Source organism: Paenibacillus terrisolis, from assembly GCF_056171975.1.
The window spans coordinates 1-57,671 of the sequence record NZ_JBKFGG010000001.1 but is presented as its reverse complement, the minus strand read 5'-3'; the positions used below and the strand labels follow the sequence as shown (position 1 = coordinate 57,671).

The 57,671-nt window shown below is 50.3% G+C and carries 51 protein-coding genes, 2 tRNA genes and 1 pseudogene (1 of these 54 running past the window's edge); 31 read left to right on the top strand and 23 right to left on the bottom strand.

What is annotated here, in order from left to right; genetic code table 11:
- The 5 genes from ACI48K_RS00270 to ACI48K_RS00250 form a co-directional block, all read right to left on the bottom strand.
- On the bottom strand, positions 1 to 1,109 hold the 5' portion of the coding sequence (locus ACI48K_RS00270) for an Nramp family divalent metal transporter (RefSeq protein WP_475025558.1). 151 nt of this gene lie to the left of the window's left edge; only the first 1,109 of its 1,260 coding nucleotides appear in the window; the start codon lies at positions 1,107 to 1,109; its stop codon lies beyond the left edge, outside the window.
- Positions 1,110 to 1,270: 161 nt separating this feature from the next.
- Positions 1,271 to 2,014 carry an SDR family oxidoreductase gene (locus tag ACI48K_RS00265; RefSeq protein ID WP_475025557.1) on the bottom strand — a complete coding sequence of 248 codons (744 nt, stop codon included), beginning with the start codon at positions 2,012 to 2,014 and terminating at the stop codon, positions 1,271 to 1,273.
- A gap of 90 nt (positions 2,015 to 2,104) precedes the next feature.
- Positions 2,105 to 3,460, bottom strand: coding sequence for an MATE family efflux transporter (locus ACI48K_RS00260; protein ID WP_475025556.1), 1,356 nt, complete (start codon positions 3,458 to 3,460; stop codon positions 2,105 to 2,107).
- A 12-nt stretch (positions 3,461 to 3,472) separates the two neighbouring features.
- Positions 3,473 to 3,766 carry a metal-sensing transcriptional repressor gene (locus ACI48K_RS00255; RefSeq protein ID WP_475025555.1) on the bottom strand — a complete coding sequence of 98 codons (294 nt, stop codon included), beginning with the start codon at positions 3,764 to 3,766 and terminating at the stop codon, positions 3,473 to 3,475.
- Positions 3,767 to 4,001: 235 nt separating this feature from the next.
- Positions 4,002 to 4,865: an NADPH-dependent F420 reductase gene (locus ACI48K_RS00250; protein ID WP_475025554.1), complete on the bottom strand. Its 864-nt coding sequence runs from the start codon at positions 4,863 to 4,865 to the stop codon at positions 4,002 to 4,004.
- Positions 4,866 to 5,072: 207 nt separating this feature from the next.
- Here ACI48K_RS00250 and ACI48K_RS00245 point away from each other — a divergent pair, with 207 nt between their 5' ends.
- Positions 5,073 to 5,690, top strand: coding sequence for a TetR/AcrR family transcriptional regulator (locus tag ACI48K_RS00245; protein WP_475025553.1), 618 nt, complete (start codon positions 5,073 to 5,075; stop codon positions 5,688 to 5,690).
- Between the two features lie 149 nt (positions 5,691 to 5,839).
- Here the strand turns inward: ACI48K_RS00245 and ACI48K_RS00240 are convergent, their stop codons facing one another.
- From ACI48K_RS00240 to rlmD, 5 genes are all read right to left on the bottom strand, one after another.
- Complete coding sequence (locus ACI48K_RS00240) at positions 5,840 to 6,484, bottom strand: hypothetical protein (protein ID WP_475025552.1); 645 nt, start codon at positions 6,482 to 6,484, stop codon at positions 5,840 to 5,842.
- 333 nt (positions 6,485 to 6,817) lie between these two features.
- Positions 6,818 to 7,522: a CPBP family intramembrane glutamic endopeptidase gene (locus tag ACI48K_RS00235; RefSeq protein ID WP_475025551.1), complete on the bottom strand. Its 705-nt coding sequence runs from the start codon at positions 7,520 to 7,522 to the stop codon at positions 6,818 to 6,820.
- Positions 7,523 to 7,688: 166 nt separating this feature from the next.
- Positions 7,689 to 7,889, bottom strand: a complete 201-nt coding sequence (locus tag ACI48K_RS00230; protein WP_475025550.1) for a helix-turn-helix transcriptional regulator — start codon at positions 7,887 to 7,889, stop codon at positions 7,689 to 7,691.
- A gap of 17 nt (positions 7,890 to 7,906) precedes the next feature.
- On the bottom strand, positions 7,907 to 8,281 hold the full coding sequence (locus ACI48K_RS00225) for a DUF3796 domain-containing protein (protein ID WP_475025549.1): 375 nt from the start codon (positions 8,279 to 8,281) through the stop codon (positions 7,907 to 7,909).
- Between the two features lie 449 nt (positions 8,282 to 8,730).
- The gene (gene rlmD / locus ACI48K_RS00220) at positions 8,731 to 10,362 is read right to left on the bottom strand and encodes a 23S rRNA (uracil(1939)-C(5))-methyltransferase RlmD (protein ID WP_475025548.1); all 1,632 of its coding nucleotides are present in this window, start codon (positions 10,360 to 10,362) and stop codon (positions 8,731 to 8,733) included.
- Positions 10,363 to 10,627: 265 nt separating this feature from the next.
- On the opposite strand from rlmD, the gene recQ reads away from it, so the two are divergent.
- A complete protein-coding gene (gene recQ, locus ACI48K_RS00215) occupies positions 10,628 to 12,460 on the top strand; it encodes a DNA helicase RecQ (protein WP_475025547.1) in 1,833 nt (610 codons plus the stop codon).
- Between the two features lie 12 nt (positions 12,461 to 12,472).
- Positions 12,473 to 14,263: a B12-binding domain-containing radical SAM protein gene (locus ACI48K_RS00210; protein WP_475025546.1), complete on the top strand. Its 1,791-nt coding sequence runs from the start codon at positions 12,473 to 12,475 to the stop codon at positions 14,261 to 14,263.
- A gap of 794 nt (positions 14,264 to 15,057) precedes the next feature.
- Here the strand turns inward: ACI48K_RS00210 and ACI48K_RS00205 are convergent.
- From ACI48K_RS00205 to mnmL, 4 genes are read right to left on the bottom strand one after another with little or no spacing between them, the layout of a single operon-like run.
- On the bottom strand, positions 15,058 to 16,002 hold the full coding sequence (locus ACI48K_RS00205) for a lysophospholipase (RefSeq protein ID WP_475025545.1): 945 nt from the start codon (positions 16,000 to 16,002) through the stop codon (positions 15,058 to 15,060).
- Positions 16,003 to 16,042: 40 nt separating this feature from the next.
- Positions 16,043 to 16,441: a VOC family protein gene (locus ACI48K_RS00200; RefSeq protein ID WP_475025544.1), complete on the bottom strand. Its 399-nt coding sequence runs from the start codon at positions 16,439 to 16,441 to the stop codon at positions 16,043 to 16,045.
- A 23-nt stretch (positions 16,442 to 16,464) separates the two neighbouring features.
- The gene (gene mnmM, locus ACI48K_RS00195) at positions 16,465 to 17,046 is read right to left on the bottom strand and encodes a tRNA 5-(aminomethyl)-2-thiouridylate-methyltransferase MnmM (RefSeq protein ID WP_475025543.1); all 582 of its coding nucleotides are present in this window, start codon (positions 17,044 to 17,046) and stop codon (positions 16,465 to 16,467) included.
- Positions 17,047 to 17,050: 4 nt separating this feature from the next.
- A complete protein-coding gene (gene mnmL / locus ACI48K_RS00190) occupies positions 17,051 to 18,001 on the bottom strand; it encodes a tRNA modification radical SAM protein MnmL/YtqA (RefSeq protein WP_475025542.1) in 951 nt (316 codons plus the stop codon).
- A 330-nt stretch (positions 18,002 to 18,331) separates the two neighbouring features.
- On the opposite strand from mnmL, the gene trmB reads away from it, so the two are divergent.
- A complete protein-coding gene (gene trmB, locus ACI48K_RS00185; RefSeq protein ID WP_475025541.1) occupies positions 18,332 to 19,039 on the top strand; it encodes a tRNA (guanosine(46)-N7)-methyltransferase TrmB in 708 nt (235 codons plus the stop codon).
- A gap of 81 nt (positions 19,040 to 19,120) precedes the next feature.
- Here trmB and ACI48K_RS00180 read toward each other — a convergent pair whose 3' ends face one another.
- Both ACI48K_RS00180 and ACI48K_RS00175 read right to left on the bottom strand, forming a co-directional pair.
- Positions 19,121 to 20,260 carry an MGDG synthase family glycosyltransferase gene (locus ACI48K_RS00180; protein WP_475025540.1) on the bottom strand — a complete coding sequence of 380 codons (1,140 nt, stop codon included), beginning with the start codon at positions 20,258 to 20,260 and terminating at the stop codon, positions 19,121 to 19,123.
- Between the two features lie 51 nt (positions 20,261 to 20,311).
- Entirely contained in the window at positions 20,312 to 20,839 is a 528-nt protein-coding gene (locus tag ACI48K_RS00175; protein WP_475025539.1) for a phosphatase PAP2 family protein, read from the bottom strand.
- 616 nt (positions 20,840 to 21,455) lie between these two features.
- Here ACI48K_RS00175 and ACI48K_RS00170 point away from each other — a divergent pair.
- The 9 genes from ACI48K_RS00170 to ACI48K_RS00130 all read left to right on the top strand — a co-directional run bounded on the left by ACI48K_RS00170 (position 21,456) and on the right by ACI48K_RS00130 (position 30,023).
- Positions 21,456 to 22,694, top strand: coding sequence for a glycosyltransferase family 2 protein (locus ACI48K_RS00170; RefSeq protein ID WP_475025538.1), 1,239 nt, complete (start codon positions 21,456 to 21,458; stop codon positions 22,692 to 22,694).
- 557 nt (positions 22,695 to 23,251) lie between these two features.
- Positions 23,252 to 23,746 (top strand): translation initiation factor IF-3, encoded by a 495-nt coding sequence (gene infC, locus ACI48K_RS00165; RefSeq protein WP_475025537.1) that lies wholly within the window; start codon positions 23,252 to 23,254, stop codon positions 23,744 to 23,746.
- 77 nt (positions 23,747 to 23,823) lie between these two features.
- On the top strand, positions 23,824 to 24,024 hold the full coding sequence (gene rpmI, locus ACI48K_RS00160) for a 50S ribosomal protein L35 (RefSeq protein ID WP_475025536.1): 201 nt from the start codon (positions 23,824 to 23,826) through the stop codon (positions 24,022 to 24,024).
- Between the two features lie 31 nt (positions 24,025 to 24,055).
- Positions 24,056 to 24,415, top strand: a complete 360-nt coding sequence (gene rplT / locus ACI48K_RS00155; protein WP_475025535.1) for a 50S ribosomal protein L20 — start codon at positions 24,056 to 24,058, stop codon at positions 24,413 to 24,415.
- Between the two features lie 309 nt (positions 24,416 to 24,724).
- Complete coding sequence (locus ACI48K_RS00150) at positions 24,725 to 25,795, top strand: BMP family lipoprotein (protein WP_475025534.1); 1,071 nt, start codon at positions 24,725 to 24,727, stop codon at positions 25,793 to 25,795.
- Positions 25,796 to 25,915: 120 nt separating this feature from the next.
- The gene (locus ACI48K_RS00145; protein WP_475026022.1) at positions 25,916 to 27,454 is read left to right on the top strand and encodes an ABC transporter ATP-binding protein; all 1,539 of its coding nucleotides are present in this window, start codon (positions 25,916 to 25,918) and stop codon (positions 27,452 to 27,454) included.
- Positions 27,447 to 28,520 (top strand): ABC transporter permease, encoded by a 1,074-nt coding sequence (locus tag ACI48K_RS00140; RefSeq protein WP_475025533.1) that lies wholly within the window; start codon positions 27,447 to 27,449, stop codon positions 28,518 to 28,520. Before ACI48K_RS00145 ends, ACI48K_RS00140 begins: the two co-directional genes overlap by 8 nt.
- Before the next feature lies 1 nt (position 28,521).
- Positions 28,522 to 29,481 carry an ABC transporter permease gene (locus ACI48K_RS00135; RefSeq protein WP_475025532.1) on the top strand — a complete coding sequence of 320 codons (960 nt, stop codon included), beginning with the start codon at positions 28,522 to 28,524 and terminating at the stop codon, positions 29,479 to 29,481.
- Positions 29,482 to 29,708: 227 nt separating this feature from the next.
- A complete protein-coding gene (locus tag ACI48K_RS00130; RefSeq protein ID WP_475025531.1) occupies positions 29,709 to 30,023 on the top strand; it encodes a hypothetical protein in 315 nt (104 codons plus the stop codon).
- A gap of 6 nt (positions 30,024 to 30,029) precedes the next feature.
- On the opposite strand, the gene ACI48K_RS00125 is transcribed toward ACI48K_RS00130, so the two are convergent.
- Positions 30,030 to 30,485 carry a GNAT family N-acetyltransferase gene (locus ACI48K_RS00125; RefSeq protein WP_475025530.1) on the bottom strand — a complete coding sequence of 152 codons (456 nt, stop codon included), beginning with the start codon at positions 30,483 to 30,485 and terminating at the stop codon, positions 30,030 to 30,032.
- 547 nt (positions 30,486 to 31,032) lie between these two features.
- Here ACI48K_RS00125 and ilvB point away from each other — a divergent pair.
- From ilvB to ACI48K_RS00105, 4 genes are all read left to right on the top strand, one after another.
- Entirely contained in the window at positions 31,033 to 32,775 is a 1,743-nt protein-coding gene (gene ilvB, locus ACI48K_RS00120; RefSeq protein ID WP_475025529.1) for a biosynthetic-type acetolactate synthase large subunit, read from the top strand.
- Positions 32,776 to 32,780: 5 nt separating this feature from the next.
- Positions 32,781 to 33,263, top strand: coding sequence for an acetolactate synthase small subunit (gene ilvN, locus ACI48K_RS00115; protein ID WP_475026021.1), 483 nt, complete (start codon positions 32,781 to 32,783; stop codon positions 33,261 to 33,263).
- A 182-nt stretch (positions 33,264 to 33,445) separates the two neighbouring features.
- A complete protein-coding gene (gene ilvC / locus ACI48K_RS00110; RefSeq protein WP_475025528.1) occupies positions 33,446 to 34,438 on the top strand; it encodes a ketol-acid reductoisomerase in 993 nt (330 codons plus the stop codon).
- A gap of 113 nt (positions 34,439 to 34,551) precedes the next feature.
- Positions 34,552 to 36,084, top strand: a complete 1,533-nt coding sequence (locus ACI48K_RS00105; RefSeq protein WP_475025527.1) for a 2-isopropylmalate synthase — start codon at positions 34,552 to 34,554, stop codon at positions 36,082 to 36,084.
- A 388-nt stretch (positions 36,085 to 36,472) separates the two neighbouring features.
- Here ACI48K_RS00105 and ACI48K_RS00100 read toward each other — a convergent pair whose 3' ends face one another.
- Positions 36,473 to 37,405: a hypothetical protein gene (locus ACI48K_RS00100; RefSeq protein WP_475025526.1), complete on the bottom strand. Its 933-nt coding sequence runs from the start codon at positions 37,403 to 37,405 to the stop codon at positions 36,473 to 36,475.
- 250 nt (positions 37,406 to 37,655) lie between these two features.
- Between ACI48K_RS00100 and leuB the strand changes: the two genes are divergently transcribed.
- The 4 genes from leuB to ACI48K_RS00080 all read left to right on the top strand — a co-directional run bounded on the left by leuB (position 37,656) and on the right by ACI48K_RS00080 (position 41,588).
- Complete coding sequence (gene leuB / locus ACI48K_RS00095; RefSeq protein WP_475025525.1) at positions 37,656 to 38,735, top strand: 3-isopropylmalate dehydrogenase; 1,080 nt, start codon at positions 37,656 to 37,658, stop codon at positions 38,733 to 38,735.
- 222 nt (positions 38,736 to 38,957) lie between these two features.
- Positions 38,958 to 39,503 (top strand): peroxiredoxin, encoded by a 546-nt coding sequence (locus ACI48K_RS00090; RefSeq protein ID WP_475025524.1) that lies wholly within the window; start codon positions 38,958 to 38,960, stop codon positions 39,501 to 39,503.
- Positions 39,504 to 39,718: 215 nt separating this feature from the next.
- Positions 39,719 to 40,129 (top strand): hypothetical protein, encoded by a 411-nt coding sequence (locus ACI48K_RS00085; protein WP_475025523.1) that lies wholly within the window; start codon positions 39,719 to 39,721, stop codon positions 40,127 to 40,129.
- Between the two features lie 322 nt (positions 40,130 to 40,451).
- Positions 40,452 to 41,588 carry an ATP-binding protein gene (locus ACI48K_RS00080; protein ID WP_475025522.1) on the top strand — a complete coding sequence of 379 codons (1,137 nt, stop codon included), beginning with the start codon at positions 40,452 to 40,454 and terminating at the stop codon, positions 41,586 to 41,588.
- A gap of 14 nt (positions 41,589 to 41,602) precedes the next feature.
- Here ACI48K_RS00080 and ACI48K_RS00075 read toward each other — a convergent pair whose 3' ends face one another.
- From ACI48K_RS00075 to ACI48K_RS00065, 3 genes are read right to left on the bottom strand one after another with little or no spacing between them, the layout of a single operon-like run.
- Positions 41,603 to 41,782: a FeoB-associated Cys-rich membrane protein gene (locus ACI48K_RS00075; RefSeq protein ID WP_475025521.1), complete on the bottom strand. Its 180-nt coding sequence runs from the start codon at positions 41,780 to 41,782 to the stop codon at positions 41,603 to 41,605.
- A 36-nt stretch (positions 41,783 to 41,818) separates the two neighbouring features.
- A complete protein-coding gene (feoB, locus tag ACI48K_RS00070) occupies positions 41,819 to 43,843 on the bottom strand; it encodes a ferrous iron transport protein B (protein WP_475025520.1) in 2,025 nt (674 codons plus the stop codon).
- Positions 43,840 to 44,082, bottom strand: a complete 243-nt coding sequence (locus ACI48K_RS00065; protein ID WP_475025519.1) for a FeoA family protein — start codon at positions 44,080 to 44,082, stop codon at positions 43,840 to 43,842. The genes feoB and ACI48K_RS00065 overlap by 4 nt, the downstream gene beginning before the upstream one ends.
- A 199-nt stretch (positions 44,083 to 44,281) precedes the next feature.
- On the opposite strand from ACI48K_RS00065, the gene ACI48K_RS00060 reads away from it, so the two are divergent.
- The 7 genes from ACI48K_RS00060 (at position 44,282) to ACI48K_RS00030 (ending at position 51,056) form a co-directional block, all read left to right on the top strand.
- On the top strand, positions 44,282 to 45,241 hold the full coding sequence (locus ACI48K_RS00060; protein WP_475025518.1) for an aldolase catalytic domain-containing protein: 960 nt from the start codon (positions 44,282 to 44,284) through the stop codon (positions 45,239 to 45,241).
- Positions 45,242 to 45,470: 229 nt separating this feature from the next.
- Positions 45,471 to 47,582 carry a putative bifunctional diguanylate cyclase/phosphodiesterase gene (locus ACI48K_RS00055; RefSeq protein WP_475025516.1) on the top strand — a complete coding sequence of 704 codons (2,112 nt, stop codon included), beginning with the start codon at positions 45,471 to 45,473 and terminating at the stop codon, positions 47,580 to 47,582.
- A gap of 807 nt (positions 47,583 to 48,389) precedes the next feature.
- Positions 48,390 to 48,466: transfer RNA gene (locus ACI48K_RS00050), tRNA-Pro, on the top strand.
- Between the two features lie 16 nt (positions 48,467 to 48,482).
- Positions 48,483 to 48,556, top strand: a tRNA-Gly gene (locus tag ACI48K_RS00045).
- A gap of 133 nt (positions 48,557 to 48,689) precedes the next feature.
- Positions 48,690 to 49,601 carry a helix-turn-helix transcriptional regulator gene (locus ACI48K_RS00040; protein ID WP_475026020.1) on the top strand — a complete coding sequence of 304 codons (912 nt, stop codon included), beginning with the start codon at positions 48,690 to 48,692 and terminating at the stop codon, positions 49,599 to 49,601.
- Positions 49,602 to 49,670: 69 nt separating this feature from the next.
- A complete protein-coding gene (locus ACI48K_RS00035) occupies positions 49,671 to 50,408 on the top strand; it encodes a zinc ribbon domain-containing protein (protein ID WP_475025515.1) in 738 nt (245 codons plus the stop codon).
- An 18-nt stretch (positions 50,409 to 50,426) separates the two neighbouring features.
- A complete protein-coding gene (locus ACI48K_RS00030; protein ID WP_475025514.1) occupies positions 50,427 to 51,056 on the top strand; it encodes a GyrI-like domain-containing protein in 630 nt (209 codons plus the stop codon).
- Positions 51,057 to 51,063: 7 nt separating this feature from the next.
- On the opposite strand, the gene ACI48K_RS00025 is transcribed toward ACI48K_RS00030, so the two are convergent.
- On the bottom strand, positions 51,064 to 51,258 hold the full coding sequence (locus ACI48K_RS00025) for a YwbE family protein (RefSeq protein ID WP_475025513.1): 195 nt from the start codon (positions 51,256 to 51,258) through the stop codon (positions 51,064 to 51,066).
- A gap of 517 nt (positions 51,259 to 51,775) precedes the next feature.
- Here ACI48K_RS00025 and pheS point away from each other — a divergent pair.
- From pheS to ACI48K_RS00010, 3 genes are all read left to right on the top strand, one after another.
- Positions 51,776 to 52,810, top strand: coding sequence for a phenylalanine--tRNA ligase subunit alpha (gene pheS / locus ACI48K_RS00020; RefSeq protein WP_475025512.1), 1,035 nt, complete (start codon positions 51,776 to 51,778; stop codon positions 52,808 to 52,810).
- A 25-nt stretch (positions 52,811 to 52,835) separates the two neighbouring features.
- Entirely contained in the window at positions 52,836 to 55,286 is a 2,451-nt protein-coding gene (pheT, locus tag ACI48K_RS00015; RefSeq protein WP_475025511.1) for a phenylalanine--tRNA ligase subunit beta, read from the top strand.
- 113 nt (positions 55,287 to 55,399) lie between these two features.
- Positions 55,400 to 56,950: a cell division protein ZapA gene (locus tag ACI48K_RS00010; protein WP_475025510.1), complete on the top strand. Its 1,551-nt coding sequence runs from the start codon at positions 55,400 to 55,402 to the stop codon at positions 56,948 to 56,950.
- 259 nt (positions 56,951 to 57,209) lie between these two features.
- Here ACI48K_RS00010 and ACI48K_RS00005 read toward each other — a convergent pair.
- A pseudogene (locus ACI48K_RS00005) lies at positions 57,210 to 57,671 on the bottom strand (IS110 family RNA-guided transposase); the annotation flags it as partial.

Here is a 57,671-nt window from a genome sequence, read left to right as displayed (position 1 = left end):
GGAAGCTGAATGCTGAGCAGCATTTGGCTGTAGATCAGGCCTTGAAACGGATCGGTGACCAGGAAAATAACCACGGTCGCCAGCGACAGAATCCCGACGACCCCGACTTTGGTGTGAATGTCCTTGATGTCGTAAGGCTCTCCGAAAATCCCCGCAAAAATCGAGCCGCCCGCCATGCCGGCGGTCATCGTGGAGGAAACTCCCGAGAACAGCAAAGCCACGCCGAAGATTACCGCCGCGAAGTTGCCGACCATCGGAACCAGCATTTGCTGGGCCTGGCCAAGTTCATCGACTTTGACATGGTTCATGTAAAAGGTCGTAGCCGCCAGGATGATCATCGAGCTGTTGATCGCCCACCCGATAATCATGGAAAACAGGGTGTCCGTAAATTCGAATTTAAGCTGCTTTTTAATGACCGCGTCTTCTTCCAGGTTCCACTGCCGGCTTTGAATAACCTCGGAGTGCAGAAACAGATTATGCGGCATGACGACTGCGCCCAGAACCGACATCACGATCGGCATCGAGCCGGCCGGGAACTGAATGACGGTCCAGCCTCGAACCGCTTCTCCCCAACTGATATGAACCATGCTCAACTCGTATAAAAAAGCGATGCCGATGATGGACACAAAGCCCATGATCCACTTTTCCAGCTTTTTGTACGTGTTGGTGAACAGCAAAAAGATGATCAGAATCAAAATAAGCACGGCCCCGATTTTGATGGGGAGATGAAACAGCAAATTCAGCGCGATGGCGCCGCCCAGAATTTCCGCCATGGCGGTGGAGATGGCCGCGACAATTCCCGTGGACAGCACGCTTTTGGACAGCCACGGCTTCAAATGCTTTTTGGCCGCTTCGGACAGGCAGTCGCCGGTTACGATTCCCAGATGCGCCACATTGTGCTGCAGCAAGATGAGCATAATCGTGGACAACGTGACCATCCACAGCAGCGTATAACCGTACTCCGAACCCGCGGCGATATTGGACGCCCAATTCCCCGGATCGATAAAACCGACCGTCACCAAAAGTCCCGGTCCGATGTACCCAAGCATCTCACGAAGGCCGAAGCTGGGCTTATGCCCGGTTGTGTTTAACAGATTTCGCAGTTTCATACAGGCTCCTACTCCTAAGCATTCTCCATTTGAAGATAGCCGATTTGGCTTCGGGATTCAATGTATTTATTGCAATAATCTAGATCCTTATGATCAAAAAAATGCCCTATGCCAGCCATTTCGGGCTATGCACAGGGCAATTATTTAGTGAAACGATCCGGCTATGACGGTTGAACGGTTGGGCGAATGATGATTTCGTTCACTCCGGTATCGTCGGGCTCATTGATGGCGAAAGCGATAGCCCTGGCGATGCTGTTTGGAGAAATCGCCACATGGCTGAATTGGTCTACCATCGCTTTAACATCGGGACTGCTGATCACATTGGTCAACTCCGAATCCGTAATCCCCGGCGAAATGATCGTGGAACGGATCCGGGAGGCAGGGGATTCCTCCTGACGTAACCCTTCCGAAATGGCACGGACGGCGAACTTCGTGGCACTGTAGACGGAGGATGTGGGAGATACAGCATATCCCGCCACCGAGGAAATATTGATGATATGGCCCGATTTTTGCTCACGCATGGTCGGCAATACCGCAGCAATTCCATAAAGCACGCCTTTGATGTTGACGTCGATCATGTTGTCCCACTCGTGAATTTTGAGCTCATGCAGCTGGGAAAGTGGCATGATTCCGGCATTGTTGACGAGCACGTCGATCCGTTCATATTGCTGCAGGGCAAAGCCGGCCAACTCCCGCATGTCTTCGGATGAAGACACGTTCGTAACCTTAAATGCGGCATCGCCGCCTTTTTGATGAATCCCGTCAACGATCGCTTCCAAACGGTCTTTTCTTCTTGCCGCCAGCACGACCTTTGCTCCGTTTTCGGCGAGCAGTTCGGCGGTGGCTCTCCCGATTCCGCTTGAGGCTCCCGTAATAATGACGACTTTTGATTTCAGATTTTCCAATGGAATCTCTCCTTAAATTTTGATTTAGCGAATTACCCCTTAACTATATCGATTCTAATATGACGACATGATGTCATATTAAAAAATATTTTAAATTTTATCGGAACCTAATTCCTTCTTGAAACGATGCGTCAAAAAGATGGCTCTGATCAACAAGTCGATGGCGATGGACAGCCAAACGCCGGCAATGCCCAGCTTCAAATAAATACCTAGTATGTATACGCCGATGACCCGGATAAGCCACATGCCGATGGTTGTGCTGTACATCGGACTTTTGGTGTCGCCGGCTCCCTGCAGCGCTCCCGTCAGAACCAGCCCTACAGCTAAGGAAGGCTGCGCAAAAGCATCAATGCGCAAGGCGGTAACCACCATGCCGATCACTTCGGGTTTATCCGTGAACCAGGCTGCGGCCATAGGGGAGAGGAAGAACAGCAAAATACCGACAAAAGCCATGAAAATAACGGCAATCCAGGTCGTAAGCTTCCCGAATTGATAAGCTTCCTTAGGTTGGCCGGCCCCCAAACTTTGCCCCACCAGCGTAGTAGCGGCTACCGCTAATCCGTATCCCGGCATGTACGAGAAGACCTCGATGTTACCGGCAATGGTATGCGCCGCATAGGTTTCCGTGCCGATTCGGACGATCAGTCCGAAGTAAAGCACTTGGCCGAACCGCATGATCAGCCGTTCGATGGCGGCGGGTGTTGACAGCTTCAAGAGCGGGGTGGCGATGTCGCGGTTGAAAATAAAGCTTTTGGCGATCGGAAAAGAAAGCTTTGTTTTGCGAATATGCAGGTAAAGCGCGATCGTACCGATGAGTCTGGCAATCGTTGTCGCCCAAGCGGCCCCGGCAATGCCCAGCCCGCTGAAGCTTCCTAGCCCGAAGATCAGCGCGTAGTCCAGCGGGATATGAAGAACGTTGACCCAAAGGCCCACCTTCATCGGGGTTTTGGTGTTGCCTGCGGCTCTTAAGATGCTGCCGAATACCGTCGTCAAAGAGATCAGGACAGACGGAACGGCGACGATCCGGAAATAGACGGCGCCTTCGGCCAACACGGCCGGCTCGGCGCCCATCAGCCGGAGCAGAGGTTCGGCAAACAACAAAGTCAGAATGCCGAAAATGATTCCGGCGGCGGCAGCGGCCCAAGCGGACTGTCCGGCGATTTTCCGGGCTTTGGCGTAGTCGCCGGCGCCCACGCTTTTGGCGATCAGAGAGGAGGTACCAACGCCCAAAGCCATAAATACGGCAATATACACCGCCAATATGGCATTGGTCACGCCAACGCCCGCAACCTCCGTTAATCCAAGCCTGGAAACGAATAAGGTATCGACGAATCCTACCACGGTTTGAAAGAAATTTTCGACCATGGCGGGGATGGCGAGGTGCAGAATGACTTTCGTTCTTTGGCGTGTTGTTGCGCCGGACATCTCCAGCGGGGAAGGGGACATGATCAGGCCTCCTTATCGAATATAGTTATCCAGCGCTTTATTCAGCGATTCCAAAACGGCCTGTTCATTGCCCTCGCGGACGGCGTCCACAACGCAGGTGGCCAAATGATCTTTGAGCACGACTTTGGCCGCGCTGTCCAGCGCCTTTTGGATCGCGGCGATTTGCAGCAGAATGTCGGGGCAGTCCCGGCCGTTTGCGGCCATCTCCTTGACGGAGCGGACATGCCCTTCAATACGGGCCAGCCGGTTAACCACCTGTTTTCGTTCCTTGTGGGGATGGTTATGGGAATGAGCGGATTCACACAAGATAATCACTCCTTTTCAGAATATCATATCCCCCCCGGGGGGATATCTCAATTATAATTTTCATTCCGTTTGGCCGAAATCTGCTTAGGGATAAAATAAACCGCCAGGTTGAGCAGCAAAGAAACAGGGCCAGCATCGCTATAACCCAAGAGCTAAGGCTTTCAAATACGGAGCGAACGTTAATAAAAAAACCTGCCGCAAAACGGGCAGGTGGGCAACGAAAGTCTTTGAAAGTTTAGTTCAGCTTCTTATGTTTAAACACGAATTCCAAAATCTCATTCGCCGTCTTGCTGCCGGCCAGAAATTGAGTATACAGCTTCTTGGTCGTTTCCGCTTCTGTCCAATGATTCGATTCCATTAATAGATGAACGGCTTTAGCGATATTTTGGTGAAACGCGCTTTGCATCTCTTGCGCCGCAAGAAATTCTTCCTTGCTGAGATGAATGGCTTTGAAGCCGGGATTTCGCTCTTCGGTAGCCTCGGATAGTGCCTTCCGCAAGCCGGGGATATCCAGATCGATGCAATAGGCCGGAGTTCCGGGCTGCTGGCGCCATGACTCGTTCAGACCTCCCGCGTCGACGGCATCAAATCCCATTTCATCCGCCAGTTTAATGACGATTGCCTTAGCGGCAGGATCATCGCCTGCTACCGGCATGGACAAACGTCCCGGTGTACCTGCAGGCAATCCCAGCTCCAAATTATACCAAGGGGTTGCATTAAAGGCCTTGATTACCGGATGGTCTATTTGTTGCTCTACCCAGCGGCTTTCAGGCAGGCCCATTTCGATAGGCTCAATTAAACCGTCCCGCAATAAGGGGTAATAATTTCCGGTATCGATGACCACAGCGTTCGGAGCGGCCGAATCCAGAAACCCTGACGGCAGATTGGGAATGCCTTTTTGGGGAATGGATATGATAACAACCTCGGCATCGTCAGCCACATTTCTAATCGTAGCCGGCTTGGCTCCAGTTTCGTTAGCGAGTTCCTGCAGAGCTTGAGAGTTGCTGGAATTTGCAATAGAGACATCATGTCCCAGCTTGGTAAAATTTCTGGCGAGGTTTCCTCCGATATATCCTGTTCCGATAACAGCAATCTTCATATTTCATAACCTTCTTTCCGGATGATTTGGTGTAACGGTTGTAGCGGATTGAAAAAAGTGACTGCAGTCAGTATACTCAGGTCACTTTTATGTGTCAACCATCCTTTCAGTCATTATGCTTTGACGTTCTTAAAATACATGGATTATAGTTATAATTGATATATTGACTTTGCGATCGGCTTCAGCGATTTAAGGAGGGGGGATTGCATGAAAACGGCGGAAACGAATCGGCAGCGCAAAGGAGTCATGACAAAGAAAAAAATCTTTGCCGTCGCCAAGGAACTAATCCTGACGAAAGGTTATAACAACGTAACCGTTGATGAAATATGCGAGAAATGTGAGCTTTCCAAAGGTGCGTTCTATATTCACTATAAGTCGAAAGAAGATATCGTCAGACAGTTGTACCGTGACGATATTACGGAGTATATGGAAGAAAATTTCCGTAAATTCCTGCTTGAGCACGAGGATGTCTCTCCGGTGGACAAGCTTGAGGTCTTCATCAGGCTTGCGCTAAGCTTTCCGACTGTAGTTGGAGAGGAGCTTACAAAGCTCTCGTTTGTAGTGAATCTGTCCTTGAAAACTTCGGAGGCTTCCTCATTTCTCCAGGATTGTTTAGGCTCGGAGTTTCTTTTGGGGATTGTGGACGAAGGGATCGCATACTCTTTTTTTCGAAACGATTTATCCAGAGAAGAGATTTTGGATAGTGTTTACGCTTTTATAGCAGGAATGTTAGTTACCTGGTGTCTTTCCAACTTCACCTATGACATCGTTACAACGAACGAAAAATTGGTGAGAGTTCTGGTGAAGGGCCTCCAAACGAAATAAATAGCCAGCTGCCGTATGATTTCCGGCGACTGGCTGCTTTAGCATACTCTCTTCCATTTCAGCTTTCCTCAGAGCATCCAGGCCCGCAATATCCTGACGCGTCAAATCATTAACATCCTTCTGGATGACAGCGGCAAATGCCGCATAGGCTATCCTTCCATGTCCTTGGCACTGCCCAGCATCCTTATGCCGAGAAAAATAAACCATGCCGAGAAAAACAGCTGAGAAACAAATACCATCGCGGTTCCGATCAACCAGGGAAAAGCGCCGATAAGATCCAGGATCCCCGTTGCAAATCCCAAGATAGCCGCAAGCTTGCCGATTGCGCTTCTTCTTATTGCGAAACACAATATGATGGTGGCCGCACACAGTAAAATGGATACGGAATGCATGCCTCCGTAGTAAATGCTAAGAACTAACTTATGAATATCGGGTGAAAGCTCTATGTCATATACCGGATAAACCAACCGCCCCAAAATAATGACTAAGAATAAATCAATGGGTATAACGAGAGCCAAGAGGCCGCATCCCAGCCATGCTTTGATTTTGTCCACTTTCACCAAAATGCGGTATAAAGAGGCGATTGAAGGGATCAGTAATATTGCGGCAAAGAAAAATATTTCGTCCGCCATTGAGATATTGAACCGCCAGTCCTGTAGCCATGCCATCAGATCCGCGTCCGCCGGCGGCGGGGCGGGCATGGGAAGAACAAACAGATATTGGGCAAAAAAGAGAATGCCGGAAATGATCAATGCAACGCCGCCAAATCTAATAAAGCCGTCTTTTTGTTTCATGGGAGTCCATCTCCTTCCTTAATGACAACACATTCAGTATGTATCGAAACTTTGCATTTCCGATGCTATAGTCTATTTTCTCAAGTTTAAATATAAAAGCGGCTGCTTGGCCCAATCCGGATATTAATCTTAATGTAATTTAGGATTACGCCACTACTCCTTCACTAAAAGATGTATTGCGGTACCTTCATTATACTGAAAATCGGCTTTATTCTCCTGTCAATCTGTCGATTCCCCAGTAAAACTCAAAAGAGTTACAAATTACCTTTTATGTTGTAATTATTTCCAACCTCGACAAAAAATTAGAATTTCTACTTATTTTCTTCCTCAAAATTATACTCCATTAACCCGAGTTCTATTGTTCCTGCATTTCACAATTAATCCAATAAAAATTACTGTGGCTGCTAGAGATAATAGGTCGATAATTGGATTACTATAAAAGTCTGTATATGTTGTTGCCAGATCCCAAATCATATGAAATATGATAAGTGGCCATAAGTTCTTTATCATCTTAAAGATATAAACTTTTATAACTCCATAAACGAAATAGAATACAAATAAAATGATGTTGAACTCTGGGCTAATAAAATGAAATCCCGCAAATGCAAATGCAGATATTACCATCTTTGACTTATCCACAGAAATTGCATTATATATATACCCTCTAAATAGAGATTCTTCTGCAAAACCTATTATAAAGCAGTATGCTATTGCAAATATAATAGTACTATCTATCGGCCTAATCAGCTGTATTCCTTTATTAATAATAAGTCCCCAAAACAATGGAACTAAAGCTAGTGCTATAAGTATTACTGTATAATCCAATACTGAAATAAACCTATTTAGTCCAATATCCGAAAAATTTTTTTTATCTGTAAGTTTCAAAAATACAATTAATCCAATAATCATAGCTAAAAAAGGAACTATTTTGGTTACTGGCCCACCACTAATTTCAAATAGCTTTAGAAAGCCGATTCCCCCAAACGACAAGAGAATCACGAATATCATTAATATTGTTACTTTCCAAATACTTTTCATAATATGCTCCTTCAAAAATTTATACACTGATCCTACAGTGCCTTAAATTTTCTTATTTAGAATGATTAATTCATTCAAAGACACCTATCAGTTATCAACTACCAATGCCGAGTGAGTTATGGATTTTTTTCGAAGAGGGCTGCAGTAGTGGGGAATATGTTCGTACTCAATCAAAAACGAAGATATCTTCTATGTGTGCATGAACCGCCCTGGAAATATCAATTGCCAATTTTAAAGAAGGATTGTACTTTGCGGCTTCCAGGCGTATGATTGTTTCTCTTCGTACACCTACCATTTCGGCCAACTCCTCCTGTGTTAGTTCTGCAAGCTGGCGGTATTTTTTTAAGTTGCATTTAAATTGTTCCATGTGCTTCTCCTTTAAAATCAATGCTTTTCAAAATAATAAAACGCTATGGAATAGGTCAAAAAAGTAGCCGCCCAGCCGATGGCACTGACAATAATCATAAATTCTCTTGATCCAAAAGCGAATAAGGAGCTTAGACCAATGATCAGCAGTGCAAAAGCTGGCACCCACATTGTTACTGCCTGCGCGCGATTACGGTCAACCATATACCGTTCGTCCGGCATTTCCAGCGCTAACTTGGCGGTAAAGTAGAAGCTGAACATACCAAAAAAGCCGAAGTAAAACAAAGTGGCAGGATCATGGGACTTGAAATAATTGAGTCCCAGAAACCCCAGAAAGCCAAACACCCATGTATACCTCTGATATTTTCTTGGTTGTTTTCTGTGATTTTGCATTCTTGCTCCTCCTGTTATACGATTATAAGCTGCTTTTCTTTCTGATCACTCAAGCGGGCAATGACTATGCATTGTGCAGCAATTAAAATGGTAAGTATATAAATCATCCATAAAAAAGTTGAAAGCATTACTGTAAGTAGCATCATTGCAATAGGCACTGTATATTTTCACGGATGATAAGCTTTCTTTAGTGATATATTTGTATCATCGTGTTACATATATATCACCACAAAATGTAAAAGTCAAATATTATTGAAATTTTTGTAAATAAATCATGATCCTACAAGTACCGTTTCACCGAATGCGGTTACTCAGTACATTTCTAACAATCCTTGATAGCAAATTCACTTTTTGAATATAAAATTTTGAAATAGAAAAGGACATGAAAGAAGTTACCCCTCTCGTGTCCTCAAATTTAGCCTATCTCTTTTATTTATTTCTCCAGCACTTTAGCTGTTTTTCTTCTGCAACAGGACTATGGACTCAACATGACTTGTCTGCGGGAACATGTCTACCGGCTGAACCGATTCTACGGAATACCCGCCGTCCATCAGAATCTTGCAGTCCTTCGCCAGCGTGGAAGGGTTGCAGGATACATAAACGAAGCGCTTCGGCTTCGATCGCAGCACGGCATCGAGGAAGGACGTTTCAAGGCCGGTGCGCGGCGGATCGGCGATGATGACATCGGGCGAGTAGCCGCCTTTTACCCAGCGGGGCAGCAGTTCTTCCGCGAGGCCCGCGTAGAATGAAACGTTCCCGTGCCCGTTGCGGTCCGCGTTGGCTTTGGCGTCGTCCACCGCCTCGGGGATCGATTCGATTCCGCGGACCTCGCCCGCGTACGGGGCGAGCCACAAGCCAATCGTGCCGGTACCGCAGTAGGCGTCGACGATGCTTTCCCGGCCGGTCAGTCCGGCGGCGGCGCGGACCGTCTCATACAGCTTGACCGTCTGAATCGGGTTAAGCTGGAAGAATGCCCGTGGAGACAAGGTGAAATCCAGGTCGCCAAGCGATTCCTGGATGCTGTCTTCGCCCCACAGAATCACGGTCTTGCTGCCGAACACGACGGAGGTGTTTTTCGGATTAACATTCATGGCGATGCTCGTCAGCTCCGGCATGGCCAGCCGGAGCTCCTTGATAAGCTCGTCCCGCCGCGCCAGCTTGTCGTTCGCCGTTACAAGCGTGACCTGGAGCTGCTCCGACTGGAAGCCCCAGCGGACGACGATCGTGCGAACGAGCCCTTGATTGCTTTTTTCCTTATATACGGGAATTTGCAGCCGCTGCAGCACGTTTCGGGTCCGGTCGGCCGCTTCGTTCACCTTCGGATGCTGAATCGGGCATCCGGTAATATCGATCAGCTTATGTGAATCGAGTGCGTAAAGCCCTGCGATCATGCCTTCCTGCTCCATGCCGAGCTGCAGTTGGGCTTTATTACGGTAGCCCCAAGGGTGCTCCATGCCAAGCATGGGCTTGATCCGCACGTCCTGGAGCCCGGCGTACCTGGAAAACGCCTCGCGCACGATATCCTCTTTTCCGGCAAGCTGGCCCTCGTACGAGAGATGCTGGATCTGGCAGCCGCCGCAAATGCCAAACACCGGGCATGGGGCGTCCACGCGGAAAGGGGAGCGCTTCTCGATTTCCGCGATCGATGCGGAGATGTACTTCTCTTCAACGCGTCGGACTTCAGCCTTGACCACTTCGTTTGGTAGGGCGCCTTCAATAAACACCGCTTTGCGCCGGTAATATCCGACACCTTCGCCGTTGATGCCAAGCCGTTTGATGGTCACAACGATTTTGTCTCCGGCATGCAGTTCGTCGGCAAAAGCTTTGTTCGCGATCCGTTCCGCCGATGCGGGGCGTCCCGGCTTTCCTGCATAACCGCTCTGTCCCGGACGTTTGCCGCGTTCCGGCTTCGTTCCCGGGTTGGATAGGGCCTTCGCCGCATTCTGATTCCGGTTTGCTCCGGAAAATTTGGCGTCAGTACGTTTTTTTCGCTCTGCATAAGCTTCGTTTTTTTGCGGGGGCCGCTGATTGTTCCCCAGTTTATGATTTCGCCCTTGGCGGGGTTGTCCGTTTGTTGTCATGAATGAACTCTCCATCTCTAAAATCAGTCTGTTTACTGCCAATATACCGTGTTGCCTGTTCATGGTCAATGAAGGGAAGCTTGGTTGCCCATTTTCGCAAACCCCGGTAAACTTAATTCATATCTTGTTTTCTTAACAAGCCGCCCGAAGCCGGAGATAAGTGTATTTCCTTCAATATATATCGGTGCGGGGATTGTAGCGATAATCATTTGATGTTTGAACCCCGGGACTATAGTTTGGGTTTGGGAGTAAGGAGAATCGGCAAATGAGTACGGATGTGTTGAATATGGAACAAGCGCGGCAAATGCTGCAAAAATATTACGGTTATCCCGATTTCCGGGAGGGTCAGCGCAAAATCGTGGAGAACGTGCTGTCCGGCGCGGACACGCTGGGCATCATGCCGACCGGCGGCGGCAAGTCGATCTGCTATCAGATTCCGGCGCTGCTGCTGCCGGGGCTGACGCTAGTCGTGTCGCCGCTGATTTCACTGATGAAGGATCAGGTGGACGGGCTCACGGCGGCGGGCATCTCCGCTGCCTACATCAACAGCACGCTGTCCGGCAAAGAGGTGAACGACCGCATCCGCGCGGCGAAGCGGGGAGAGCTCAAGCTGCTTTACGTCGCGCCCGAGCGGCTGGAGCTGGACTGGTTCCGCGAGGAGATGGCCAATCTGACCATCTCCTGCGTCGCAGTGGACGAAGCCCACTGCGTGTCGCAATGGGGCCATGATTTCCGGACGAGCTACCTGGCGGTAGCGCCGTTCGTCCAGGAGCTGCCGCAGCGCCCGATCCTCGCGGCCTTTACCGCCACCGCCACGCCGGAGGTCATGGACGATATGATCCGGCTGCTGCGGCTTAGTGAGCCGGGCGTATTCGTCACCGGGCTCGGCCGGGACAATCTGGCGATGTCGGTGCTGCGCGGAGAGAATAAACGCGAGTTCGTGCTGAACTACGCGAACACGCATGCGCACCAGCCCGGCATCGTCTATGCCGCGACCCGCAAGGAGGTCGACGACTTGTACGAGCGGCTCAGCGGCTCCGGCATTCCCGCCGGCCGCTACCATGCGGGCCTGTCCGACAAGGAGAGGGAGGAGAGCCAGGAGGCGTTCCTTTTCGACGACATCAGAGTGATGGTGGCGACTAACGCGTTTGGAATGGGGATCGACAAATCCAATGTAAGATACGTCATCCATTTCAATATGCCGAAAAACATGGAAGCGTATGTCCAGGAAGCCGGACGGGCGGGCCGCGACGGCGAGCCCAGCGAATGTATTTTGCTGTTCAGCCCTCAGGACATCATGACACAAAAGTTCTTGATCGAGCAAAACCCGCAGGAGGAGGAGCGCAAGCGCAACGATTACCGCAAGCTGCAGCAGATGGTGGAATATTGCTATCAGACCCGCTGTCTCCGCTGGGCGATGCTCGATTATTTTGGCGAAGCCCATGATCATAAGCCCTGCGGGATTTGCAGCTCCTGCCGGGACGAACGCGAGCTCGTCGACATGACCCGTGAAGCTCAAATCGTATTTTCCTGCATTCACCGGATGCGGGAGCGTTTTGGCGTGTCCCTGGTCGCGTCCGTCCTGAAAGGCTCGCAGAACAAAAAGGTGCTGCAGTACCGTTTCGATCAGCTGCCGACATACGGCATGATGCGCACGCGCACGGAAAAGGAAATTTCCGAGCTGATCAATGTTTTTATCGCGGAGGGATATTTGGCGTTGTCCGAAGGTCAGTATCCGGTAGTTCGACTGCAGCCGCTCTCCGCCCCGGTGCTGAAAGGGCAGCAGCAGGTGATGCTGCGCGCTCCGGAGCCTGCGGCTTCCGCCCAAACGTCAAGCGGATCGCGCCGTAGGGCTTATGATGCCAGTCCGTCCGCTGTCAACGAAACCGTCTTCGAGCAGCTTCGTCTCATCCGGAGGGATTTGGCTGAGAAAGAACATGTTCCTTCCTATATTATTTTTAACGACGCCACGTTGCGCGAGATGAGCGTGGTCTGTCCGGTACGAGAGTCGGATATGCTAAGAATCAAAGGCGTCGGGGAAGTCAAATACCGCAAATACGGCAAGCCGTTTCTGGAGTTTTTTCAAAATATGGAGTAGGGTTGTGAACTCGTGAAAGTTGTTTTGGCTACATTAAACGCAAAATTCATTCATACCTCGCTGGCGCTCCGGCTGCTTAAAGCCTACAGCGGCAACGATTTCGATATCGATCTGGCGGAATTCACGATCAAGGACCCGCTTATGAACATTGTGTCGGACCTGTACCGCCGCCGTCCGGATGTGATCGGCTTCTCCTGTTATATCTGGAATATCGAGGAGACGCTGAAGCTTGTGGCTTTGCTCAAAAAGGTGCTGCCGGAAACGGCGATCGTCCTGGGCGGCCCCGAGGTTTCTTATGATGCGAAACATTTCATGGACCGTTCGCCGGGCGTGGACTTTATCGTGATGGGGGACGGGGAAGAGACGTTCCATCATCTGCTGCAGGAGCTGTCCGGCGCGCGGAAGTTCCATTTCGTGTTCGGCGCCGCGTATCGCAAAGCCGGCGAAGTGGTCATCAATCCGCCGCGGCCGAAGTCCGATCTTAACACGCTGCCATCGCCGCACCGTTTTCCTGAAGATATTCCCGACTTAAGCAAACGGATCGTTTATTTCGAGACAAGCCGCGGGTGTCCGTTCAATTGCCAATTCTGTTTGTCCAGCGTCGAGGTGGGTGTCCGGTATTATGATATCGAACGCGTGAAGTCGGATATTTTGTATCTGATCGAACACGGCGCCAAGGTCATCAAGTTCCTGGACCGGACGTTTAACATCAACCGCAGCTACGCGATGGAGATGTTCGAATTCCTGATCAACAACCACCAGGGCTGCGTGTTCCAGTTTGAAATCACCGCCGATATCATGCGCCCCGAGGTGCTGGATTATTTAGCGGAAAATGCGCCGCCCGGCATCTTCCGGTTCGAGATCGGAGTGCAATCGACGAACGACTCGACCAACGCGCTGGTGAAACGCCGCCAGAACTTTGCGAAACTGACTCGTACGGTGATGAAGATTAAGGAGTGCGGCAAGATCGACCAGCACCTTGATCTCATCGCCGGATTGCCGGAGGAGGACTACGACTCGTTCCGCAAAACGTTCAACGACGTATTCGCCATGCGACCGGAAGAACTGCAGCTCGGGTTCCTGAAAATGCTGCGCGGAACCGGGCTTCGGAGTGACGCCGACAAATACGGATATGCCTTTATGGATAACGCTCCATATGAAATCCTGAGCAACGACATTCTGCCGTTCTCGGACGTGATTCGGCTGAAGCGGCTGGAGGATGTGCTGGAGAAATACTGGAATTCGCATCGATTGGATCACACGATGGAATATTTGGTGTCCCGCGAGTTCGACTCGCCGTTCGACTTTTTTCAGGAGTTCGGGGATTATTGGGAAGAGCAAGGCTGGCAGCGCATCGGGCATCAGCTCGAGGATTTGTTCACCCGCCTGCAGGACTTTCTGGCCGGCCGCGGTTTGAAGGAGCCGGAAATCGTGCTCGGCCTGATGAAGCTGGACTATCTAATGGGCCATAAATATAAGCCGCGGAAAATCTGGTGGGAGGATCGAATCGAAAAAAACCAGAGAAGCGCGTATTTCAAGGCGCTGGCCGAACATCCGGCCGGGTTGTCCGCGGATTTTGCCGTGCTTGGAATTGATGAGAGGGAACTGCAAAAATTCGCTTGCGTGGAAGAGTTGCCTTTTTCGCTGAAGGATGTGCTGGAGGGAACTGCCGGAGACTCAACGGACGAGCAAACTAAGAACACACTGCTTGTCGTCTTGTATCAACAGACGGAAGACGAGTCTCCGCTCTATTTTGCCGCTCCGCTCGCGGATTTTTTGTCTCACGATACGGCTTTATTCTAAAGCGAGGCGCATTATTGGCATGTTCACCGTTCGGATCATCGAAGGCGATGCCAAAATCGCCGTCATTCCGGTGGGGTGTCTGGAGAAGGGTTCGAGTGGCGTTTCTCCACAGGAGAGACGGAAGACTTGGGCACTCGCGGACCGGAAGATGAGGTCTCCTCCATATTGCAAATCTCCAGTTTATTGCTTATCCCGATTACGGTTTCAGGTATAAGGACGATAGTCGTATTAACGATGCTGGGCGCCAGCTTCCAACTCGGGGGAAGTGACCGGGTCGGTGCTTACGACGACGGCGGCTTTCCTCGCCGCGCAGGAGGTGTGCTGTGCCGTTGTCCGCTTCCGCTATGTCGTTTCGTTGAAACGCATGATGGTCTAAATATTTGTATCGAAGAGGGTGTCCCCAAAATGATTTATGACGGCTTTGGGACACCCTCTAAAACTAATCATAACAAAAGAGCAGAACCCCCCTGCCAGATGTACCGGATCGACTTCGAGATTTGCGTTAAAACATATAGTCTGCTCTGGTCAACGAAGTCCCCAACACTGCATCGCTCCGACAGTTAAAATAGAGGCCCTTTATGGCCTTATTTCCACTGGAGAGTCCTCATTTTGAATAAATAGCGCCGCTTTATGACCTTATTTCTTCAGAAGATCTCCCTTTTTCCTCGATTTTGGACGCTTTGCCGAAAATAGGATCATTTTGCACCGCTATTTTCAGGAAAATGCGGTTTCTGAGTGAAATAAGGCCATTTTATACCGCTATTCGAGAAATCGTTGTCTGGGCACCTCGTCTGTCACGGATTTTTGCTGCCCGGCATGTGCCGCTCCAGCCAATTCGCGACATCCTCCATAACCTCACCGCGATTGATCTCGTTCAGCATTTCATGGCGTCCGCCGGGATACAGCTTGACCTCGGCGTCCTGCAAGCCGATTCGTGAATACAGCCGGATCAATCGCCGCACACCTTCGCCCCGAAGGCCTACCGGGTCCTGATCGCCGCCAAATATGTAGACGGGTTTATGTTTCGCAATACCCTTCATGCGTTCGGGACGGTGAATCTCCCGGAGCAGGGCAAACATGCCCTCGAAGAAACCGGCGCTGCACAAAAAACCGCAGTACGGATCTTGAATGTACTTATCGACTTCCTGTTCATCACGGGAGATCCAGTCGAACGGCGTTCTTGCGGGAAGAAAATGTTTGTTGAAGCCGCCGAAGGAGAGCGCGTTCAGGAGCAGGCTGCGATGGCTCTCGCCTTGAAGCCGCGACTGCAGGCGGGCGAGATTTCGCCCGAAGCCGAGCCATCCGCGCGGGCCGTTTGTTCCCGACAGAATAAATCCGGCGTAAGGCTCGTGTCCGGCATACATCACTTTTTGCGTCAAAAAAGACCCCATGCTGTGCCCCAGCAAAAAAAGCGGAACATCCGGATGTTCGCCGCGGATGATCTCGCCAAGCGCGAGCATGTCCTCGGCCATGCCGTAAAAACCGTTTCTGCCGGGCCAGCCCAGTTCTTCCTGGCTCCCGGCGGTTCGCCCGTGGCCGCGGTGATCATTGGCGTACACGAGGAAACCGCGGCCGGTCAGCACCGCAGCGAGCCGCTCGTACCGCTTCGCGGTTTCCGCCATGCCGTGGGCGATTTGCACCACGCCGCGAGGAGCGGCCGCCGGTGCATCACCGCTCCAGCGGTAGACGAACACGTCATGCCCTGTTCCGTTGCCAAAGGTAAATGTATGCTCTTCCATAGGCAACCCTCTCTTTTCGCTATTTTATGATCTATTGAGGTTAAGCCAAAATGGCTGGCTGAAAAAACTCGATCCGTTCGCCATCCGGCCCGTTAAAGAAGAAGAAGCGTCCGCCGTTCGGCAGGGTGCGAATTTCGGGATCCAGCCCCGAAAGTCCGAGACCGGAAATACGGGCATATTCCTCTTCGATCTCGCTGGCCGTAAAAGCGATATGGTGGACACGACCTTCTCCGGGCAAATCTTCCCCGTTATGCTTGTATACGAGTTCCACCTCTACGGATTCCTGCCCCGGGAAAGTAAGAAAGGCGAGCCGAAGCGGCTCTCCTACTTCTCCTATGGTATGCAGCAGCTTGAGTCCGATAATCCGCTCATAAAATTCGATAGAGTCCTCCAGCGCGGATACGCGAATGCCAACATGTTCGATTTTCCGAATACTCATCTATATAACCCCCATCATTGTTTTTACTTTTTCTCGAAGGCCACCAGATACGGCGCGGCGGGCCTTTGCAGCTGCCTGTAAACAATAGTCTGTCCTTCGGTTGCGGGCAGTGCCGCCGCCCAGGCTTCCACGGCCATTGCCTCGGCATCTCCGCCCGGATGACCCGGGTACAGGACGGCGGTTAGGATGCCGCGAGGCCGAAGCAGCGAGACGGCCGCCTCAAGGGCGGCCTTGGTGCTCTCCGGCAGGGTGATCAGCAAAGGATTGGAGCCCTCCGCGGGCAGATAGCCTAAATTGAACATGACTGCGCCCAGGCGGCCGTGCAGCTCTTCGGGTACCGCCTGGTTCATTTCCGCGTGGCTGCGGAGCAAAAGGGACACTTCCGCAAGCCCGGCCGAATTCTGCCGGCCAAGTCTTTCGCGCGTCAGCTTAAGCGCCTGCTCCTGAATATCAAATGCATAGACGCGCCCGCGCCGTCCGCAAGCTTGGGCAAGGAACAAAGTATCGGCTCCCGTGCCCGCCGTCGCGTCGACCGCGGCATCGCCGGGCTGCAGCCGGTCCGCGACAAGTCTGTGGGCGAAGCTCAAGACGGAGAGAAACCCCATGCTATCATCCCCTCCAATATTTGCCCTGCCAGGAATCCCGGTCCATCAGTTCATCGTCGATGGCGTTCAGCACTTCCCATTTCTTGAGACTCCACATCGGACCGATGAGAAGCTCTCGCGGCGCGTCGCCCGTCAGACGGTGTACGATCATTTCCGGCGGAAGAAATTCCAGTGTATCGACGATCAGTTTAACATATTCGTCTTTCTCGAGAAAACGCAGCAGTCCCGCTTCGTATTGCTTCACCATCGGCGTTTTGCGCATTAAATGAAGCAGATGTATTTTGATGCCTTGAACGTCCATGGCGGCCACTGCCCGTCCGGTCTCCAGCATCATTTCGTGGGTTTCCTGCGGAAGACCGTAGATAATATGCGTGCAGACGCGGATGTTACGCTTGCGCAACTTTTCCACGGCATCCAGGTAAACCTGGGTGTCGTGGGCACGGTTGATCAACTGGGATGTGGTCTCGTGGATGCTTTGCAGCCCCATTTCAACCCATAGATAAGTGCGTTCATTTAGCTCGGCCAAATAATCGACGACTTCGTCCGGGAGACAGTCCGGACGCGTAGCGATGGACAAACCGACGACGCCGGGCTGTTCGAGAATGGCCTCGTAATATTCCCGGAGCTCCTCCACCGGAGCGTAAGTATTGGTATAAGCTTGAAAATAACCGATGTATTTGGCATGCGGCCATTTGAGATGCTGACGGTCGCGAACATTGTTGAATTGAGTCACAAGATCGTCCCGGCGGCTTCCGGCAAAATCCCCCGAGCCGCGCGCGCTGCAAAACGTGCAGCCGCCTTTGGCGATCGATCCGTCCCGGTTCGGACAGGTAAATCCGGCGTCCAGCATCACTTTGAAAACTTTGTCGCCGAATTGCTCGCGCATCTCGGTGTTCCAAGTATGGAACCGTTTATCTCCCCAAAGCTTCGGAGGAGTGGTTAAGGGTATGTTCATGATAACTCCTTTATTTTGTCACAAAATATTTAATGCATAATTATTCATTGCTAAAGCCGCGCCGTTAGCGGCTTCCTTCTAATTCATTGTATCAAAAATTAAGGGAAAAAGGGAATCAAGCCGTGTAGCTTCCTTGCGATCAATTACAGATTATGTTATTTTGAATGTATCAAATACGTTGGACCCCAATTCCAAAATATATCGAGAGAGGAATCTGTCGAACCGTCTCCCCGGCGGTCGAAAGATTCCTTTTTCATTACCGCCCTTTACATTTGCAGAGAACTTCGGCACAATATTGCAGTATGGATTACATGAAAGCGGAGGAATGACATGCGTTTACGCGGCAGAAAAGGCATTCGGGAGAATTTGGAACAGCAGGAGGACCTTGTTATCCTGAATCCCCGGGAATATAAAGGACGTTGGTCGGAAGCGTTCGGCAACGACCGTCCGATTTACGTCGAGCTTGGGATGGGCAAAGGCCAATTTATCAGCGGGATGAGCGTAAAACACCCGGATGTAAATTTTATCGGAATGGATATGTATGACGAGTTGGTTCGGCGAGCCAGCGAGAAGGTTCGGGCCATTTGGAGCGAACAAGGCGTGGAGGAGCCGGATAGCGTACGTCTTGCGCTTGGCAATATTGAGTCGATCGAAGAGTTTTTTGCACCGGGGGAATTGGAACGGATTTATTTGAATTTTAGCGATCCGTGGCCCAAGAAGAAACACGCGCGCAGAAGGCTGACGCATCCTCGTTTCCTGGACAAGTACCGTATTCTGCTGAACGCGGAAGGTGAAATTCATTTCAAGACGGATTCACGGGACTTATTCCAGTTTTCGCTTAACGCATTCGCAACCTCCGGGCTGCAAATGAGCAATATTTCTCTCAGTCTGCACGAGAGCGGCATCAACGAGAAGCATGTCATGACGGAATACGAGAGCAAATTCGTTGGCCGCGGCATGCCGATCCATCGGTGTGAAGTAATCGTAGGGGAAGCCGCGCTCCGGCGTTATCACGAGCATAAAATGGACGAGTTTTAAGCCGTGGCTTATCGGATTCCAATCGGTCGTGTATTACAGCCGTATATAAAAACGCCGCCGGAACACCGGCGGCGTTTTTTGCTATTTTCCGATAAATTTTCGGTTTCCAAGAAGATCGATGATGGCTTGGGCACTTTGCATCGGACGGAATCCGGCAATGTGATTGAGCACTTCTTCCCGCGCTTTTGCAACTTCTTCGTAATTGTTCGTCAGCCGCTTGATCCAATTCGTGATATCATCCAGCGAGTTGATCGGAGTTCCCCAGCCTTGGGAAGTGAAATATTGGGAATTTTCTTCCTCCTGGCCGGGAAGCGGCTTATGAAACAGCATGGGAATTCCTTTGGCCAAACCTTCCGAACAGGTCATTCCACCGGGTTTCGTGATCAGCAAGTCGGAAACTTCCATCAGTTTGTCAATCTCTTTGGTAAATCCGAGCAGTTGAATATTCGAGTGGATGAACCGGGGATCCTTCTTCATTTTCTCCATCGATTTGGTGTTGCTGCCGAAGCAGAAAATAACTTGAATTTCATCCCGGTACAAAGCAAGCAGCGAATTAACCGCTTCGTCTTTCATAAATCCCCAGCCGCCGCCCATTACGAGTACGGTTGGCATGTCCTTTAAACCGAATTGCAGGCGTATATCTTCTTTCCGGTGACGTTCCCAGAAGTTCGGATGAACCGGGATGCCGGTAATTTGGATTTTTTCTTGTTCAACGCCCCGATCCTTCAGCTTTTGCTTCACCTTGTCGGTAGACACGAGGTAGCAGTTCACTTCCCGGCTGACCCAGGCTCCATGCACATCGTAATCCGTGATTACGGTGCTCAGAGGGACATCCAGCATGTCGAGCCGCTTCATCCGCGAAATTACGGCACTCGGAATCGGATGCGTGCAGACGATGACATCGGGGTGAAGCTGACGGATAATTTCGATGGTACGCGTATAAAAAATCCGATGAAGAGCAAGCGTCGTCAATCGGTTTAAGGATTTCTTATAATTGCTGCGGTACATCATGCGTACAAGCCGAGGTTGGGAGGATACCGTTTTCTTATAAGCGGTTATGATGATCGGCGCCACTCTCGGGTTTAAAAAACTGCCAAGCTCCAGGACTTTCGTCTGCACATTCGGCGCCACTTTGCGTAAACTGCTCGAGAGCGCGTACGCCGCTTGCGTGTGACCGGCACCAAACCCCTCGGATAAAAGCAAGACTCTTTGTTTTTCCACTTTGGTTTCACCTTTTCCTGCAAGGTTTTCCTACCAACTACAATATCCCCTTTACGACCATAATGCAACCGTTCCAAGGGCTACGGAGGTTCCAATGACGGCCCCTGCGAGGACATCCGAAGGATAGTGAAGACCCAAATAAATACGAGAGACGGCTACCAGGAGAGCTACGGGCAAAAGGATGAACGCAAGCTCCGGAACGGCAGCGATAAAAGGCATTGTTACCGAGAAAATCGCCGTGGTGTGTCCCGACGGAAAGGAATGGTCTTTCAGCGGATTACGAAACGTATTCGTTCCCGGAAGCGTCAGGTAAGGCCTTACGCGGGGATAGGTTTTTTTGGCCAAGGCGACCGGAAGGTGGCTAAGTGCCAACGCGACGCAGGATTGAAGACCGGCCTTGCTCCATGGCTGCGGGGCAAAAAACCATACGAACAGGGAAGCGGCAATGGTAACCCGGGCTCCGCCCAAATGAGTAAGATGATAAAGCCAGAAATTCAGAAAGCTGCGGTGCAGACGGCCATTGATGCCAACAAATAGCTGTTGGTCCAGCTTTTTAAGCTTTGAAAATATACGTGTCATGAGATCCCTCCGCGCGTAGTTTGGCCGCGAATACGGCCTAAAACTGCCCAAGTAGCCGGTTATTCTCAGGAGTAGCATGGCATTTTCAGGTTAGACTTATCATATTTTTATTCCATGCCCTTTTCAAGGACTAAGCCCGATTTTTTATGCGGTTTCATTTTCCCTTTTTTGACTTTCTGGCGAACTTCCCTTTACAATGATTCAAATGATAGCAAAAAAGTTTAAAGGAAAATGAGCTAATTGGTAAACTTTTAGCCGTTTTTTTTCGTTATTGTAAATGTACCGTTTAATTTTTACGGGATGGAGGTGAAAAAAGCAAAGAACCAGGAAATAAAAACCGCCAAAAATGATGAAAATAAGAACTAGCCGCACCGATTGCTGGGTGAGGCGGTGCCGTATGGCAATATAGACCGACTTCGGACGTATTTGGAGTGCGAAGCAGGCAGAAGGGTTTTGACAAATGCAGCAAAGTCATGGAAAATCGTAATGCGTTATAATTCACAATTATGCGCCTTACACAAACAAACGGGTCAAGTAAAAAAGAAGGGTCATTAAAAAAAGTTCCTCGAATGTAGAAAGAAACGACAAAAAAGAGGATCAAGGGGGTCAAGAAATCATGTTGGACGCCATTTTAATATCGCTGCAGGTTGTCCTGGCAGTGGTAGGGGTGTATCAATTCGGTTTATCTTTATTCGGCATGTACAAGAAAAAGAAAAAGCAGGTTTTTGCGCCGGAGAAATCTTTTGCGGTGCTGGTAGCGGCTCATAATGAAGAAAGAGTCGTAGGTGCTCTGATGGAGAACCTTAAGCAGTTGAACTACCCGAAAGAATTGTATGATGTTTTTGTGATTTGCGATAACTGCACGGACGGTACGGCCAATATCGTAAAAAAACACGGCATGAACGCCTGCGTGCGCAGCAATCCGAATCTTCGCGGCAAAGGTTACGCGATCGAATGGATGCTGAAGCAGCTCTGGAAGATGCCGCGCCATTACGACGCCGTCGTTATGTTCGACGCCGATAATCTGGCTCATCCCGATTTTCTGAGCGAAATGAACAATGATCTTTGCAATGGTGCCCGCGTTATTCAGGGCTACATAGACACCAAAAATCCGGAGGATTCCTGGATCACGGCGTCTTACGGGATCTCTTACTGGTACTGCAACCGGTTGTGGCAGCTGTCCCGCCATAATCTGAACATGGCCAATTTCCTCGGGGGAACGGGGATGTGCTTTGAAACCGAACTGCTTAAAGAAATCGGCTGGGGCGCAACAAGCCTGGTCGAGGACTTGGAATTTACGATGCGCTGTGTAGAACGGGGCGTGTATCCGGTATTTAACTATGATGCCAAGCTGTTTGACGAGAAGCCTTTGACTTTCAAAGCGTCCGCTCGCCAGCGGTTGCGCTGGATGCAAGGACACTTTACAGTTGCGCGCCGCTACTTTTTTCCTTTGCTCTGGAGAAGCATCAAAGAACGCAGCATGGTCAAGCTGGACATGGCGCTATACGGGGCCAACGTTTACATTGTCCTGCTTACCTTCCTGCTGACGGCGTTGATTTGGGTGGACCAATCGCTGCTTAGCGGCCCGCATTTCAACACGCTGTACCAATACTTGCCGATGTGGCTTTCCTACATGGCAATTGTGGCCAACGTGTTTATCTTCCTAGCGGCGATGATCCTGGAAAAGGTCACCTTTAAAAAGGTTTACGCCTATCTCATTCTGTTTCCGATTTATTTGATTTCCTGGTGGCCGATTACGTTTTATGCGTTCTTTACGCAAAACAACAAGCAATGGAGCCACACGCAGCACACGCGGGTTGTGCGCCTAGAAGAAGTCCAAAGCAAGCAAGGCTGATAGAGGCTTGGCCGTGTTAAGCGGTGTCTCGAGATGCCGGCCCGGCGGGTAGTCCGAAGGGGCGAGCGGAAGGATAGCGGTAAAGAATGGCCTTATTCTCGCCGACAGAAGGTTTATCGGCCGAATAAGGCCATTTTATTCCGCTATTTTGAGGCAGAGAGTGGAAATCGGCGGGTTTTGGGGATCTTTGAACGAAATAAGGCCATATTGGGTTGCTATTTTTCAATATAGCGGGCTCAAAAACGAAATAGCGCCCTAAACGTTCGTTGTTCCGCCGTTTTTTTTACCGTCGCGCTTGACTCGCATTCTAACCGTGTGATATATTATTTGAGTGTTGCAATAAGGAATTTGGATTGCAAGCAGAAGCCCAGGCTTCTCACCTGTCCGACGTTACTGTTGGCTGGTTTTGATCCGATGATTTATGAATGTACGTTCATGAAGAATTGATGATCAATGGGGATGCGGGCTTGAACCCTGCATCCTTTTTTAGTGCGTAATATCGGTCATGCATGAGGCACGAGACCATTTGGAGGTGGAGAATTATCAGTAAGGAACATTTGATCAATGATGAGATTCGGGCGAAAGAGGTTCGTTTGGTAGGCGCTGAAGGCGAGCAAATTGGTATCACACCGATTCGCGAAGCGCTGCAAATGGCGATCGATCTTAATCTGGATTTGGTGAACGTGGCGCCAACTGCCAAGCCGCCGGTATGCCGGATTATGGACTATGGCAAGTTCCGTTACGAACAGCAGAAGAAAGAGAAGGAAGCCCGTAAGAATCAAAAGATCGTGGATATCAAGGAAGTATGGTTCCGCGCCAACATTGAGGAACACGACTACCAGACGAAGCTTCGCAACGTGGTCAAATTTTTGAAGGAAGGCGACAAGGTGAAATGCTCGGTGCGCTTCCGCGGCCGTGAAATCACCCATGCCGATATCGGGAAGAAAATTCTTGATCGCGTTAAAGATGAAGTTGCTGAAACATCCACTGTCGAACGCCTTCCCAAACTGGAAGGGCGCAGCATGATCATGATTCTGGCACCGAAAAACTAAATGGTTGCTTTCGTTCGGCCCGGAAGGATTTCCAAGCTAAACGAAACAACGCTCACAAATTTTGAGGGGGATTTAAAATGCCTAAAATGAAAACCCACAGCAGCCTGAAAGGCCGCTTCAAAATCACCGGAACAGGTAAAGTAAGACGTTACAAAGCAAAACGTAACCACTTGCTGTCCCATAAGTCGAACCGTACCAAACGCGTTCTGGCAAACAGCCCTGTTGCTTACTCCGGTGATGTTAGCCGCATGAAACAACAAATCGCAAACTTGAAATAATTAAACACAACTTTTCGGGAGGTTTATCGATATGGCAAGAGTAAAAGGCGGATTCGTTGTTCGTCGTCGTCATAAAAAAGTATTGAAGCTGGCTAGAGGTTATTTTGGTTCCAAACACCGTATTTTCAAAACCGCTAACGAACAGGTTATGAAATCCCTGTTGTACGCATACCGCGACCGTCGTCAAACGAAACGTAATTTCCGCAAGTTGTGGATCGTTCGTATCAATGCGGCTGCTCGTTTGAACGGTTTGTCCTACAGCAAATTGATGTATGGCCTTAAACTCGCTGACGTGAACATCAACCGCAAAATGCTGGCTGATCTCGCCGTTAACGATTTGAACGCGTTCAATTCTTTGGCTGCCGTAGCCAAAGAAAAAATCAACGCTTAATTTTCTTTCATAAAAAGGCGTGCCTTCGGTCTACGTGACCGAGGGTTGCGCCTTTTTTCTTGAAAATGCCCTGATTCAGAAAAGTTTCATAAGATTTTTGGAATTTGGAAAGATAAGAAAGGCCGGATTTACACGAAACGAACATTGAGTGGAACGTATTATGAAGAAAGCGTTTTATTTAGAAAATACACGAAAATTTATTAACCAGTGGTCATTGAAGGTATGGATTTTGGACTATTTTGCATGTATAATCTGTCTGAGTGGTGTCGAAAAAAGGCACTGCCAATATTAAGGGGGGGCTATACGTCAATGAACAAAGCTTTTAAATTTACTCTAGTGATGCTGCTCGCATTTTCTGTGGTTTTGGCAGGATGCGGAAACAACGCCAACAAGACTAACAACGGTGCTGCTTCCAACAACGCGAATGCGGGTACGAACAACGCGGCTGGAGGAAATTCCGCTGCATCCAATCTGAAAATCGGCCTTGTTACAGACGTTGGTGGTGTAAACGATAAATCCTTTAACCAATCGGCATGGGAAGCTCTTGAAGCTCTTCGTTCCGACAAAGGAATTCAAGACAAATATTTGCAAAGTGCCAGCAGCTCGGATTACATTCCGAACTTGAACCAATTCGTGCAAGGCGGCTACGATCTTACTTGGGGCGTAGGTTTTGACCTTGGCGACGCGGTAAAACAAGTAGCCGACGCTAATACAAATTCCAAACTCGCGATCATCGACAGCGTGGTAGACGCGCCAAACGTTGAATCCGTAACTTTTGCGGAAAACGAAGGTTCGTACCTGGTCGGCGTTGTTGCAGGTCTGACGACGAAAACCAATAAAATCGGATTTATCGGCGGTGCGGAAAGCCCGGTTATCAAACGTTTTGAAGTAGGCTTCCAAGCCGGTGTGGCTGCGGTAAACCCGGATGCAAAAGTAACGATCACTTATGCGGGCGCATACGACAAACCGGATATCGGTAAATCGCTGGCCAGCCAATTATATGACAGCGGCGCGGACATTATTTTCCCTGCGGCTGGACAAACAGGCAACGGCGTGTTCAACGAAGCGACTGCACGCAACAAAGCGGGCGGCGCCAACAAACTGTGGGTTATCGGCGTCGACAAGGACCAATCGCTCGAATTCGGCAACGATGTTACTTTGACTTCGATGATGAAACGCGTGGACGTTGCGGTTAAGAACGTAACTCAACAAGTTATCGACGGAACATTCAAAGGCGGCACGATCACTAACCTGACGCTTAAAGAAGACGGCGTAGGCTTGCCGGAGCAAAACCCGAACCTGAGCCAGGATATCCTGGACAAAGTGGAAGAGTATAAGCAAAAAATCGTCAGCGGCGAAGTTACGGTACCTGCTGAGTAAAGTATATACTTGTGTTCAAACGTAAATCGAAATAGAATATTAAAGCAGGCAAGGCCAGTGGACAAGCTGGCCTTGTTCTTGCGTAAAGTATCTCAAGACAAGAATGGTGAGGGTGATTCCATGAATGCTGCGGCTCCCGTAGTTGAGTTGAAGCAAATCACAAAGCGTTTTCCCGGCATTGTTGCCAACGATTCCATCAGTCTGGCCTTGCGTAAAGGGGAAATTCACGCGCTTCTCGGCGAAAATGGCGCAGGGAAATCCACTTTGATGAACATTTTGTTCGGACTTTATCAGCCCGATGAGGGCTCCATCGAGATCGGGGGGAAACCGGTCACGATCGACAATCCCAACAAGGCGATCAGCCTGGGGATCGGCATGGTTCACCAGCATTTCAAGCTTGTTCAGCCTTTCACGGTCACGGAAAATATCATTCTAGGTTTGGAGCCGAAGAAAGGATTTAACATCGACTATAAATCGGCGTCGGCCCAAGTGGCGAAGTTGTCGGAGCAATATGGTCTTCAGGTTGATCCCAATGCGAAAATTCATGACATTTCAGTTGGGATGCAGCAGCGGGTTGAGATCATGAAGACGTTGTTCCGCGGCGCGGATATTCTTATATTTGACGAGCCTACCGCGGTGCTTACGCCTCAGGAAATCGTGGAACTGATGGCGATCATGAGACGGCTCGTCGCCGAAGGCAAATCGATCATTTTGATTACCCATAAGCTGAAAGAGATTATGGAAATATCCGATCGGGTAACGATTATCCGCCGCGGGAAAGTGATCGACACGGTGGATACGGACAAGACGGATCCAAGCGAACTGGCTGAGAAAATGGTGGGCCGGGGCGTCACTTTCAAAATTGAAAAGCAGGCTCCGAACATCGGACAACCTGTATTGCAAATGCGCGACGTCAAAGTGAAGAACAAAGACGGGATTCCTGCTTTGAACGGTCTCAACCTTGAAGTAAAAGCCGGGGAAATCGTAGGGATCGCCGGGGTGGACGGCAACGGCCAGACGGAGCTGATTGAAGCCATCACCGGACTCCGCAAGATCGACTCGGGTTCGATCAAGGCCGCGGGCGTTGAAATCAGCCATTTATCGGCGCGTAAAATCATCGAAAACGGCGTGTCCCATATTCCCGAGGACCGCCACAAACACGGTCTGGTGCTTGATTTTTCCGTCAGCGAGAACATGGTTCTGGAGACATATTACAATGCTCCTTACAGCAAAGGCGGATTTCTGAATAACCGGGCTATTGATGAGCATGCCAAGGGATTGGTGGAGCAGTTCGACGTGCGGACGCCTAACGTGGAAACCAAGGCCCGTTCTCTGTCCGGGGGCAATCAGCAGAAAGCGATTATTGCTCGGGAAATAGATAAAAATCCGGATCTGCTTATCGCCGCGCAACCGACGCGGGGGCTGGATGTCGGCGCGATCGAGTTCGTCCATAAGCAGTTGGTGGAGCAGCGGGATAAGGGAAAAGCGGTGCTGCTTATTTCCTTTGAATTGGACGAAATCATGAATGTATCCGACCGGATCGCCGTTATTTACGAGGGCAGAATCGTCGGCGAAGTGTTTCCGCAGGACACGAATGATCAGGAGCTCGGTCTGATGATGGCCGGGAGTCTGGAACGGGGAGGTCAATCGATTGAGTAAATGGCGTAAAATTTTCGCTTCGGACAGTCTGATCGTTCCGCTCGTAGCGATTTTGCTCGGATTATTGGTAGGTGCGGTGGTTATGCTGATCGGCGGCTATAATCCGATAGCCGCTTATAGCTCGCTGGTACAGCGCGTGGTAGGCAGCCCGTACGATTTCGGCGAATCCATTCGGCAGATTACTCCTCTGATATTCACGGGACTCGCCGTGGCATTTGCGTTCCGATCCGGGATGTTTAATATCGGAGCGGACGGGCAAGTGCTGATCGGCATGACGGCCTCTACGGCATTGGCATTGTCCTGGTCCGGAATGCCTTCGGCGCTTCTGGTACCGTTATCGGTTATTGTCGGCGGCGTGGCCGGAGGATTATGGGCGGCAATCGCCGGGTATCTTAAAGCAAAACGCGGCATCAACGAAGTTATTACGACAATTATGTTAAACTGGATTGCGTTGTATTTGTCGAATTATGTTATCCGCAATTTTTACCTGCTCAAAGGGCAAAATCGTTCGGAGGACATCGACGCATCGGCTTCCATGACGTTTCTGTCCGGGATTTTCAACAATGCCCGGGTCCACTGGGGAATCGTCATAGCGATACTTGCGGCTATTTTCTTCTTTGTTTATCTCTGGAAAACAAAACAAGGCTATGAAATGCGGGCGGTTGGCCTTAACGCGCATGCGGCGGAATATGCCGGTATGAATGTGGGACGCAACGTGGTCAAAGCGATGTTCATCAGCGGCGTGTTTGCCGGATTGGCCGGGGCTTTTGAAGTGCTGGGCGTCTTCCACTACCAATCCGTATTCGCCGCATCTCCGGGATATGGCTTTGACGGAATCGCCGTAGCTTTGCTGGGTATGAACCATCCTCTCGGCGTAGTGCTCGCCGCGATCCTTTACGGCGCGCTGACTTACGGTTCCGCGGGTATGAGCTTTGGCGCCGGCGTTCCTCCGGAATTGATCAAAATCGTCATCGGTTCCATCATATTCTTCATTGCCGCGCAAGGCATCGTACGCTGGGTATTGAAACCTTTTTACCTGAAGCGCAAGAAAGAGAAGGTGCTGTAAAATGGACGTTCTTACGCTGCTTGGTCAACTGTTAAATTCAACCCTTGTATTTTCAACCGCGCTGATTTTTACGGCGCTTGGCGGTATTTTCTCGGAACGGTCCGGCGTGGTCAATATCGGCCTGGAAGGTTTGATGATTTTTGGCGCGTTTGCGGCCGGGGTCGGGACTTATTATGCCAGCGAGGCGGGAATGGGTGCGGCAGCTCCGTGGGTCGGCGTGATTGCCGCAATCATCGTGGGCATGCTTGGAGCGCTCATCCATGCGGTAGCTACGATTACGTTCAAGGCGGATCAGACGATCAGCGGGATTGTCATCAACTTCTTGGCGGCGGGCTTGACCGTATATATCGTTAAGCTGCTGTTTAACGGCGCTGCCGAAACTCCGCTGCTTCCCGCGTTCCAAAAAGTAGCGATTCCGCTCCTTAAAGATATTCCTGTCATCGGCGAAGGAATTTTCAATTCCTATCCGACGACGTATCTGGCGCTCATTTTGGTCGGCGTGGCTTATTACGTTTTGTTCAAAACGCCGTTTGGGCTGCGGCTGCGTTCGGTTGGCGAGCATCCCAGCGCTGCCGATACGCTTGGGGTTAACGTTACGCGTATGCGTTACATCGGGGTGCTGCTGAGCGGTGCTTTGGCCGGTGTCGGCGGAGCGACGATTACACTCACTACGACAAGTACGTTCGCCCATAATACGATTTCCGGACAAGGTTTTATCGCGATAGCGGCGATGATTTTCGGGAAATGGAATCCGCTTGGCGCGTTTGCTGCGGCGATGTTTTTCGGCTTTTCCCAGGCTATCCGGAACTATGTTCAGCTGTTCGAATGGTCGCGCAGCATTCCGCAGGAATTTATTTTTATGATTCCTTACGTGCTGACGATCATCGTTCTGGTCGCCGCGGTTGGCCGTTCTTCGGCTCCGTCGGCACTTGGGACGCCGTATGATCCTAGTAAACGATAAATAAACATTGTCTCAAAAAAGGCCAAGCAAGGGATTATTCCCGCGCTTGGCCTTTTTAATTACTCCTTTCCTACTCCATATTTTTTGGGCCAAGGCGATGGCGCAAGCAGGTTCGGACGGGTTGGAATAAGCTGAACTTGAACGCCAAATAGCCGATCTATGCGCTTGTTGCTGGAGCGGAGCGGCTTTTGCGGCTGTATGACTTTTCAGACGGGAGGTAATTTGCGATGAACAAACCGGTTACAAGAAAAGAAGCCGAGAAATGGCTTGGCAAATCGATAACCGCATATAAAAAAGACGGCGGCATTGTCACGGGCAAACTCGTCAAAATCAACGGAAATCGTCTGATTGTCCGGCAAAATCCGGGCAAAAAAGTAAAAACAAAAGCGATTATCCCGCTCGTTCTGTTTGATCTGCTGGCGATCGGTACAGCTCCGTTCGCTTACGGAGGTTATCCATACGGCGGCGGTTACGGGTATCCTTACGGAGGAGGTTATGGCGGCTATGGGGGCGGCTTCGGGGGAGCTCCGTTCTTTTTCTAGTCCCGATTAATCCCTGGACAGCAGTTTCTTTTCCAGCTCGTAGCATTGGGCCAACTGGATATACCGCTGCGTACGGTATCCAAGTTTGCGGTAAAATTGGTGGGCTTGGGTATTGTCCCGGTCCACCATTACTTTTGCCTTGCTGCATCCCCGTGAAACGGCAAAATATTCAGCCTGGAACATCAGGGTTTTTCCGTATCCCTGACGGCGGCGCGCCGGAGAAACGGCCATCATATCGATATATAGCAGCTCCCCGTTCACCATCAGATGGATAAAAGCTACGGGATCGGCTTCATAGTAAGGCGAAGCGACCAGCGTAACGCCGTGTCCAAGCCTTTTGGGCAGCTCCTTGAGGGCGGTTTCCAAATCGCTTTGCGACATATGGGAAAAAGGGACAAGCTCTTGGTGAATTAAATCAAAAATGACGGGATCGTCCTGTTTTGGCCTTCTGTAGCGGATCATTTCGCTCGTTCTCCTCCTTACATGAATAAAATTGGGCGCTGTCATTTATCATATGAATGGAGGATGGGAAAGAGTTCCTGTCTCAAGCCCATTTGAAATAAGGGTATTGACTCCCCGTGTAAACTAATCATATAATGTTCCTAAACATTTGAACGAATATCAGATTGGCGATGATGAGGACGAAGGTTTAAGGGCTCTTTGCTCAGAGAGTGGATGGATTTGCTGAGACCACCACCGTTATCCCTTAAATACGAGCTCACCTCGGAGCTGTTTTCCTGAAAAGCTGCAAGCCATTCCGCGGTGGAGCTTGCGTAAAGCCTATTAGGGAAAATCGTCGGGTCCGCGTTAGGGATCACGGGTAAGGCGCATATGGCCTATACTCGTCAAGGCTTGGCATCGTGAGGTGCCGGGCGAAAATGGGTGGTACCACGAAAGGATCAAACCTTCCGTCCCTCGGAACAGGAAACTGTTCCGGCGGGATGGAAGGTTTTTTTTGATTTTACAAATATAAAGAAAATTTGCCTGATTTTTGGAAGGAGGATGACTGATGAGCGCGCAAATTCCAACCGTGCGGTCTACAGAACAATTACGTGAGAAATGGATGAAACCGGAAGTCATTTCGGGTTCGGACATCCTGCTGCGCAGCTTGCTTTTGGAAGGTGTCGAATGTGTCTTCGGTTATCCGGGGGGCGCGGTATTGTATATTTACGATGCGTTGTACGGTTTTACCGACTTCCACCACCTGCTGACCAGACATGAACAAGGCGCCATCCATGCGGCGGACGGATATGCTCGCGCGAGCGGCAAAGTTGGCGTATGCATTGCCACTTCCGGCCCGGGAGCCACCAACACGGTGACGGGGATCGCGACGGCGTTTATGGACTCGGTACCACTGGTGGTCATCACCGGAAACGTCGCTTCCAGCCTGATCGGAACCGATGCTTTTCAGGAAGCCGATATTACCGGCATCACGATGCCGATTACGAAGCACAGCTATCTGGTCAGAAACGTTCAGGATCTTCCGAGAATTATTCACGAAGCTTTCCACATCGCGAATACGGGGCGCAAAGGTCCGGTGCTGATCGATATTCCGAAAGACGTATCGGCGAATATGGCATTGTTTGAACCGGTCCAATCGGTAAAGCTTCGCGGATACAATCCGACGGTAGTACCTAATCGCCTGCAGCTTGATAAACTGGCGACCGCCATTAAAAATGCGGAGCGTCCGGTCATCCTTGCCGGCGGAGGTGTAATTTACTCGGGCGGACATGAGCAGTTGTTCGATTTCGTGAGCAAGACGGAAATTCCGATTACAACAACCTTGCTTGGCTTAGGCGCTTTTCCAAGCGGACATGATCTGTGGATGGGGATGCCGGGAATGCACGGAACGTATACCGCCAATCAGTCCATTCAGCAGTCCGATCTGTTGATCTGTATCGGCGCAAGATTTGACGACCGTGTAACGGGAAGTTTAAACGGTTTTGCACCACTGGCCAAGGTTGCCCATATCGATATCGATCCGGCCGAAATCGGCAAAAACGTCAAGACCGACATTCCGATCGTCGGCGATGTAAAAACCGTGCTTGAGATGCTGCTCCCGCTCGTAAACCGGGCCGACAAAGCCGATGCGTGGAGAAGCCAAATCAAACAATCCAAACTTGATAAACCGCTTAGATACAAGGATTCCGATGAAAAACTAAAACCGCAATGGGTCATTGAACTGCTGGACGACACGACGAGCGGCGAAGCGATCGTAACGACGGATGTAGGCCAGCACCAAATGTGGACCGCCCAGTACTATAAATTCAATCATCCGCGCTCTTGGATCACCTCCGGGGGACTAGGAACGATGGGCTTCGGTTTTCCGGCGGCGATTGGCGCGCAAATGGCCCATCCCGGACGGCTCGTCATTTCGATTAACGGGGACGGCGGAATGCAAATGTGCGCCCAGGAGCTGGCGATCTGCGCGATCAACAACATTCCGGTTAAAGTGGTTATTATCAATAACCAAGTGCTCGGCATGGTACGCCAGTGGCAGGAGTTGATTTATGACAACCGTTACAGCCACATCAATCTGGAAGGAAGCCCGGATTTCGTGAAGCTGGCAGAGGCTTACGGAGTCAAAGGCTTGCGGGCGACGAACAAAGAGGATGCCAAACGGGTCTGGCAGGAAGCGCTGGATACGCCGGGACCGGTACTGGTGGAATTCGTGGTCAGTAAAGAGGAAAACGTATATCCGATGGTCACTCCAGGTTCCACCATTGATCAAATGCTGATGGGGGACGAATAATCATGATGAAAAACCATGCGATTTCCGTGCTGGTCAATGACCAGCCAGGTGTGCTGCAGCGCGTGTCCGGCCTGTTTGGCCGGCGCGGCTACAACATTGAGAGCATCACCGTAGGCCAGTCGGAGGAAAAGGGCCTGTCCCGGATGATTATCGTTACCCAAGGCGACGACACCACACTGGAGCAAATCGAAAAGCAGCTATACAAGCTCATCGATGTCATCAAAGTGGTCAACCTTAGCTCGAAGCCGATGGTCTCCCGTGAGCTCGCTTTGATTAAAGTGAAGTCGGAACCCTCGGGTCGTCCTGAAATCATGGGACTTGTAGAGACGTTTCGGGCCGCGGTCGTGGATATCGGCACGAACAGCATGATCGTACAAGTTGTCGGCGATACCGAAAAAATCGACGCCATGATCGAACTGCTGCAGCCTTACGGCATCCGGGAGCTGTCCCGGACCGGGGTTACCGCAATGGTTCGGGGCAACGCTTAAGAACTATTTTTAACGTAAATTGAATCATTATTTATTGTAGCTACACCTTCCGCGGCCTGTGAGCGGGGGTTTGAGGGGATCGTGAATCATCCAGGTCCTTTGAAACACCCGTTCATCAGGTGGAGGGGAAAAATACAAGGGGTGGGCGAAACCGTCCCGTAAAATTTAGGAGGGCACAAGAAATGGCAGTTACTTTGTACTATGAACAGGATGCAGAGCTTAGCGTATTGAAAGGAAAAACCATCGCAATCATCGGTTACGGCAGCCAAGGACATGCCCACGCGCAAAACCTGCGTGAAAGCGGACTGAATGTTGTTGTCGGCCTGCGTGAAGGCAAATCGTTCGACAAAGCGAAAGAAGACGGCTTTGAAGTGTTGTCCGTTGCTGAAGCGACGCGTCGCGCCGACGTGGTGCAAATCCTGATGCCGGACGAAACGCAGGCTGCGGTTTACAACAGCGAGATCGCTCCAAACCTGAAAAAAGGCGCCGCTTTGCTGTTTGCCCACGGCTTTAACGTGCATTTCGGCCAAATCGTGCCGTCCAAGGACAACGACGTTTTGCTGGTCGCTCCTAAATCGCCGGGGCACATGGTTCGCCGTACTTATGTCGAAGGCTTCGGCGTTCCCGGCTTGATCGCCATTCATCAAGACGCGACCGGCCAAGCCAAGGAAATCGGCCTGGCTTATGCCAAAGGGATCGGCTGTACCCGCGCCGGGGTTATCGAAACCTCGTTCCGCGAAGAAACGGAAACCGATTTGTTCGGTGAACAAGCTGTGCTTTGCGGCGGGGTTACGGCCTTGATCAAAGCCGGCTTCGAAACGTTGACAGAAGCGGGATATGCTCCTGAAATGGCTTACTTCGAGTGTCTCCATGAAATGAAGCTGATCGTCGATCTGATTTATGAAGGCGGAATGGCGACGATGCGCGATTCCATCTCCAATACGGCGGAATACGGCGACTATGTAACCGGACCCCGCATCGTTACGGATGAAACGAAGAAAGCGATGAAGGAAGTTCTGGCCGACATTCAACAAGGTAAATTTGCCCGCGACTTCATTCTGGAAAACCAATCCAACCGTGCATTCCTGACGGCAACTCGCCGCAATGAAGCGAACCATCCGATCGAAGTGGTCGGCAGAGAGCTCCGCGGTTTGATGCATTGGATCAAGAAATAACATAGACGCTACAATAAACGTATATGTATTAACTAACCATCCGGTGCGGCCTTGCCTCTTGCTTGAGCCGCACCGAGTTTTCTAAGGGATACCCCGGCCAGGAGGTGCAAGGCATGCGTAAAATTTATATTTTCGACACGACGCTGCGGGACGGTGAACAGTCTCCCGGAGTGAACCTGAACACTCGCGAGAAGCTGGAAATCGCCTATCAATTGGAAAAGCTCGGAGTCGATCGGATTGAGGCCGGGTTTCCAGCCGCTTCGCCGGGGGATCTGGCGGCGGTAAATGCGGTTGCGCGGGCCATCAAGAATTCGACGGTCATCGGGCTGGCACGCTCGCGCGAGCAGGATATCGACGCTGTCCGCGAAGCGCTGAAAGGCGCGGAAGATCCGTGTATCCATCTGTTTCTGGCGACCAGCCCCATTCACCGGAAGTACAAATTAAAGATGGAGAAACAGCAGGTGCTCGAAACCGCTGAAGCTGCTTTGAAGCATGCGCGGAAGTATTTTTCCAAAATTGAGTTTTCCGCCGAGGATGCCGGCCGAACCGAACTCGATTTCCTGTGCGAGATTACGGCAATGGCGATTCGCGAAGGCGCATCGGTCGTAAATATTCCCGACACGGTGGGATACCTGTATCCCGAAGAATACGGGAATATTTTCAGAACTCTGAAAGCAAAGGTGCCGGGTATTGATAATATTCAGCTCAGCGCCCACTGCCACGACGATCTTGGTCTCGCTACGGCCAACTCGCTGGCGGCGATTCTCGGCGGCGCCGACCAAATCGAGGGCACTGTGAACGGCATTGGCGAGCGCGCCGGCAACACGGCGATCGAGGAAGTGGCTCTGGCTCTGGAGACACGTCAGGATTTCTTTGGCGCAAAAACCTCGCTCGAGCTGGCGGAAATTTCCCGTACGAGCCGTCTTGTCAGCCGATTGACCGGCATGGTTGTTCCGGGCAATAAAGCTATCGTCGGGGCGAATGCTTTTGCCCATGAATCGGGCATTCACCAGGACGGCATGCTGAAAGAGAAAACAACCTATGAGATCATCACTCCCGAGACGATTGGCTTGAAGGAAAGCAAACTCGTGCTTGGCAAGCATTCCGGCAGACATGCTTTCCGGGAAAAACTGCTCGATATGGGTTATGCGCTGGAAGACGAACGTTTGAATGAGGCTTTTGCCAAGTTCAAGGCTTTGGCCGATAAGAAGAAGGAAATTACGGATCAGGATTTACTGGCCCTGTTGGAAGAAAAACTCGTCGATACGCCTGAAGTGTATCGGCTTGAAACGATTTTCGTCACGTACAGCAACGAAGCGACGCCGACGGCGAAAGTACGCATCGTAACGCAGGACGGCGGTATTTTGGAAAAAGAGGCCGAAGGCAACGGTTCGGTTGACGCGATCTATAACGCGATCGATCTGACTTCCGGCGAAGAGGTCACGCTTTCGGATTACTCGATCAAATCGATCAGCCATGGCAAGGACGCGCAGGGGGAAGTTCATGTCGTACTGACGCAAAACGAATACTCCGTGCAAGGTCGGGGCATTAGTACCGATATTTTGGAAGCCAGCGCCCGAGCTTATGTCGATGCGCTCAACCGTTTAATTGAGAAGAGAAATACGAATTCCGCTATTCAAGCCTGATTGAAGTTTTGAGCGCGATAAACGCAATTACGCACGGAAATCCTTCGCGGCAGCCTGCCCAAACGGTCTGCAAGGGGAGGAGCTCCGTGCTTTTTCATAACATCCATTTACGTTAAACAAATATTGCATAAAGTGCAGCATTTTTAACGGCAATTGACGTCCAAAGTCCATTTTGTTGTAGTAAGTGCAACATTTAATCGGCTATCGGCCTGAAAACGGCCATTATGATCGGAATTGTTGTATGAAATGCAACATTTCAGGTGAATGGCCTGGACTAGGCCCGGAATTGTTGTATAAAGTGCAATATTTTCCGAAACGGAGTCTAAATCTTCAATATAAACGGCTGCAGCTTGAAACAGTGACGTGAATCCGTGAGTTCAATATGCACCTACAACCAGAGGCTGCAACCAATAACAACAACCAATAACAACAACCAATAACAACAACCAATAACAACAACCAATAACAACAACCAATAACAACAACCAATAACAACAACCAATAACAACAACCAATAACAACAACCAATAACAACAACCAATAACAACAACCAATAACAACAACCAATAACAACAACCAATAACAACAACCAATAACAACAACCAATAACAACAACCAATAACAACAACCAATAACAACAACCAATAACAACAACCAATAACAACAACCAATAACAACAACCAATAACAACAACCAATAACAACAACCAATAACAACAACCAATAACAACAACCAATAACAACAACCAATAACAACAACCAATAACAACAACCAATAACAACAACCAATAACAACAACCAATAACAACAACCAATAACAACAACCAATAACAACAACCAATAACAACAACCAATAACAACAACCAATAACAACAACCAATAACAACAACCAATAACAACAACCAATAACAACAACCAATAACAACAACCAATAACAACAACCAATAACAACAACCAATAACAACAACCAATAACAACAACCAATAACAACAACCAATAACAACAACCAATAACAACAACCAATAACAACAACCAATAACAACAACCAATAACAACAACCAATAACAACAACCAATAACAACAACCAATAACAACAACCAATAACAACAACCAATAACAACAACCAATAACAACAACCAATAACAACAACCAATAACAACAACCAATAACAACAACCAATAACAACAACCAATAACAACAACCAATAACAACAACCAATAACAACAACCAATAACAACAACCAATAACAACAACCAATAACAACAACCAATAACAACAACCAATAACAACAACCAATAACAACAACCAATAACAACAACCAATGACTACCTTCCGCGCCCCTATCACTTTGCCTATTTCAGAATCCGTTCATTAGCAGGCTGGCGTAAATGTGTTGATGTGGCGAGTACGAGTAGAAGAGGGGGAAGTCTTTGCATCTCTTTATAGTTAAAACCTATAGCTGTAATAGATACTATATCTTTGTCTATCCCACCCGGGTGTGATAAAACAGAGGAAGAGCAATTGAGAAGGAACGCTGCGTTATTAGTATATATTGTGAGGGAGTTGGATTTCATGGCTGACGTAAAAAAAATCGCGGTGATCGCAGGGGACGGAATCGGGCCGGAGGTTGTGGCTGAAGCAGAGAAAGTACTTCGCCGCACGGAGGAGCTGTTCGGTTACCGCTTTGAAACGGAGCATGCGCTGTTCGGCGGCATCGCCATCAACGAGAAAGGCACGCCGCTTCCGCAGGAAACGCTGGAAGTATGCCAGCGGGCCGATGCCGTCTTGCTGGGAGCGGTTGGCGGTCCGAAATGGGACAACAATCCGAAGGAGCTTCGTCCGGAAACCGGTCTGCTTGGCATCCGCAAAGCGCTTGGGTTATTCTCCAATTTGCGTCCCGCCGTGGTGTTCGACTGCCTCAAAGATGCTTCCACGCTGAAGCCGGAAGTGCTGGAAGGAACTGATTTGATCGTCGTACGCGAGCTTACGGGCGGCATTTATTTCGGCGAGAAATTCCGCCGGGACACGGAGAATGGTCAGGAAGCGGTAGATACCTGCGCTTATAATGTAAGCGAAGTCGAGCGAATCGTGCGCCAGGCGTTCGAGATCGCCGGAAAGCGCCGCAAAAGATTAGCTTCGGTCGACAAAGCCAATGTGTTGGAAACGTCGCGATTATGGCGCGAAACGGTGAACCGGATCGCTCCCGAATATCCGGAGGTCGAGCTTGAGCATGTGCTGGTGGATAACTGCGCCATGCAGCTGCTGCGCCGTCCATCCAGCTTTGACGTTATCGTAACGGAGAACATGTTCGGCGATATTCTGAGCGATGAAGCAGCCATGCTGACCGGATCCATTGGCATGCTGTCCTCGGCGTCCCTTGGGGAAGGCAGCTTCGGGCTTTATGAGCCGGTACACGGATCGGCGCCGGACATTGCCGGGCAAAATCTGGCCAATCCGATCGCGACCATTCTTTCCGTGGCGCTGATGTTCCGCATGACTTTTGGCTTCGCGGACGCAGCGGACGCCATTGAATCCGCCGTCGCCGAAGTACTCGATGCAGGATATCGTACCGGCGATATCGCCGTGGACAAGAGCAAGGCTATCGGCACTAACGCGATGGGCGACCTGATTGTCGGAGCGATGAAAAAGTGATTTGCAGCAGGTTGAAATCATTGGTTGAAAAACCTTTGCAAACTAGGAAAAGTTCAAGAAAAATCCTTATTTAAAATAATTATAAAAAAATAACTTCTACAATATTGACTTTGAATTATGCCGATGATACCATTTGAAATGTGGAATTAAGCCACGCATGGTACCAACAATTAGGAAGCACCAAGGTGTTTCTTACATATTTTCAAAGGAGGATTTTCAATTATGGCAGAACGTTTGGTAGGTAGACCCGCTCCGGATTTTGACATGGCGACCGTAACAGGTGACGGCAAAGAATTTGGCCGCAAGAAGCTGTCCGATTATCGTGGTAAATGGTTGGTATTTTTCTTCTATCCGTTGGACTTCACCTTTGTATGTCCTACGGAAATCACCGCGCTGAGTGAAGCTTATTCCCAATTCCGCGATTTGGATACGGAAATTTTGGGTGTCAGCATCGATTCCGAGCACAGCCACAAAGCTTGGATCAATACGCCGAAAGACAGCAATGGCCTTGGCCAATTGAACTTCCCGCTGGCTTCCGATATCACGAAGAGCGTAGCTCGCGACTATGGCGTTCTGATCGAAGAAGAAGGCGTTGCGCTTCGCGGACTGTTCATCATCGATCCGGAAGGCGAATTGAAATACCAAGTCGTCAACCATAACGATGTGGGCCGCAGTGTTGATGAAACGCTGCGTGTGCTTCAAGCTCTGCAATCCGGTGGTCTGTGCCCAATGAACTGGAAACCGGGCGACAAAACTTTGAACGTTTAATCAATCCGGGACTTTATAGCCCCCTGTTTGGCAATAGCCAAGTCAGGGGGTTTTTTGAAACCAATTTTGTACGAATAGAATTGAAGCAGTTCTATGCGAACTGGTTGAATTTTCAATTGCTTCGGAGGAATTTGAACCAGGCATCGCGAATAAATTATATGAAATCCCCTCGATTGGGATTTGATAAACCGTGTCACGGGAAAGGGTGATGGGGAATGAGTTTTTGCTGCGGAGCAAGCATGCTGGGAACGAAGGGAACTTTAAAGCATTATCGTACGCAGGTACATAATGTTCCCCTGCTTTTCTGTCCCGTATGTCATCGGGTCGAAGTTCATTATAAAGTGGAAAATGAATATGAGATCTTAGCGGAATACGCGCATGGCGACGGGGTATCGGAAATCGATTTTCAGGATTTTGTTACGGAAGATGACGAAACGATCTTTGGCAACTGCGTCAATCGCGAAGATGAGGATCCTTTAGATATCGTGAAAAGTCAAATCGATATGGCGCTTGATTTGCTTGGCGTCGCCAAACAAATTGGGGATGAGGCTTGGGAAGATCAGCTTAAGAAAAGGCTGGCCGTTATGAGCCGAAGAAAGGCCAGGCTGCAGCACAATAACAGCTGAGATGAGAAGAGTCTTCCCAAGCGGGAAGACTGTTTCTTTTTTTGCGGATTGCCCTATTTTGCGCTGTTCCCTGCTTTTTCGACAGTTTCTCTGATTGACTGGATTTGGAAAACTTTACTATGATTAAACTAGAGCGATATATCATACATAATCGGACAAGTCTTACGTGTTATGGCAGCTTTTGACCCGTGTGATATCGAAGGGGTATGAATCACTCAGACAACAGAAAAAAATTTTATCTGGGCGGGCAGGAGCTTCTCGGGAAGTGATCGTATGTTGTCGGTTTAGGCAAGTACATCATTGTGGAAAAGGGGGAACTAACTTGTTGAGTGAATTCCAGGAAACATTGCTCCAGTCCGTAAAAGCTTTTCAATCCACCCAGCTTGTCAAAAACAAGTACGAAAATGTGCTTCAGCATCTGGATAGCGGAATCATGCTGTTCGACAGCGAGGGAATTCTGACTTTCATTAATGTGCAGATGGCCAAGCTATTAGAGATGCCACGCCAGTCGCTCATTGGATGCAATCTGCTGCAAATGCTGCGGCATCCGCATCTAAGCCAGTTTAAGAAAAGGAAAATCCTTCGCATTTACCGCGAAACGATTTTCCACCGTAAAAAGTATCATGAGTTTATTGATGAATACGGGAGGCATTGGCTGATTACCGTAACCTACGGGGATCAAATGGATGGAGATTATTTGCTCAGCGTCAAAGACGTATCCGATTTCAAGCAAATCGAACAAACGGCTTACCAAAACGACAAGCTCGCCATGCTAGGAAAAATTTCGGCTGCGATCGCCCATGAAATACGCAACCCATTGACGGCGATTCGCGGTTTTATACAATTGCTGCGCCCTCACCTGGTCCAACTCGGCAAGGATGAATATGCCCGGATTATTTTGACGGAAATCGACCGCGCCAACGACATCATCCATGAATTCTTAAACTCTTCGAAGCCGTCCGCACCGCAAAAATCCGTCGTCAGTGTCTCTTCGCTGCTGAAGGAAGTTGTGCTGCTCACGGAAAGCGAGGCGCTCATGAGGGGCTGCGAGATCACCTTGAACCTGCCGGACGACGTGCTTCAGGTGTCGATTGATGTGAAACAAATCAAGCAGGTGCTGTTGAATATTATTAAAAACGCGTTGGATGCCATTGCCGAGGTGGCGGGCGATCATAAAGGAATGATTCATATCGGGGCCCAAATGGACGGCAAAAGCGTCAGCATTTCGATTCAGGACAACGGGAATGGCATGGACAAGGGATTGCTTGGCCGGCTGTTCGATCCGTTTTTTACCACAAAAGAAAAAGGGACTGGGCTCGGATTATCCGTCAGCTATCGAATCATCAAAAATCACCGGGGAAACATCTCGGTGGATAGCTTAAAGGGAGCGGGAACGATATTTGTGATTACGCTTCCGCTCGTTACGAGCCAGTCCGTTAACGCGGAGTCCGTGATTTAATTTTTCATAAGAGTTTAACGTTTTGCATTGGGATTGGGGGCGGAAGCAGGTGCCGGCGAGGTACTGCATGCAGCGGAGCAAGATTCCTGCTGTGTGCAGGCCGCGCAGGCGCCTTTTCTGCTTTTTTTGATCCCGCGGTAAAGCGCAAATCCGGCATAACCAAACACAACGGCACCAATAATAATATCAACCATTCATCGTGGCTCCTTTCAAATGTTGAAGAATGGAGGTTACGAAAGCCCGATCCATTGCCCGCCTTGATAGATGATAAACGAAACGATATAGGCGAGAGTAACGGAGTAGCCAATCGCGAACAAGGTCCATTTTCTGGAGGCTGTTTCTTTCCGCAAAACGCCAACCGTAGCCAGACAAGGCGTATACAGCAGCACGAATGCCATGAAACTGTAGGCTTGCAGCGGCGTAAAAGCCAGTCCGATCTGCTGCTGCAGTCCAGACATATCCTGAACGTGATAGATGATGTTCATCGTGGAAACAACAACTTCTTTAGCCATAAAACCCGGCACCAGCGCCGCGCCGGATTGCCAAGTGCCGAACCCGAGAGGCTGCAGTACGGTTGCGAAAATTCCGCCGATCGCCGCCAGGAAACTGTCGTCCATGTTCGTTGCGACGCCGCCCGGTCCAAGATAGCTCAGCATCCAGATGAGCACCGATCCCGCCAGGATGAAGGTACCCGCTTTCCGCAGAAAGCCTTTGCCCTTTTCCCAAGTGCTGCGGAACAAAGTAATGCTTTGCGGCATCCGGTAAGGCGGAAGCTCAACCATGAAAAACGAACGTTGTTTCTTGAATAAGAACGTGGAAAATACTTTAGCCAGCACGAGCGCCATGACTATGCCAAGCACGTATAAGGAAAATACAACAATGGCCTGAGACTTGGCAAAAAAGATCCCGGCAAACAGAGCATAAACCGGCAGACGCGCGGAGCAGGACATAAGCGGAATGAGCAGCATGGTCAGCATGCGTTCCTTCGGCTGTTCAATGCTGCGCGAAGCCATAACCGCCGGAACGTTGCAGCCAAATCCGAGAATGAACGGGATCAGCGCCTTGCCGTTGAGACCGACAAGCTCCATCAATTTGTCCATCATGACGGTAATCCGAGCCATATAACCGGAGTCTTCTATAAAAGAAATAATCAAAAACATGATGAAGATTTGCGGAATGAACACCAGCACGCCGCCAACACCGCCAATGATGCCGTCAAGAATTAGGGCATGAGTAAATACCGAAGCCGAGGCCGAGGTTAGCAACCGGTCTGCGCCGCTGGTAAGCGGCCCGGATATGAAAGTGTCCAAAAGATCGGACAATGGATTGCCTGCCCAATCAAACGTTAGCTTAAAGGTGAGAAACATAAAAATCAAAAATAGCGGAATTCCCCATACCGGATGGGTGACGATCGCATCGATTTTTTCCGTCGTCGTGTTTGGTTTCTGATGAGTGGCATCGACAGCCGCAGCGCAAATTTCCCGAATCGCTTTCATCCTTGCTGCGCGGATGCGCTCCTCTGTGGTTGACTCGAGTCCCGCAGCGCTAAGCTGCTTCTCGGCTTCGGCCCGAAAGGCATTCAGCTTTGCCAGGTTAACGCCGGGCGGAAGTGATTTGATCACAGCCGGATTTCCTTCAAGAAATTGAACGGCGGCCCAGCGGTACACCTGAGGCCCTTCTGATTTGCCGTACATTAATTCCTGGGAAATATTCCGGATCGCTTTCTCAACGATATCGCCGTAATGGACGGAAAATTTAGGAACTGTATGTTTGGAATCGCGAGCGGCATCCATCGTGTGAAGAAGCTCTTTGCTGCCTTTTCCGGTTCTGGCAACGAGCGGAACGACGGGAGTTCCCAGCTTCTGCGATAAGATTTCGGGGTTGATGACGAGACCGTTAACCCGGGCCACGTCCATCATATTTAGTCCAATAATCAGGGGCTTACCGTATTCCAAAATCTGTAAAGTCAGATAAAGATTCCGTTCAAGTTTGGAGGCATCTACGATGTTTACCAGCAGCGAAGGAGATTCCGTCGCGAGGTATTCTGCAGCAACGCCTTCATCTCGGGACAGTGGATGCAGCGTATAAATTCCCGGCAAATCGGTAAGCTCTCCCGATTTATTCCTGAGCTGCCCGACCTTTTTCTCCACCGTAACTCCGGACCAGTTGCCTACATATTCATAGGAACTGGTTAACGTATTGAATAGTGAGGTTTTGCCGGTGTTGGGATTACCGATAAGCGCCGCATTGTTCATGACACCAGCACCTGGATGTGGGCCGCTTCCTTCTTGCGAATCCCAAGCAGTTGTCCGCCGCATTCCAAAGTAACGGGGCCTCCCCATGGGCAGTATCTTTTGACAGTCACGTTAGCTCCCTCTCGAATACCCAAGTCGGCGAGACGTCTTTTCAGCGTAGGATCCATATCTCCGATTTCACTGATGGATCCGACGGCTCCGGGTTTCATTCCGAGCAAGCAGCAGGGACATGGCTTCATTTTCTTACACTCCTCTTTCATCGAACCATTTCATTATATTCCGGAAACTGATAATCAGTCTCAATTATATCAAATTTAATATATCATGCGATTTATCCAGTCCACTGTGAAGTACGTCATAGGCCAATATGCTTTACTTTTTGATTTCGTTTCAAGTAAGATGAGTAGATAAAATATTGAAGAAAAGGTCGTGCCACTTATGAAGGAAAATCCGTGCAAAATCGTCGATTGCACCATCCGCGACGGCGGGTTAGTCAACAATTGGGATTTCAGCATCGAGTTTGTACAAAAATTATATGCCGGTTTGAATGAAGCTGGCGTCGATTATATGGAAATTGGATATAAAAACTCCCCAAAGCTGCTGAAAGGAGCCGATGAGGCGGGACCTTGGCGTTTTCTGGATGATGACTTCCTAAAGAAAGTAATTCCTCAAAAGGGAAATACGAAATTATCGGCGCTTGTTGACATCGGAAGGGTGGATGAGAACGACATTCTACCCCGCAGCGAGAGCCTGCTGGATCTGATCCGCGTGGCTTGTTACATTAAAGATGTGGACAAAGCGCTGCAGCTCGTGCAGCTGTTCCATGACCGCGGATACGAAACGACGCTGAACATCATGGCGCTGTCGAACGTCATGGAGAACGAACTGCTGGAAGCTTTTGAAATGATCAAGGATAGCGTGGTCGACGTCGTCTATATCGTGGATTCATACGGAAGCCTCGATTATAAAGATATGGAGTACCTGGTTCAAAAGTTCAAAACGCATTTGCCGAATAAGCGGCTGGGGGTTCATACTCATAACAATATGCAGCTTGCGTTCTCCAATACGCTGGCAGCCGCCGAAAACGGGGTTGAGCTTTTGGACGCTTCGGTTTACGGCATGGGGCGCGCGGCGGGCAATTGTCCGACCGAGCTGCTGGTGACTCATTTGAAAAATACACGGTATCGTCTTCGTCCGATGCTGGATGTTCTGGAACAGCTTCTCGTTCCGCTGCGTGAGAAGGAAGAGTGGGGTTATCTTCTTCCCTACATGATTACGGGCACGCTTGATGAACATCCCCGTTCGGCCATGGCGCTGAGAGCTTCCCGGGACAAAGACAAGGTTGTCGACTTTTATGACAAGCTGACAACGCCCGAAGTGAATTTTGAGAAAAAGTAATCGCTTTTATGGGCCCGGTAAGCGTTGGCGCCGGGCTTTTTTGCCGCCCTGTGTTAGGATTGGGAGAATGTTTCGAACATCACTTCTCCCAATTTCGCAAATAACATCATTTCCATGGCAGATTTCCTGCAATTTTAAGTGAATTTGCGGGATCAGGGCAGGGAAAAGACGAAATGTGTTGAATAATAATTTAATAGATAGTTACTTACCTCCGGAGGTTGATGGACTTATGCTATTCAGGACAGAGGAAAGGACGACAATCATTGAAGGGATAGTCGGTTTGGCGATCATGCTCGTCGTCATCCGCTTATCGGCCTTGAGCAGTTTGCCGTTAATTTCCGGGGAAGCCATACATACGATGCAATTGATAGCCGGACTCACTTGCGGTTCCATATCCTTTGCCGTCTTTGCGCAAGGATGGATTCTTTTTACGGACAAGCTCTCTGGGCAGCGCTTGTATTCCGCCGTGCTGTTTTCTTTCTTGGGCACGTTCGACGTGCTTTATGTCGCGTCAAACAGCAATATCAAGCTTTTGGGCTTTGAACCAAGCCCTGATTTGTCATTGTTTTTGCTGGTTCTTTCCCACACGCTGGCGGCTGTCGGAATGTTGGCTATTTTTAGCTCGGCCGACAGACAAGTCACCTCAAAACGCAAGATGTTCATATTTGCCGGCATGACATTGATGTATTTTGCGGGGATCTTCCTATTGTATCTGTTTCAATACGATCTTCCCTCGTCGAATCATGTTTACGGATTTGGAGCCGGGCAACCGGCAGTCATGATCGGAATACCGGTGCTATATGGAGTTGCGATCGCCTCTATTTTATATCGTCACCGGTATGTTCGAACCCCTGCGGCGCTGACCGTTTCCCGCGCGCTGCTGTTCATGCTGATGGGGCATATCCTGCTGACGATTCGCGGGGGCTCTGAAGCCGGTCTTTTGATTGCGGCGGGTCAGTGTTTTATAGCGTTTTCGTATTTTCTTGTCCTCAAAGGAGTTTACCGTCTGACCATCGAAGAACCATACCGCGGACAAAAGCTCGCCGAAGAACAAATGAAGCATATGGCCTACTATGATGATTTAACGGGGTTGCCGAATCTCCGGCATATGAAGGAGAAGTTGGCGCAATATCTAACTTGTTCGGAAGGCAGTACGGGAGTAGCCGTGATTAATCTAGACAGATTCAAAGCGATAAACGATTCTTTGGGCTACAGCGCAGGCGATAAGCTGCTGATGGAAGTGGGAGAGCGGCTGACGGCGCTTTGCGTTTCCAATGAACAAGTGTATCGTATGGGGGAAGACGAATTTGCCGTGATCATCCCTGAGATGATCCACTCGGGAACTGCGGAATCCAGAGCGAGACAGCTGCTGGCCCTCGTGGATCCCACGGTATTAATCGACGACACAGAATACCATTTTTCGCTCAGCATGGGCTTGTCCGTTTTTCCGGAAGATGGCGACTCGGTCGATCAAATGATTCAATACGCCGATATGGCTGTTCATCACGCGAAGGAACACGATGTCGAATTCATGCGTTATACGGCAGCGATGAAAATGCGAACCCAGTCCAGAGTGAAGCTGGAGAGCGATATGCGCAAAGCGCTCGAACGCAATGAGTTTTTCCTGGAGTTTCAGCCCCAGATGAGTCTGGATACCGGCAAAATGGTCGGAATGGAAGCGCTCGTCCGCTGGAACCATCCGAAGCGGGGGTTGCTGCCGCCGAGCGAATTTATTCCGATTGCGGAAGAGAGCGGCCTGATCGTGCAGCTCGGCGAATGGGTGCTGAAGACGGCTTGCCAATATAATCGGAAATGGCAGCTGGCCGGTTTTGAGCCCGTCTGCGTATCCGTCAATTTGTCTATGCGGCAGTTTCGGCAGTACAATCTCGCGGAGAGAGTCGACACGATCCTTCGGGAGGTTGGTCTGGATGCGCGTTATTTGGAGCTCGAAGTGACCGAAAGCATGACGTATGACATCGAAACGGCGCTGGATCAACTGCACCGGCTGAAGCATTTGGGCATACATATCAGCATCGACGATTTCGGAACCGGATATAGTTCGTTGTATTATTTGAAAAGCTTACCGATCGACCGCTTGAAAATCGACCGTTCTTTCGTCAATGAAGTTATGTTCGACGGCAACGACGCGGCTATCGTTTCCACGATTACGACGATGGCTCACCACCTGAAGCTGAAGGTTACCGCCGAAGGGGTCGAGAACCGTGAGCAGCTTGAATTTTTGAAACGCCAAAACTGTCACGATGGCCAAGGATATTTATTCAGCCGTCCGGTGCCGGCCGATATTTTTGAAGATCAATTTCTGAATCGGTTAACCGGCTAAGACGGCAATGTTATCCCATCAGGTTAGGCTATCCCAGGCTTTTGAAAGGGCCGGGATAGCCTTTGCTTTATTTAATGGCTTAAAGAAGTTGAGCAGCGAAGCGTGGGAAACAGAAAACCACCCGCTATGCGGCGGGGGTAATCGGGATTTATAGCAAAAGCCACCTGATGCAGATCTGATACAGACCTGATACAGACCTGATGCAGACGTTAAATAGGAGTGTTGAACCCACTATGTTTAACGAAAGAAAAAGGGTTAGTACCTCGTCAACTCAAAAATAGACTCTTCATGCCACTATTCAATGATGGAGCCATACTAACTGGAAATTCTCCTGCTATTTAGCCCCTTATTGAATATGGATGAACACGAACTGGAAATCCTCCAGCTAAATCATCGATTTAGGCCATAGACTACCACGTTTGCCGAAATTAGCAGGAGCTTTTCCAGTTAAATCTTCCTAGTTCCTCATTTTGCTTAAATTAGTAGGAGCTTTTCCCTTTATTAGATCGTAAATAAGTTGACTTCGAGCTTCAGATGGGAATTCTCCGGTTAACCGAGCACCAAAAAAATTGAGTTCGGCTACTAACGAGAATTCTCTCGTGAAATATGTATAAAAGGACCATTTACGCGCTAGAAGGTCTCTAGACGCATGACGACATATAGCCTTAGAGCCTTAGAGCCTTAGAGCAAATCAACCGTTTGACGGGTAGTTATGATTTCCGCAAAATACCAGTTGCACTCCTTTTCTAAAAATGGTATATTAATTTTTGTCTTCACTAAGAAGGACCTCGCTCCTTCATGAAGCTTCGGGACGTAGCTCAGCTTGGTAGAGCACCTGGTTTGGGACCAGGGGGTCGCATGTTCGAATCGTGTCGTCCCGACCATTTATATGTTGATTAAGCGGGTGTAGTTCAATGGTAGAACTCCAGCCTTCCAAGCTGGTAGCGTGGGTTCGATTCCCATCACCCGCTCCATCAAACAACGACATTATCCTTGGCCCTCGCGCTAAGGATTTTTTGTTTTCCATTACTTTATTTGAATATGCCAGAATTCTGTCATATTCTTTAATATATACTGGATCTGAAGGGGTGGTGGTTTACGGTGCAGATGAACCGGCTGTTTGAAATCGTATATTTGCTGATGCAACGGAAAACCGTGACCGCCGGCGAGCTGGCCGAGCATTTTGAGGTGTCGACGCGGACGATTTACCGCGATATCGATACTCTGAGCGGCGCGGGCATTCCCGTGTACGCAAGCAAAGGCAAAGGCGGCGGGATCGGGTTGCTGCCGGATTTTGTGCTGAACAAATCGCTGCTGTCCGAGGACGAGCAAAACGAGATTTTGTTCGGGCTCCAAAGCTTGGCTGCCACCAACGCGGCTAAGACCGATCAAGTACTGTCCAAGCTGAGCGGCATCTTTCAAAAGGGAGAAATCAACTGGATCGATGTGGACTTCTCCCAATGGAACAGCGGAGAGGCGGAGCGAATGAAATTTGGCTTGCTGAAGACGGCCGTCTTGGGGTCCAAAATCATTTCTTTTACCTATTCGAATTCATACGGACAGACCAGTGTCCGCCGGGTTGAGCCGATGAGGCTGCAGTTTAAAAGCCGGGGCTGGTATTTGCAAGGTTTTTGCCTGAAGAAGCAGGACTTCCGCAATTTTCGGATCAGCCGAATGGAAGATCTGCAGGTCACGGACGAGATTTTTGAGCGAAGAGAAGAACCGCTTCCGTTGCTGGATGCTGTGGTGTCGCCGGAACTCAGCAGGGAGGTGCGGCTCGAGCTGGTATTTCCTGCGGCGATGGCGTTCCGGCTTTACGATGAATTTGACCGGTCTCAAATACGGCGAGCTGAGGACGGGCGTTTTTGGGTTTCCGCCACTTATCCGGAGGATAACTGGGTTTACGGCTATTTGCTGTCCTTCGGGGAGGACGTGGAGGTGATTTCTCCGCCGCATATTCGCAGAATTTTGCGGGAAAAAGCCGGGAAAATCGCAGAAACATACAACGACGCCACTTAATATGACACGCTGTTGTCAGAATAACTTTGCTAGAATGACATCAATTAAATGAAAGGATGTGTATCTGGCATGGAAACGGCGGTCAAATATGTGGAGGAATTTACGGTTGGAGGCAAATTGGGGCAAGGAAAAGCGGAAGAGGGACCACGGTGGGTAGTTCCGCTATGGAGCAAAGCGAACGCGGAATATGATGCGATGAAGGAGCTTGTTCTCAAGGACGCGAACGGCAGTCCGAAGGGCATGTGGGGCCTGATGGGTCATCCGGACAAATATTTGGGGCGGTGGGATGGACAAGGCCTTTATTTGGCCGGCTGCGAGATTGATCCGGCCGGCAGCGTTCCCGAAGGCTGGATCAAGTGGACGGTTCCTGCGCAGACTTATCTGGTGGCGGATTGCACGCAAATGGAATATGTCGAAGTATTTTCGGGCATTCTCGAGGATTATATTCCTAAACATGGGCTGCAGTTAATCGGAGCCGCCTACGAGCATTATCCGGAACCCGGAAACGCCGATCATCTGGAGCTTTATTTTCCGGTCGCCAAAGGGCATTTGTTCTGTCAAAGCTGCGGGATGCCGCTGACGAGCCATGAGGTGCTGGGAACGGAATCCGGCGGGGACAAAAACTACGACTATTGTAGCTATTGCTATGAAAACGGGGCATTTACCAGCCATTCGTCCATGGAGGAAATGATTGAGCTTTGTCTTGAATACGGCGGTGATTCGGAGCTGTTCCGGGACCGCGAGGTTGCCCGTAAATCCATGCTGGAATGGTTTCCGACGCTGAAACGCTGGAAAAAAGCAGAATAAGGCACGGGAGGAACGGTCATGGCCGGTAAACTGGATTATAAAAAAAACGATAAAAATTTGTATTTGCCGGGGACAACTCCCGTATTAATCGAAGTGCCCAAAATGCGCTTTCTGATGGTGGATGGCGAAGGGGCGCCTGAAGACGAGGGGTATCAAAGCGCTGTGGAGATTTTGTATACGTTGGCCTATGGGATCAAAATGAGCAAAATGGGCGGCAAGGCGCCGCAAGGTTATTTTGAGTACACGGTTCCTCCGTTAGAGGGTTTGTGGGATTCGCCTACGGCCGGATACAATCCGAATCGTCACGAATGGCGCTGGACCTCGCTGATCCGGCAGCCGGATTTCGTGACGGAGGAGGTTTTTCGCCAGGCCTGCGAGGCTGTGGGAAAAAAGAAACCGCAACTCGACTTCGGTCGGGCCAGACTGGACGAATTCGAGGAAGGGTTATGCGTTCAGCTTATGCATATCGGACCGTTCAGCACGGAACAGGACTCCGTCGACAAAATGGCCTCTTTCCTCGAGGAGAACGGGTTAGCCAACGACTTCGGCCTTATGCGCCAACATCATGAAATCTATTTGTCCGATCCGCGCAAAACCGCGCCGGAAAAAATGAAGACGGTTTTGCGCCATCCGGTAAAAAAACGCTAAGAGCCGATCAGGAGTGGATGACCTTGACCCGGCCAACCTGGCCGTCCTGCAGCCGGACTTTGATGCCGTGGGGATGGGTGGGCGAGTTTGTTAAAATATCCTTGACCACGCCGCGGGTAAGCTGCCCGGTCGGCTGGTCTTTTTTTAATACGATGTCCACGGTCAGGCCGGGAGCGATATTTTTTCGTTCATTTCCATTCATGTGGCGGTTCCCTCTTTCATTCGTTATACGAGTTGTCGTAGCTAACGATACCATAAACCGGGCCCGGCTTGCCAATGGCCGCAACTTTGCATATAATAGCAGATAGCCAAGGTCTTGGCGGATTCGCCAAAAGACCCGTTAATCCAGAAATGCGATGATGGAGATGAGTACGCAGAAGCCTCCTTACAGGGAAGGGACGCCATAGATTGAGAGCGTCTCTACGGAAACAGGCTGCCGAAGTTCGCTCCGTAGCAGTTCCTTGAACCGCCGTGCCGCAAGCCGATGAGGCAAACTCCGGCGCAGTAGAGGATACCGGTCACGATCCGTTACAATCGCTAAAGTGAGAGCAGCCGGTGACGGTTCGATACGCCCGTTCGATGCGGAAAATTTTTGCCGCAATAATACGGAACGATGGGTGTCAGCCATAGCGGAGCGCTCTAACAAGGGTGGTACCACGGTCTTTTCGTCCCTTTTCGGGAGAAAGGGCCTTTTATTTTGCCTTTAGGAGGAACTATTTATGAAAGAACGTTTGGAAGCACTGAAGCGCGAGGCGCTGGAGCAGCTCAGCAAAGCGGCGGATGCCGTTAATTTGAACGACCTGCGGGTCAAATATTTGGGTAAAAAAGGGGCGCTTACCGAGATTTTGCGCGGCATGGGCGGATTGAGCGCCGAAGAACGCCCGATTATCGGGCAGGTCGGCAACGAGGTCCGCAGCGCCATCGAGGCACTGATCGACGAGAAGCAGGAGCATTTCGAGCGCCAGGAGACAGAACACCGTCTGGCCGCCGAGAAAGTGGACGTTACCCTATCAGGGCGTCCGATGAAGCAAGGCGCGGTTCACCCGCTGAATCAGGTTATTCAGGATATCGAGGACATTTTCATCGGCATGGGTTACCGCATCGCGGAAGGTCCTGAAGTAGAAACCGATTACTACAACTTTGAAGCTCTGAATCTTCCGAAAAACCATCCGGCCCGCGATATGCAGGATTCCTTCTATTTGACGGAAGACCTGCTGATGCGGACGCAGACCTCTCCGGTGCAGGTGCGCACGATGGAAGCGATGAAAGGCGAAGTGCCGGTCAAAATCATTTGCCCGGGCCGCGTATTCCGCCGCGATGACGATGACGCGACCCACTCTTTCCAATTCCACCAAATCGAAGGACTTGTCGTCGGTAAAAGAATCCGTATGAGCGACTTAAAAGGTACGCTGCTGGAGTTCACTCGCAAAATGTTCGGACCAAGTACGCAAATTCGCCTTCGTCCAAGCTTTTTCCCGTTCACGGAGCCAAGCGTTGAGGTAGACGTAACCTGCGTGAAATGCGGAGGGAAGGGCTGCCGGGTATGCAAGCAGTCCGGCTGGCTGGAGATTCTCGGCAGCGGGATGGTTCATCCGCGCGTGCTGGAAATGAGCGGTTACGATCCCGAGGAGTACAGCGGTTTTGCCTTTGGCATGGGCGTGGAACGGATCGCGATGCTGAAATACGGCGTCGACGACATCCGGTACTTCTATAATAACGACCTGCGTTTCCTGCAGCAGTTCGCCAGAGTTTAATTTTGGATGAGAGAAGGGGCTTAACATGAAAGTATCAACCGAATGGTTGTCCGATTATATTTCGCTGGATGAAGTCAATATTGAGGAACTTGCGGAGCAAATCACGCGTTCCGGGATCGAAATCGATTCGATCGAAAACCGCAACAAAGGGGTTACCAAAGTGGTGGTCGGCTATGTCAAAAGCAAGGAAAAACATCCCGATGCCGACAAACTGAATGTTTGCGTTGTCGACGCCGGCGAAGCCGAGGAGCTGCAAATCGTGTGCGGCGCGAAAAACGTGGCTGCCGGGCAAAAAGTGCCGGTTGCGCTCGTCGGAGCTAAGCTGCCGGGCGGACTGGAGATCAAGAAAGCCAAACTGCGGGGCGTGTTGTCGCAGGGCATGATCTGCTCGGCCAAAGAGCTTGGCCTGAACGACAAGCTGCTTCCGAAGGACCAGCAGGAAGGAATTCTCGTTCTGCCGGAGGATGCAAAGATCGGTGCGCCGATTGCGGGCCTGCTGGGACTGGACGATCAGGTGCTGGATTTTGACCTGACGCCAAACCGCTCGGATTGCCTCAGCATGCTGGGAGCGGCTTACGAAGTGGGGGCCATTTTGGGGCGCGAAGTGAAGCTGCCGCATCCGGAGAAGGACCTGATCGAAGCCGGCGAACCGGCCAAAGACCGGATTTCCGTGAAGATCAAAGCCGAGGGACTGTGCAGTCGGTATGCCGTTCGCTATATTTCCGGCGTTAAAATCGGCCCGTCGCCGCTTTGGATGCAAAATCGCCTGATGGCTGCGGGAATTCGTCCAATCAGCAATGTCGTGGACATCACCAACTACGTCATGCTGGAGTTCGGGCAACCGCTGCATGCTTTCGATGCGGATAAAATCGTCGGCGGGGCGATCGGGGTACGCGAAGCGGGTCAAGGGGAGCGGCTGATCACACTGGACGGACAGGAGCGCGAGCTTGAAGCCGGCTCGCTGCTGATCGTGGATGGCGACAACCGTCCGGTCGGACTTGCTGGTGTGATGGGCGGTCTGGACTCCGAGGTTACCGCGGAGACGACTCATATCGTGCTGGAGGCAGCGAAGTTCGACGGTGGTTCGGTGCGCAGAACTTCACGTTTGCTCGGCCTTCGTTCGGAAGCGTCGCAGCGTTTTGAGAAAGAAGTGGATCCGTCCGCGGTCATTCCGGCGCTGAACCGGGCTGCGTATTTGATGGCAGCATATGCCGGAGGAGCGGTAAACAAAGGCATCGTGGAGCAAGTGATCGAGGAGCCAAAGGAACACTTCATTACCTTGTCCTTGCGTAAGCTGAACGATTATTTGGGAACGGAGATTTCTTCCCTGGAAACCAAAGCGATTCTGAACCGTCTGAAGTTCAAGAGCGCCGATCATTCCGAAGGAAGCTTGGAAGTTGCGGTTCCCACCCGGCGGGGCGATATTACCCGCGACGTTGATCTGATCGAAGAGATCGCGAGATTGTACGGTTATGACAATCTTGAGACAACAGCCATTGAAGGGCCTACGACGGCCGGAGGCTACACCAAGCCTCAAGCGCTGCGCCGATCCATTCGGACGCAGCTCGTGCACGGCGGCTGGCAGGAAGTGCTCGGCTATTCGTTTATTCGCGAAGGGGCGAGCCGCCGATTCCTGCAAGGCGGCGAAAGCGGCCATGAAGCCAAGCTGGCGATGCCGATGAGCGAGGATCGCAGCGTTTTGCGCGGCAGCCTGCTTCCGGGGCTCATGGAAATAGCCGTTTATAACCGCAATCGGAAACAGGACGATATCGCGATTTTCGAAATCGGCAGCGTTTTTCATACTCAAGAGGAGAAGCTGACGAAACAGCCGCAGGAATTGCCGGTGCTGGGCCTGCTGCTCGCAGGAAATCGCGAACCTAAAGGATGGAATGCCTCCTCGGAGAAAGTTGATTTCTACGATTTGAAAGGCGCGCTGGAAAGTGTGTTCGCTTATCTTGGTCTTGACGGACAAACGACTTACGAAGCGGACTCGCCGCAAGGCTATCACCCCGGACGCTCCGCCTCCGTCTATCTGAACGTGCCGGCCGGCAAAATCAAACTGGGATCGCTCGGACAGCTTCATCCCGAGCTGCAGCGCGAGATGGATCTGGATGATACCTATGCCGCCGAACTGATGCTAGAGCCGATCTTCCGTTACGGAGGAGAAACGGCCGTTTACCGTGAGCTTCCGCGATTCCCGGCCATGCAGCGCGACATTGCAGTCGTCGTGGGGGTGGCGGTGGAAGCGGGGGAACTGATCTCCGCCGTTCGCGAAACGGCCGGCGAGCTGCTTGAATCCGTGCAGGTGTTTGACGTGTTCACCGGTTCGAAGCTGGGAGAAGGCAAAAAGAGCGTCGCTTTATCCTTGGTATACCGTCATAAAGAACGGACGTTGACGGACGAGGAAGTTGGCGGTGTGCATGATCGGGTTGTGGCCGGGTTGACGCAAACTTTTGGCGCTGAGCTCAGAAAATAGCAGGAATTGAACGAAGTCACATCGAATCAGTCAAGAGCAAAGGATTCGATGTGACTTTCGTGTAAATACCAGACACCACAGACCTAACCCAGGACCGAAGGAGGCACCCTATTTTGAATACCCAAGGCCGTATCAGCGTGAACGTAGAAATTTACGGAACTTCCTATAAAATTGTCGGCAGCAGTGCCGAATACATGAAACAAGTTGCCAAAGTCGTTGACGAACACATGCGTACCATTTCCAAAATGTATTCCCATTTGGATACTCCGCGTCTTGCGGTGCTGGCGGCCGTGCGTATGGCCGAAGAAGCGATCAAAACGGAGCAGCTTCAAACCGAGCTCCAGGCCGTTCAACAGGAAAAAGCCGGCCTTGTCCAGAAAAATTCGGTCCTGCAGGAGCTTCAGGCCAAGCAGGAAGAGCAATACAAGAAGCTGCAGGAAGATCATCAGCAATTGAAGGATGAGAAAAGACAGCTTGCCGATCATATCGCTAAGCTTGAGGCATCATTGCAGGAACGGGACGCGGAAACGCTCAAGCACAAAGCGCGTGTGGCGGAACTGGAGCGGCAATTGTCCGAGCAGCGAGGCAGCAACTCGCAGCTTCAAGCCAAGCTGCGTTCGACCGAACAACAAGCGGGTAAAGAAAAGGAAGATCGCGAGAAATTGCAGCAGCAAGTCGCAAAACTGCAGCAAAGCGAAACGGAGTCCAAGGCTGCCGAACAGCAAGCCAGGGAAAGCCGCGGCAAGCTGGAACAGCAGGCGGCCTTGCTGGAGAAATCCCTTCAGGCCGCAAATGCGGAAGCCGGCAGGTTGCAGCGGCAGCTCCAAGAAGCCAAGGAACGGGAGAGCAAGCTTCGGGATGAGGTGGCCGGAGCCGTTCAGAACGAGAAATCTTGGCAGAAGCTGGCCGAAAAACGGAATGAGGAACTCAGCAAAATCGAAATTAGCTTACTGGAAGCCGGTGACCGCAATGAGAAGCTTGCGGAGCAATTGCAAGAGGCTTCGAGAGAGCTTGCGCTTGCCCGGGAAGGCTTGACTGCGGAGCTTGAAAAAGCGTTGTCGCTGGCCGGCGAAGCCGAATCGCTGAAGCATCAGCTGGATCAATTGAGCCGGGAGCATGAGGTATCTCTCCAATCGACCCATTCCTTGGAAGCGGAAAACCGGCGGCTGGAAGAGAAATTGAAGCAAATCGGCGAAAGAATGCAAGAGTTGGAAATTGAAGTGCAGGATTATGCCGCGCTTGCGGAGGAACAGGACTTGTCCCGTCAAGGAGCGGAAAGCCGCGAGCAGGAATGGCGCGAGCAGCTGTCTGCGGCGGAGCGGGAGCTTTCCGACTGGAAGGACAAGGAGACGGATCTTCAGCGCCAACTTGCCGAATGGCAGCAGGAAAGCGCGGCCGGCAGCGAGCAGGTCATGAGCTTGAACTCGGATTACCGAACGCTTGAAGAAGAAAGAGACCGGATGGCCGAGCAGTTGCAGCAAATTTCGGACAGCTTTGAAATCGTATCACATGAGTACCGGCTCCTTCAGTTGGAGCGGGAAGCGGAACGGGAAAATATTCGCCGGGCGGAGGAAGAGTATCGCCGGTTGAAAGAGGACTACTCCAAGCTTCAATCGGAGTACAATGAATGGATTGAATTGATTGAGCAGGATCATACTTCATAATAATGTCGTAATATCGAGCCGCGTTCAGCCCTATCGGGTTCGGGCCTGGTGTATATTGCGCTTTTGCGGCGCTGAACGGGGCTGATTTGGTCCGAAAACAGCCAAAAAAGGCGTACGGAGATTTCTCGAATAGCGCCATAAAACCAGCTAATACTTGTCAAGCTATTCGTTGTTGGAATATGTCAGGTTAATTGATATACTATTTTATAGGTATAGCAAATAACCTTCATTGGCGTGAAGGTTATGGGAAAATATGGTTTCAGGCTTTGTAGGGTTGGCTTTTACTAAGGATAGCGTATACGTGATGGAGAAGCTTGTTGGCGCAAGCGATTACGGCTACCTTGTAGGGCTTGCCCTCTTTTCTTTTCTTGTCATAGTAATCACGTATTCTGCCATTTGTACTTCGTCGGATCCCGCACTGCACCGCTCAATACAAAGAGCGTCGGAGTCTTTTGGACCCTCGTTTTGTAATGTGCATGCTCGTGGCAACAAACTTCCCCGAACTGAATATACCTGGGTCCAGACCGGCGAACGCGACCAACTGTTTAGCATCTTGAAACTGCCTGACATCCCCAATCTCGGCCACAATCGCCGCAGCGAGTTTGTCCCCGATACCGGGTATGCTTTTCACCAGTTCCACTTCAGGTATTTCTGATGCCATCTCTTTCATCTGCTTTTCCAGTTCACTTAGCTGCTCTGTAAACTTCAGCAGCAAAGAAAC

Coding starts and splice junctions, on each gene's coding strand:
- ACI48K_RS00260 (WP_475025556.1), bottom strand. CDS start 3,460: ATGTCCCCTTCCCCGCTGGAGATGTCCGGCGCAACAACACGCCAAAGA.
- ACI48K_RS00250 (WP_475025554.1), bottom strand. CDS start 4,865: ATGAAGATTGCTGTTATCGGAACAGGATATATCGGAGGAAACCTCGCC.
- ACI48K_RS00245 (WP_475025553.1), top strand. CDS start 5,073: ATGAAAACGGCGGAAACGAATCGGCAGCGCAAAGGAGTCATGACAAAG.
- ACI48K_RS00240 (WP_475025552.1), bottom strand. CDS start 6,484: ATGAAACAAAAAGACGGCTTTATTAGATTTGGCGGCGTTGCATTGATC.
- ACI48K_RS00235 (WP_475025551.1), bottom strand. CDS start 7,522: ATGAAAAGTATTTGGAAAGTAACAATATTAATGATATTCGTGATTCTC.
- ACI48K_RS00230 (WP_475025550.1), bottom strand. CDS start 7,889: ATGGAACAATTTAAATGCAACTTAAAAAAATACCGCCAGCTTGCAGAA.
- ACI48K_RS00225 (WP_475025549.1), bottom strand. CDS start 8,281: ATGCAAAATCACAGAAAACAACCAAGAAAATATCAGAGGTATACATGG.
- rlmD (WP_475025548.1), bottom strand. CDS start 10,362: ATGACAACAAACGGACAACCCCGCCAAGGGCGAAATCATAAACTGGGG.
- recQ (WP_475025547.1), top strand. CDS start 10,628: ATGAGTACGGATGTGTTGAATATGGAACAAGCGCGGCAAATGCTGCAA.
- ACI48K_RS00205 (WP_475025545.1), bottom strand. CDS start 16,002: ATGGAAGAGCATACATTTACCTTTGGCAACGGAACAGGGCATGACGTG.
- ACI48K_RS00200 (WP_475025544.1), bottom strand. CDS start 16,441: ATGAGTATTCGGAAAATCGAACATGTTGGCATTCGCGTATCCGCGCTG.
- mnmM (WP_475025543.1), bottom strand. CDS start 17,046: ATGGGGTTTCTCTCCGTCTTGAGCTTCGCCCACAGACTTGTCGCGGAC.
- mnmL (WP_475025542.1), bottom strand. CDS start 18,001: ATGAACATACCCTTAACCACTCCTCCGAAGCTTTGGGGAGATAAACGG.
- trmB (WP_475025541.1), top strand. CDS start 18,332: ATGCGTTTACGCGGCAGAAAAGGCATTCGGGAGAATTTGGAACAGCAG.
- ACI48K_RS00175 (WP_475025539.1), bottom strand. CDS start 20,839: ATGACACGTATATTTTCAAAGCTTAAAAAGCTGGACCAACAGCTATTT.
- ACI48K_RS00170 (WP_475025538.1), top strand. CDS start 21,456: ATGTTGGACGCCATTTTAATATCGCTGCAGGTTGTCCTGGCAGTGGTA.
- rpmI (WP_475025536.1), top strand. CDS start 23,824: ATGCCTAAAATGAAAACCCACAGCAGCCTGAAAGGCCGCTTCAAAATC.
- rplT (WP_475025535.1), top strand. CDS start 24,056: ATGGCAAGAGTAAAAGGCGGATTCGTTGTTCGTCGTCGTCATAAAAAA.
- ACI48K_RS00150 (WP_475025534.1), top strand. CDS start 24,725: ATGAACAAAGCTTTTAAATTTACTCTAGTGATGCTGCTCGCATTTTCT.
- ACI48K_RS00145 (WP_475026022.1), top strand. CDS start 25,916: ATGAATGCTGCGGCTCCCGTAGTTGAGTTGAAGCAAATCACAAAGCGT.
- ACI48K_RS00135 (WP_475025532.1), top strand. CDS start 28,522: ATGGACGTTCTTACGCTGCTTGGTCAACTGTTAAATTCAACCCTTGTA.
- ACI48K_RS00130 (WP_475025531.1), top strand. CDS start 29,709: ATGAACAAACCGGTTACAAGAAAAGAAGCCGAGAAATGGCTTGGCAAA.
- ACI48K_RS00125 (WP_475025530.1), bottom strand. CDS start 30,485: ATGATCCGCTACAGAAGGCCAAAACAGGACGATCCCGTCATTTTTGAT.
- ilvB (WP_475025529.1), top strand. CDS start 31,033: ATGAGCGCGCAAATTCCAACCGTGCGGTCTACAGAACAATTACGTGAG.
- ilvN (WP_475026021.1), top strand. CDS start 32,781: ATGAAAAACCATGCGATTTCCGTGCTGGTCAATGACCAGCCAGGTGTG.
- ilvC (WP_475025528.1), top strand. CDS start 33,446: ATGGCAGTTACTTTGTACTATGAACAGGATGCAGAGCTTAGCGTATTG.
- ACI48K_RS00105 (WP_475025527.1), top strand. CDS start 34,552: ATGCGTAAAATTTATATTTTCGACACGACGCTGCGGGACGGTGAACAG.
- leuB (WP_475025525.1), top strand. CDS start 37,656: ATGGCTGACGTAAAAAAAATCGCGGTGATCGCAGGGGACGGAATCGGG.
- ACI48K_RS00090 (WP_475025524.1), top strand. CDS start 38,958: ATGGCAGAACGTTTGGTAGGTAGACCCGCTCCGGATTTTGACATGGCG.
- ACI48K_RS00085 (WP_475025523.1), top strand. CDS start 39,719: ATGAGTTTTTGCTGCGGAGCAAGCATGCTGGGAACGAAGGGAACTTTA.
- ACI48K_RS00075 (WP_475025521.1), bottom strand. CDS start 41,782: ATGGTTGATATTATTATTGGTGCCGTTGTGTTTGGTTATGCCGGATTT.
- feoB (WP_475025520.1), bottom strand. CDS start 43,843: ATGAACAATGCGGCGCTTATCGGTAATCCCAACACCGGCAAAACCTCA.
- ACI48K_RS00065 (WP_475025519.1), bottom strand. CDS start 44,082: ATGAAGCCATGTCCCTGCTGCTTGCTCGGAATGAAACCCGGAGCCGTC.
- ACI48K_RS00060 (WP_475025518.1), top strand. CDS start 44,282: ATGAAGGAAAATCCGTGCAAAATCGTCGATTGCACCATCCGCGACGGC.
- ACI48K_RS00055 (WP_475025516.1), top strand. CDS start 45,471: ATGCTATTCAGGACAGAGGAAAGGACGACAATCATTGAAGGGATAGTC.
- ACI48K_RS00040 (WP_475026020.1), top strand. CDS start 48,690: ATGAACCGGCTGTTTGAAATCGTATATTTGCTGATGCAACGGAAAACC.
- ACI48K_RS00035 (WP_475025515.1), top strand. CDS start 49,671: ATGGAAACGGCGGTCAAATATGTGGAGGAATTTACGGTTGGAGGCAAA.
- ACI48K_RS00030 (WP_475025514.1), top strand. CDS start 50,427: ATGGCCGGTAAACTGGATTATAAAAAAAACGATAAAAATTTGTATTTG.
- ACI48K_RS00025 (WP_475025513.1), bottom strand. CDS start 51,258: ATGAATGGAAATGAACGAAAAAATATCGCTCCCGGCCTGACCGTGGAC.
- pheS (WP_475025512.1), top strand. CDS start 51,776: ATGAAAGAACGTTTGGAAGCACTGAAGCGCGAGGCGCTGGAGCAGCTC.
- pheT (WP_475025511.1), top strand. CDS start 52,836: ATGAAAGTATCAACCGAATGGTTGTCCGATTATATTTCGCTGGATGAA.